Genomic DNA, 55131 nt, shown 5'->3' with positions numbered 1-55131 from the left:
CGCGAGGCCGGCGAGGGGGCCGTCAAGCTGGCTGTAACCGGAATAGAGCCACGGGAAACCGGTGAGGAACCAGCCGCGAAAGGCTTCCTGGGCCACCCACAGCGCAGCAAAGGCCAGGGCATCGGCCAGCGGCGCTTCATTGCGACGCAGCCAGCGCGCCCAGAGCCAGGCGGGTAAGGCAAAGAACCAGGCAATTGCTGCGGTAAACGCCAGCATCAGCAGCCCGGCCAACAGCACCGAAGCGCCGCCGAAGTGATGAATGCTGTAGTAGATCCAGCTGGTGCCCGCGCCGAACAGGCCAAAACCGAAGCACCAGCCTCGGCCCATGGCCTGACGCGGCGTCAGTGTGCGCAGTCCTGCATAGAAGAACCCCACCGCCAGCAGCGCCAGCAGCCAGATATCGTACGGCGCCAGCGCCAGTGTGGTGATAGCACCGGCCACCACGGCCAGCAAATTACCGGGCCAGCCGGGGCGGGTTAGGCGCTGCATGTCATTCCTTAGCGGGCAATAGGTGTCAGGCGAATCAGATGAATCCTACGGCTGTCGGCATTCAGGATGCGAAAGCGATAGGCGCCGATTTCAGTGGTCTCGTTGCGCTTGGGCAGGTGCCCGAACGCACTCATCACCAGGCCACCGACGGTGTCGAATTCATCGTCGGAGAATTCGCTGTCGAAGAACTCGTTGAAGTTCTCGATGGGCGTCAGGGCCTTGACCAGGAAATCACCGCTGGGCAGAGGCTTGATGTAGCTGTCTTCTTCGACGTCGTGCTCGTCTTCGATGTCGCCGACGATCTGTTCCAGCACGTCTTCAATGGTCACAAGACCTGCGACGCCGCCGTATTCGTCAATGACGATGGCCATGTGATTGTGGTTGGCGCGAAACTCGCGCAACAGCACATTCAGGCGCTTGGATTCGGGAACGAAGGTGGCAGGACGCAGCAGGTCCTTGATGTTGAAGCTGTCGCCGTTCTCCTTGAGGATCAGCGGCAGCAGGTCCTTGGCCAGTAGGACGCCCATGACGTCATCGTGGCTTTCGCCGATCACCGGGTAGCGCGAGTGCGCCGAATCGATGACGGCCGGGAGGAATTCCCGGGGTGTCTGGGTCGCCTTGATGCTGATCATCTGCGAGCGCGGGACCATGATGTCCCGTACTTGCAGGTCAGCGACCTGGATGGCACCTTCGACGATGGCCAGCGCTTCGCTGTCCAGCAACTTGTTCTGATGGGCCTCGCGCAGCAGCTCCAGCAGCTCCTGGCGGTTTTTCGGCTCGTGGGCAAAGGCCTGGGTGAGTTTCCCCAGCCATGACTTTTGCCCGTTGCTCGATCGGTCTTCGCTCATAGCGATTACTCTAAATCCTTTGTTGTTTCAGTTAAGTGTTGTTTCAGTTTTCGTCGTCTGCATACGGATCACGATGACCCAGTTCAGCAAGCAACGTTCGTTCCAGAGCTTCCATTTCCTCGGCCTCCTCATCATCTATATGGTCGTAACCCAAGAGATGCAAGCAGCCGTGGATGACTAGATGGGCCCAGTGTGCCTCAAGTTCCTTGCCTTGTTCCGCCGCTTCACGCTCTACCACTTCGACGCAGATCACCATATCCCCCAGCAGCGGGATATCCAGGAACTCGTCCGGCACATCTGCGGGAAACGACAGCACGTTGGTCGCGTAGTCTTTTTGGCGCCAGGTGTGATTCAGTTCACGGCCTTCGGGCTCATCCACCAGGCGAATGGTTAGTTCCGAGTCGGCGGTGCGCTGGCGCAGGGCCAGTGTGCACCATTGACGAAACAGTTCTTCGCTGGGGGCGGCCGCTTCGGTAGCCAGTTGGAGATCAAGCTCAAGCATCGCGGCGAGTGTCCTTGGACAATGCGTCATCGCGGTGTTCGAAGCGCTCATAGGCTTCGACAATGCGCTGGACCAGTGGGTGGCGCACCACGTCTTTGGGCATGAAGTGGGTGAAGCTGATGCCTGGTACGTCCTTGAGCACTTCGATCACCTGGCTCAGGCCCGACTTGGTGCCCTTGGGCAGGTCAACCTGGGTGATGTCACCGGTGATCACCGCCGTGGAGCCGAAGCCAATACGGGTTAGGAACATTTTCATCTGCTCGACGGTGGTGTTCTGGCTTTCGTCGAGAATGATGAAGCTGTTGGTCAAGGTGCGCCCGCGCATGTAGGCCAGCGGAGCGATCTCGATCACTTGGCGCTCGATCAGCTTGGCCACGTATTCGAAGCCGAGCATTTCGTAGAGGGCGTCGTAGAGCGGGCGCAGGTACGGGTCGATTTTCTGTGCCAGGTCGCCGGGCAGAAAACCCAGTTTCTCGCCGGCTTCCACTGCCGGGCGCACCAGCAGGATGCGTCGCACTTGTTCGCGCTCCAGGGCGTCTACCGCGCAGGCCACAGCCAGATAGGTCTTGCCGGTGCCGGCGGGGCCTACGCCAAAGTTGATGTCGTTACCGAGGATCTCTTTGACGTAGCGCTGCTGATTCAAGCCGCGAGGGCGAATCATGCCTTTTTTGGTGCGCAGCGCCACGCTGGCTTCGGCCACCGGGTTACTGGCCAGGTCTTGCACGGCCGACTCCTGCAGGTACAGGTGCACCGTTTCCGGCGACAGCTCGCTACCTTTGGTTTCCCGGTAGAGGCGACGGATCAGGTTTTCTGCAGACGTGGTGTGTTGGGGTTCACCAATGAGCTCGAACTGATTGCCGCGGTTGCGGATCTCGATGCTCATGCGCTGTTCGATCAGGCGCAGGTGTTCGTCGAACTGTCCGCACAGATTGGCGAAACGGCGAGCCTCAAAGGGCTCAAGGAGAAAACGATGTGGTTCTATGGGTGCGTTCAAGGTCGTTTTTAGCCGCCCTGGGGCAATTAAGATGAAATCAAGGATAACGCCAGCAGGCGGTGTGCGAAAGCACTTATATAGCCTGGCCTCGCTCTCAAGAACAAAGGAGATCCACTGTAGGAGCTGGCTTGCCTGCGATGGGGCCGGCACATCCAATCGCGATGTTGCCTGCTACATCGCTATCGCAGGCAAGCCAGCTCCCACATTTGATCTTCATTGCGTTGAAAATTATTGCACCAGCGAGCCGCGTAGCGAGTGCGGCTGCGCCGCATCGATGTGCACATCGGCAAATTGCCCGATCAGCGTCGGGTTATCGCAGCGGAAGTTGACGATCCGATTGTTCTCGGTCCGGCCTTGCAGTTCGCCCGGGTCTTTCTTCGAGTAGTCCGTGACCAGAATGCGCTGGGTCGAACCCACCATCTGTCGGCTGATTTCGAAACCTTGCTGGTTAAGCCGATGCTGCAGGGCGTTCAAGCGTTCCTTTTTCAGCGCTTCCGGTGTTTCATCTGCCAGGTCGGCAGCCGGTGTGCCCGGGCGCTGGCTGTAGACGAAGGAGTAGGAGAAGTCGAAACCGACGTCTTCAATCAGCTTCATGGTCTGCTGGAAATCTTTCTCGGTCTCGCCGGGGAAGCCGACGATAAAGTCCGAACTGATGCAGATGCCTGGCACCGCCGCGCGCAACTTGCGCAGTTTGGATTTGTATTCCAGGGCGGTGTGGTTGCGCTTCATCGCCGAAAGGATGCGGTCCGAGCCCGATTGCACCGGCAAGTGCAGGTGCTTGACCAGTTCCGGCACTTCGGCGTGGGCCTGGATCAGGCTGTCGGAGAATTCCAGCGGGTGTGAGGTGGTGTAGCGAATACGCTCGATGCCGTCGACGGCGGCTACCACGCGGATCAACTCCGCCAGGTCTGCCATGCGCCCGTCGTGGGTCTGGCCGCGATAGCCGTTGACGTTCTGCCCCAGCAGGGTGACTTCGCGTACGCCGTTTTCGGCCAGGTGGATGATCTCTGCCAGCACGTCGTCGAACGGACGACTGACTTCTTCGCCGCGGGTATACGGCACCACACAGAAGGTGCAGTACTTGCTGCAGCCTTCCATCACCGACACGTAGGCGCTCGGGCCATCGATGCGCGGCTCGGGCAGGTGGTCGAATTTTTCGATTTCCGGGAACGAGACGTCAACCTGAGGCAGCTTGGTGAGGCGGGCGGCGTTGATCATTTCCGGCAGGCGGTGCAGGGTCTGCGGACCGAAGACCACGTCGACATAGGGCGCGCGGTCGCGGATCGCTGCGCCTTCCTGGCTGGCCACGCAACCGCCGACGGCGATCACCATGTCCGGGTTGGCCAGTTTCAATTCGCGCCAGCGGCCCAGTTGCGAGTAGACCCGGTCTTGGGCCCGTTCGCGGATCGAGCAGGTATTGAGCAGGATCACGTCGGCATCTTCAGCGCGGGCGGTGACTTCCAGGGCCTGATGTTCACCCAGTAGATCGACCATGCGCGAGCTGTCGTACTCGTTCATCTGGCAACCGTGGGTTTCGATGTAAAGCTTCTTGGCCATGGGGATCGTCAACTGGTGGTAAAGAACCGCGCATTATAGGGGGCATGCCGATAGGTTCCTAGCACTGTGCATCGGGTGCCATGCTATAGTTCGCGCCCTCTTTTATATCCCCGATGTGTTACCCGCCCACCATGACCAAACGTGAAGCTCCAATCTACAAGGTGATTTTCCTTAACCAGGGCCAGGTGTTCGAAATGTACGCCAAGCAGATCTATCAAAGTGATCTGTGGGGCTTCCTGGAAGTGGAAGAGTTCGTCTTTGGCGAGCGCACACAGCTGGTCGTCGACCCGGGCGAGGAAAAACTCAAGGCCCAGTTCGAAGGCGTGGTGCGCAGTTTTGTGCCGATGCATTCGATTGTGCGCATCGACGAAGTCGAGCGCCTGGGCACGCCGAAAATCAGCGAGGCCCGGGGCATGAGCAATGTCATGCCGTTTCCGATGCCGATGCCTGAAAAATAGGGTTCAGAACCTTTGTGGCAAGCGGGCTTGTGTCAAGCCCGCTTGGGCTCAAGGCAGTGGCGAGAACGGCGAGCGCCCATCTGCACTCTGCAATTCCTGCAGATAGTTACGGAAAATCTGCCCCAGTACCTGCGTCGCCACTTCAAGTTCACCACGCTGCATGTGTTCGGCCACTTCGTCGGCCGTGTCCAGCGCATCCTCAGCACCGTTGACCGCCGCCATTTTCAGCACGATATACGCCTGAACGTTATTGGCCGGCACGCCTTCGCCATGGAAAAACATGGTGCCCAACTGGAATTGCGCCTGGGCATGGCCCTGCAACGAGGCTTTCTCGAAGTAGCTCAAGGCTTTGTTGAGGTCGCGGGAGGGATTTTTGCTGTCGTAGAAGAACTCGCCCAACTCGTATTGCGCCTGCGCATCCCCACTCTCGGCCAATTGCTGGCACGCGCTCATGGCTTCGGCCTGGCTTTCTGGCTGGGTATTGAGGGTGCAACGACCTATCGCTGGGATTAACAACGAGTTGCCGCCTGCTTGTGCGTGCGCGAGCAGGGGCTGAAGGAGCAACAGGCAGCCCAGAACCAGGGTGCGGCCGGTGCGTTTCATGGGAATCGACTTACCTCTGACAGGGCGCGTGGACCCGCTGGGGATCCAATAAGCGCGCATTATGAAATAAGCAGGCCTCTGCTTACAAAGTCTTTACTCGTTTTTCTGCTACGTGGGCAAGTTATCTGCCGGTTTGCAGGTTATTTCTCGAAAAAAGAAGGAAAATTCTACAGGCAAGGTAACAAATCTGACGCCGCCATGGGCGACGTCAGGTGTTTACCCGCTTATTTCAGGGCAGCGAAGGCGCGCTCGGCGGCATCGAGAGTCAGTTTTAGCTCGGCGTCGCCGTGGGCGATGGAGGTGAAACCGGCTTCGAAGGCGCTGGGTGCCAGGTACACACCACCTTCCAGCATCAGGTGGAAGAAGCGCTTGAACAGGTCAGCATCGCTGCCCATCACGTCGTCGAAGGTGACGATGTCGTCGGCCTCGCTGAAGTACAGGCCGAACATGCCGCCTACTTGGGTGGTGACGAACGGAATGCCGGCGGCATCGGCGCGCTGCTGCAGGCCGTCCAGCAGCCGGGTTGTGTAGTCGGTCAACTCGGCGTGGAAGCCTGGGCGGCTGATCAGGCGCAGAGTGGTCAGGCCGGCGGCCATGGCCAGCGGGTTACCCGACAGGGTGCCTGCCTGGTAGACCGGGCCCAGCGGTGCGATGTGCTGCATGATTTCCCGCTTGCCGCCAAAGCAGCCCACCGGCATGCCGCCACCGATGATCTTGCCGAAGGTGCTCAGGTCCGGCTTCACGCCGTAGTGGGCCTGGGCGCCGCCGAGGGCGACGCGAAAGCCGGTCATCACTTCGTCGAAAATCAGCACTACGCCGTGTTTGTCGCACTGGGTACGCAGGCCTTCAAGGAAGCCAGGCGCTGGCGGTACGCAATTCATGTTGCCTGCTACTGGCTCGACGATGATGCACGCCACGTCCTGGCCCACGTCATTGAGCATCTGCTCAACGGCGGTGATGTCGTTGAACGGCAGGGTCAATGTGTGTTTGGCAAACGCTGCCGGCACCCCGGCGGAACTCGGTACGCCCTGGGTCAGCGCGCCGGAGCCGGCCTTGACCAGCAGGCTGTCGGAGTGACCGTGGTAGCAGCCTTCGAACTTGATGATGCTGTCGCGGCCGGTAAAACCACGGGCCAGGCGAATGGCGCTCATGGTGGCTTCGGTGCCGGAGCTGACCATCCGCACCATCTCCATCGACGGGACGATCGAGCAGACCAGATCAGCCATCTCGGTTTCCATGGCGGTCGGTGCGCCATAGGACAAGCCGTGTTCCAACTGTTTACGCACCGCGTCCAGCACGTCCGGATGGCTGTGGCCGAGGATCATCGGGCCCCAGGAACCCACGTAGTCGACATAACGCTTGTCATCTTCGTCGGTGACGTAGGCGCCTTCGGCGTGCTTGAAGAACAGCGGCGTGCCGCCAACGCTTTTGAAGGCACGCACGGGCGAGTTCACGCCACCGGGGATGTGTTTTTGGGCATTGGCAAACAGGGTTTCGGAACGGGACATGATTGGGCTCTCTGAAATCGATTATTTAGACGTGAGCAGTTCGTTGAAGGCGCGGGCGCGGCGCGTCACTTCCTGGGTGCTGTCGGCGCCAAACAGACCGTGGACAACCGCCAGCAGGTCGGCACCGTGGGCCACCAGCGGCTCGGCGTTCTCCAGGGTGATACCGCCAATCACGCAGATTGGCAGGTGCAACCGGGAGCGGGCCTGAGCCAGCAGTTCAACGGTGGCGGCGGAGGCGCCGGGTTTGGTATTGGAATTGAAGAAACGGCCGAAGGCGACGTAGCTGGCGCCTTCCTTGGCAGCCTGCTCGGCCAGTTCGATCTGGCTGTGGCAGGTCGAGCCGATGATTGCCTTGGAACCTAGCAGCGCACGGGCCGGTGTCAGCGGGCCGTCGGTCTGGCCCAAATGCACGCCGACACCCAGGCGCGCAGCCAGCTCGGCGTCATCGTTGATGATCAACTGCGTCTTGTAACGTGAGCACAGGTCACGCAGTTTTTCTGCTTCACGCAGGCGGCGCGCGTCGTCGTTGCTTTTGTCGCGGTACTGCAGCAGGGTCACGCCACCGTCCAACGCCGCTTCGACGTAGGCCAGTAACTTGCCGGCCAGCAGTTGGCTGTCGGTAATGGCGTAAAGGCCACGTAGTTTCATCGGGCAGGCCTCTTGGTGTTACGAGCAGAAATCCAGCGGCAGACGACGAGGCACAAATTGCCCCTGGCCGAGTTGTTCGGCGTCACGTAGGGTGCGCCATGTGTAATTGAGCGCTGATTTCACGGCGCTGACCAGCCCTTCGCCCTGGGCCAGGCGCCCGGCAAGGGCGCTGGCCAGGGTGCAGCCGGAACCGTGATAGCTGCCGGGTAAACGCTGGCAGGTAAAGGTGCGGTGGCTGCCGTCGCGGCTGTACAGGCGATTGTGTACTTCATGCTCGTCGCCATGGCCGCCGGTGATTAGCAGGTACTTGATAAACGGCAGCAGTTTCTCGGCGCATTCGTCGGCGCTGCCTTCGGGCAATTCAGCGAGGATGCGTGCTTCTGGCAGGTTGGGCGTGGCGATCAGCGACAGTGGCAAAAGCCGTTCGCGCATGGCGTAGCCGACTTCGTCCTTGCCCAGGCTGCCGCCGCCGCCCGCCCGCAGGACTGGGTCGCAGACCACTGGCAGGTGCGGATGCTCCTTGAGCAGTTCGACCACGGTGTCGACCATTGCGGTGGAGCCGAGCATGCCCAGCTTGACCGCCGCGACTTCGCAGTCGCTGAGCACTGCGTTGGCCTGGGCCAGCACCCATTCGCGGTCCAGCACACGGAAATCGCTGACATTGACCGTGTTTTGCACGGTCAGCGCGGTGACGGCCGGGGCCGCATGACAACCCTGGGCAAGCAGGGCTTCGATATCTGCCTGCAAGCCGGCGCCACCACTGGGATCATGGCCGGAGAGACAGAGGACAACAGGGCGAGAACTGTAGATATTCATGGTGCGCGAGCTTACCACCAAACGCTTTTTGCGTGGCTGTCGGGCGATGGCTGAATTTTAGGCTTGGAAGTGCCGCTAAGCGGCTGTTAGTTATCACCCGATATTTAGAGGGAATCCCCTGAAAGTACCGGTTTAGAGCCTTTAAAAATCTTATTTCAATGGTGTCTTTTGGCCTTTACCGGCTATGCTAGAGTGGATCCAAACAATAACTGTATCGCCGGTATACGTCTTCTCAAAAGGAATGGGGGGCTTTTGACATACCGGACAGGTCACGCTGGGGCTCTATGCGCTATTTGCTGATGTTACTGTTGAGCTGGCTGCCGATGCTGGCCAGCGCAGTCGAGTTCAATGAGCTCACCCGAAGCCTTCCTCTGGGCCAAGTCATGCAAGTGCTTGAAGACCCCAATGGCACCGTCGCCATTGCGGATGTCAGCTCGCAGGCTATGGCCAGTCGATTCAAACCCCATGACAAAACCACCCTAAATGCCGGCTACTCGCGCTCGGTGTTCTGGCTCAAGGTCAACCTGCATTATTTGCCCAAGGATCCGGACGCACAGCGCACCTGGCTGCTGGAGCTGGCCTATCCGCCCCTTGATCATCTTGAACTGTACGTGCCCGACGGCGCTGGCGGCTATCGATTGGCGGGGCGTACCGGCGATGCCATGCCCTTCAGCGGTCGCGAAATTCGCCAGAACAACTACTTGTTCAACGTCCACTTCGCCCCCGGCGAGCAGAAAAACCTCTACCTGCGCCTGCAAAGCGAAGGCTCGATCCAGGCTCCGCTGACCCTCTGGTCAAGCACCGCGTACCTGGAAGAACAGCCGCTGCGTCTCTATGTATTGGGCCTGATCTACGGCGTGCTCCTGGGGATGCTGGTCTACAACCTGTTCATCTATCTGAGCGTGCGCGACACCAGCTACCTCTACTACATCTTCTATATTGCCTCGTTCGGCATGTACCAGCTCTCGGTGAATGGTGCGGCAGTGGAGTATTTCTGGCCGAACAATCCGTGGTGGGCGAATGCCGCGACGCCATTCATGATCGGTGCGTCTGCGCTGTTTGGCAGCCTGTTTGCTCGCAGTTTCCTGCACACCGCCGTCTACAGCCGCTGGCTTAACCGCCTGTTGCTGGCGATGGTGGCCAGTGGCGCGGTGGTGATGTTGCTGTCGCTGATGACCAGTTACGCCCTAGCCCTGCGCCTGGCCACCGGGCTGGCGTTGATTTTTACCGTGACTATCTTTATCGCCGGGATCAAGGCCTGGTGCTGCGGCCAGCGGGTGGCACGCTACTTCATCATCGCCTGGTCGGCGTTCCTGATCGGCGGGGTGGTCAACACAATGATGGTGCTGGGCTACCTGCCCAATGTGTTCCTGACCATGTACGCCAGTCAGATCGGTTCGGCGATTGAAGTTGCCCTGCTGTCCCTGGCCCTGGCCGACCGCATCAACTCGATGCGTGAGCAGCAGTCACAGACTCTCTTCGATGCTAGCCAGAAGCTGGAGGTGCTCAACCAGCAACTGGCCCACAGCAATCGGTTGAAAGACGAATTCCTCGCCACGCTGACCCACGAGCTGCGCACACCCATGAACGGGGTGATCGGTTCCCTGGAATTGATGCAAACCGTGCCCTTGGAAGATGAGCTGGCGCAGTACCAGCAAACCGCGGCCGGCTCTGCCCGAGACATGATGCGCATGGTCAACGGCATCCTCACCCTCACCGAATTGCAAGCTGGCCGCCTCAGTGCCCAGCGCCAGGTGTTCAGCCTGCGAGGGTTGATCGATACCTTGCGCCAGCAATTCCTGGCCAGCGCCCAGAGCAAGGGCCTGGAGTTTTCCATCGACGTGGCGAACGAACTGCCCGATCGCCTGGACGGTGACGCCGACAAGCTGACGCAATGCCTGGAATGCCTGTTGGACAATGCCTTCAAGTTCACCGGCGAAGGTGCAGTGCGCATGCGGGTGGTTGGGCTGCTCAATGCTGAGGGCAAACTGCGCCTGACCTTTATCGTCACCGACACCGGCATCGGCTTCGCTTATCTGGACGAGGCCACCCTGTATCAGCGCTTCTTCCAGCTCGACGGCTCGATGACCCGTGAATATGGTGGCCTGGGCATCGGCCTGGCGATCTGCCGGCAACTGATCGAACTGCTTGGCGGGCGCCTGACCCATCATTCCGAGCCCCGGCGCGGCAGCCGTTTCCAACTGGAGCTGGAGGTCATTGCGGTGCCGCCCGAACCATCCTCGCCGAACCGTGTGCCCGATCGACATCGGGAGCCTCAGGACTGCGCGGTGTTGCTGGTGGACGACAACAGCGTGGCGCAGTTGGTGATGCGCGGCATGTTGCTCAAGCTGGGTTACCGGGTGAAGGTGGTCGACAGTGGGCCTGCGGCATTGGCAATGTTGCAAGGCGAGACCTTCGACGCGGTACTGCTGGATGTGCCGGTGGATGGTTTCTCTCTGTGCTGTCAGGTTCGTGCGTTGCCCGGATGCAGCGAGCTGCCGGTGATTGCCTTGAGCGCGTCGCTGCAAAGCCTGGCGCGAGAGCATTGCCATGGCGTTGGCATCACCGAGCAGTTGGTCAAGCCGGTGCGCTTTGAGGCGTTGCAGGCGGTGTTGCAGCGTTACTTGTTGTGTCCGTTAGAGGGTGAAAGCGCCGGCAATTAGGCGCTTATGCCACTTTTTTAAGCGCCAAGACGATGCTTAACTGAAATTCCGGCCTTAATCGATATGCACCCTTGTAGGAGCGAGCTTGCTCGCGAAGAACCTCAACGATAACGCGCGCATCCTGGATAAACGCGTTGCTCTCAGGTTTTTCGCGAGCAAGCTAGCTCCTACAAACAGCAACAATCGACGCGGCCTTTTTCCAGGAGCCCCGTCATGAACCTGCACCAGTTCGCTGAAACCCACGACGTCACCAACCAGCCACCGTCCCTGGACGGTACCAACCTGTATCGTATCGACTTGCCCCTGCAAGACTGGTCGCAGCGCTTCGGCGCGGGCTGGGCCCAGGAACGGATCGATACTTACGGCGCGCTGGCGGGTGGGCCGCTGATGGAGGCCGGGTTTCTGGCCAACCAGAACAAGCCTGTCTTTAGCAGTCATGACCGCTATGGCAATCGTATTGACCTGGTGGAATTTCATCCGGCCTACCATGAGCTAATGCGCACGGCTGTGGAACATGGCCTGCCGTCGCTGCCCTGGGCCCATCCGCAGGCCGGTGCCCATGTCGCCCGCGCCGCCATGACTTACCTGCACAGCCAGGCCGAAGCCGGCACCGGCTGCCCGCTGACCATGACCTTCGCCTGCGTCCCGGCCCTGCGCTTGCAGCCGGACTTGGCTGACGCGTGGCTGCCGAAAATCCTCAACACTCAATACGACCCCCGTAATGTCGGCATCGCCCACAAGGCTGGAGCCACGATCGGCATGGCCATGACCGAAAAACAAGGTGGCACCGACGTGCGCGCCAACACCACCCGCGCTTACCCGGTGGGTGCCGGTGGCCCGGGCCAGGCCTATGAGCTGGTGGGTCACAAGTGGTTTTGTTCGGCGCCGATGTGCGACGCCTTTTTGACCCTGGCCCAGACCGACAAGGGGTTGACCTGTTTCCTGCTGCCGCGCCACCGCCCGGATGACACGCGCAACCAGTTCTATATCCAGCGCCTGAAAAACAAACTCGGCAACTGCTCCAATGCCTCCAGCGAAGTGGAGTTTCGCGGGGCGCTGGCGTGGATGATCGGCGAGGAAGGGCGCGGCGTGCCGACCATTATCGAGATGGTCTCCATGACTCGCTTTGATTGCATGGTCGGCTCCAGCGCGTTGATGCGCCAGGCGCTGACCCAGGCCAGCCATCATTGTGCCCATCGGCGGGTGGGTGGCCGCGTCCTTAGTGAGCAACCGCTGATGCAAAACGTGCTGGCCGACCTGGCCCTGGAAAGCGAAGCGGCGCTGGCCCTGAGCATGCGCATGGGCAGGGCCCTGGATCATCTCGATGATGAGCAGGAAGCCAAATTCGCCCGGCTGGTGACGGCGGTGGGCAAGTATTGGATCTGCAAGCGTGCGCCGGCAATGATCAACGAAGCCGCCGAATGCATGGGCGGTGCCGGGTATGTCGAGGACAGCATCCTGCCCCGACTGTACCGTGAGGCGCCGGTCAATTCGACGTGGGAAGGTTCTGGCAATGTGCAGTGCCTGGACGTGCTGCGAGCCCTGTCGAAAGAACCAGGTGTGCTGGAGGCGTTGTTTGTCGAGTTGGAGGATGGCCATGGCGACAAGCGCTTGGCCCGACATATTGAGCAACTCAAGTCAGCGTTTATGGATACCCAGGATATTCAGTACCGTGCTCGGCAACTGACCGAGGATATCGCCGTGGCGTTGCAGGCCAAGTTGCTGCTGGAGGCGGGCAATACCAGTGTTAGTGACGGGTTTATTGCCAGTCGATTGGGGGAATCGTCGGGGCGGGTGTATGGCACCTTGCCACGCGGCGTGGATGTGGAAGGTATTGTCGCGCGATCTACGCCACAAGGTTGACTGCACTCCAATCCAAGGTTCCCGTCTGACAGCGATGCAGGCAAGATGAAGGTCTGCAAGTCAGAACACAGGATGCTTACCGTGACCGAAGCTTTTGTTGTCGTTCAAACCGCCGAAGAGGCCGTGGATCGGCTGGCGGCTCTTCATGAGCGTGCTACCGGTACGCTCAATCAAGCCCTCAAGCAGTACCTCAAAGACCGCGTCGAACCCGACGCCGAACAACGCGCGATGTTTCGTTATCCGGAACTGCGCCTGACTTACCACTGCCACGGCGAAGTCCCACAAACTACCCGGGCCTACGCCAAGGTCCAGTTGCCGGGTACCTACAGCGTTACCGTCACCCATCCGGCGGCGTTCCGTAAGTATCTGCTGGAGCAACTGGTGCCGCTGATGCATGACTTCACCGTGACGGTGGAAGTCGGTGTCAGCCAGCAAAACATTCCGTATCCGTATGTGGTGGAGCAGGGCGACGAACTGGCCGGTTCCGGCGTAACCGCCGCCACCCTGGCGCGGGTATTTCCCAGCACTGACCTGTCGGCGGCCACCGATGGCATCGCTGATGGCCTTTACGACTGGGAAAATACCGATCCGTTGCCCCTGGCACTGTTCGACGCGGCCCGTGTCGACTTCTCCCTGCGTCGCCTGGTGCATTACACCGGGAGCGACTGGCGGCATGTGCAGCCGTGGATTCTGCTGACCAACTATCACCGTTATGTTGACCAGTTTATCGTCCATGGTCTGGAGAAGCTGCGCAGCGATCCACGGTTTATCCGCATGGTACTGCCGGGTAACGTGATCATCGAAAAAAGCATGGACCATGGCGAAGCGTCGGCCATTGCCGCTGGCGTGGTCTGGCACCGTTACCAGATGCCGGCCTACCACTTGATGGCCAGCGACGGCCACGGCGTGACCCTGGTCAACATCGGTGTCGGCCCGTCCAACGCCAAGAACATCACCGATCACTTGGCGGTGTTGCGCCCTCATTGTTGGCTGATGATCGGCCACTGCGGCGGCTTGCGCCAATCCCAGACCATCGGCGACTACGTGCTGGCGCATGCTTATATGCGTCGCGACGGGATTCTCGATCGGGTAGTGCCGCCGAATATTCCGATCCCGGCCCTGGCCGAAGTGCAGATGGCCTTGCAGCAAGCAGCGGCCAACGTGACCGGCGAGAAGGGCGAAGAACTGAAAAAACGCCTGCGCACCGGCACCGTGCTGACCTACGACGACCGTAACTGGGAGTTGCGCTGGGCTCAGGAACGGCCGCTGATCAACCTGTCCCGCGCCGTAGCGGTGGACATGGAGAGCGGCACTATCGCGGCGCAAGGCTATCGTCTGCGGGTGCCTTACGGCACCTTGCTGTGTGTCTCGGACAAACCGTTGCACAGTGAGATCAAGTTGCCGGGTTCGGCCAACGCGTTCTATGAGCGAGCGGTCAGCCAGCACTTGAAAATCGGCATCGAGGCGGTGGATCTGTTGCGCACCGAACTCAACTCGTTGCACTCGCGCAAATTGCGCAGCTTCGACGAGCCGCCGTTCCGCTAAACGGTTGGGATGGTTATTTAACGGTCAGGCCACTAGCATTGTCGGTCCTGACCGTTAGATGTTCCCTTGCCATGTCCCGTCCTGCCCGTCCCATTTCCCGCCGCCCTGGCGTGAAAAGCCCGCAAACCTCGTCAGCCCCGCGCCGTGTTGCCAAGGCGCCACCGGCTGAGCCGAAGTTGATCCTGTTCAATAAACCGTTCGATGTGCTGACGCAGTTCAGCGACGCAGAAGGGCGGGCGACCCTCAAGGACTTCATCGACATCCCCGGCATCTACCCCGCGGGGCGTCTGGACCGTGACAGTGAAGGCCTGTTGTTACTCACCAATGACGGCCAGTTGCAGGCGCGAATTGCTGATCCCAGGCACAAACTGGCGAAAACCTATTGGGTGCAGGTGGAGGGCGAGCCGACAGAGGCACAACTGCAACGTCTGCGCGACGGCGTTGAGCTGAACGATGGCATGACCTTGCCCGCTGAGGTCCGGCAACTGGATGAGCCGCAACTGTGGCCACGCAACCCGCCCGTGCGCTTTCGCAAGAGCGTGCCGACTCATTGGCTGGAGCTGGTGATTCGTGAGGGGCGTAACCGTCAGGTGCGGCGCATGACGGCTGCGGTCGGTTTGCCGACCTTGCGCCTGGTACGGGTGCGTATTGGGGACTGGTCTATCGAAGGCCTTGATCAAGGCCAATGGAAAGAAGTGCCCGCGCGCTTATAAAACGCCGGACTCGATCAGGCCGATCACCACGCTTTTGATGATGAACGCGGCAACACCCAGGCCCAGCACGAAGAAGAGGATGAAAGAACCAAAGCGCCCGGCCTTGGATTTCTTCGCCAGGTCCCAGACGATAAAGCCCATGAAAATGATCAGGATCGTGACCAGGCCGGTCATCATCCATTCTTCAAACAGCACAGGATCGATGGAGTCCATCGAACATCTCCAGCAGGGGCAGGGCGGCGAGTATACGCCAGGGCAACACGCTCAATGTTGACCTGCGTCGGTCTGCCGCAGGCTAAGACGCGGTCAATGTGGGAGCTGGCCTTAGGTGCGCAGGTGGGTCAGCGGCAACTCGGTGCTGTTCAATACCTGATTCAACACAAAGCTCGACCGCACGCTGGTGACGCCTTCAATTCGGGTCAAATGCCCCAGCAGCAGTTTCTGATAATGATCCATATCCGGCACCACCACCTTCAACTGATAGTCGGCATCCATCCCGGTCACCAGGCTGCATTCCAGTACTTGGGGCAAGGTGCGGATGGCCGCTTCGAAGTTCTCGAAACGTTCGGGTGTGTGTCGGTCCATGCCGATCAGTACGTAGGCCGTCAGGCTCAGCCCGAGCATCTTGCGGTCCAGCAAGGCGACCTGGCGGGCAATGTAGCCGTCGTCTTCCAGCTGCTTGACCCGCCGTGAGCAGGGCGAAGGCGACAGTCCGATACGCTCGGCCAACTCCTGGTTGGAGATCCTCGCGTCGCGCTGCAATTCCGCCAAAATACTCAGGTCGTATCGGTCAAGTTTGCTCATGGGGCTGGCCTTTGTCATAACTATTGCGGTTAATTATCTATCCAGGGTTAAAAATTGCGCAAGCGATGTTTATTGACGCAATCTTCGCAATCATCTGTCGGAGTCTCAGGCCTATGATTACCAACAGAATCACTGCCCGGACATAGAGTCCACTGCAGCCCGCCGAATCAGGCCAGCTGCGGCCGCCAACCCCACAGGGTTGTCCCGGCCCCCGGGCTGCACACTGTCCACAAGACGGCGTGAGATGAGCCAACGTCAAAAGCGTTGAGCCAGGACGAAGTTCTCAAGGGGCGACCGACGGGTCGCCCCTTTTTATGTGTGCTGGCGAAAATTGTTCTCGTGACTGATAACCTGTTGCAGAACCGGGCGGGGCTTTTTCAGTCTCATCTACAGGCCCTAATCCGCAGTGAGGAATAGCATGAAGCGCGTCTGGCGTTTGGCAGGTGTTGGTTTGCTGTTGGTCACCGTTGGCGCGCAGGTCATGGCCGACGAGCGAGATAATTCACCGCGCCAGGGGCAAGGCCCGCAGGGCGGTGGCGGGGGGCAACATGAGCGAGGCCAGGAAGGCGGGCGGCCGGGCAACAATCAGCCACGTCCTGAGAACAACACACCTCGCCCGGAAAATAATCAGCCGCGCCCCCAGAACCAGCATTTTGACCGTGGAGGTCAGAATGGTCAGGGGCAAGGCCGTCCTCAAGGCAATGAGCAGCCTCGGCCAGCACCTCAGCCGGGCAACAACTTCCCGATCCAGGGACGTCCTGACTCGGTGCGCCAAACCCAGCAACCCCGGCCCGGCAGCGACCGTGACATTCCCCGGCGCAACGACGGTAACCAGCATTGGGAAGCTGGCGGCCCCGGCTCACGGCCTGGCTACAACGGCCACTCCAATGACAACCGCTGGCCGGGCCGTCCCGATGGGCATGGCAACGGTTGGGGCCCTGGGCCGCAACATCGTCCCGGCTACATGGTGGATCGGTTCCCCGACCGCAACTACCGCGTGCCCTATCGTGGCCAGGATTACTTTTTCTCCGGTGGTTACTGGTACCGTCCGCAAGGCCCGCGCTACATAATAGTGACGCCGCCGTACGGGATACGGGTGCATTACCTGCCGGACTATGCGCGGGAAGTGTGGGTTGGCAGTGCGCTGTTTTTCCTTGCCGCCGGTGCCTATTACACCTACGAGACCAGCAGCCAGCAGTACGTAGTGGTGCAACCGCCAGTGGCGAGCCTGCCACCGCAGCCGGCGCCACAGGGCAACGGTTATGATGTGGTTGCGTATCCCGGCAACGGCCAAACGCCGGAACAGGTGCAGCAGGATGGCTACGATTGTTATCGCTGGGCCGTGCAACAGAGCGGCTTCGACCCTCGTACCGTCACCTATGCTCCGGCGCCTGCGGTGGTGCAAACCTATCGCCAGGCCCAGGGCAACTGCCTGAGCAGTCGCGGCTATCAGGTGACCTACTAGGCCTTGGCATCCGTCACCACTTCCTGTGGATCGGCGTGCACCAGTACTTCGGCCCGTGGGTAGGCTTGATGGATGGCATCGGCGGCCTGGTCGCTGATGCCGTGGGCCACTGTCAGAGTCAACTCTCCCGGCAATTCCAGATGCAGCTGCACAAACCAGTGGCTGCCGGAAATCCGCGTGCGCAAGTCATGGGCACCGAGTACGCCTGGCACGCTGCAGGCCAGCTCCAGCATGTGCTGGCTGACGTTCGCAGGCAGTTCCTCATCCATCAGCACCGCGAAGCTTTCCCGGGCGATCTGGATCGCACTCCACAAAATATAGGCGGCGATGCCCAGGCCAAACCAGGCGTCCACTTGATGAAAGCCAAACCCAGCCAGTACCAGCGCCACGAGGATGCTGCCGTTGAGCAGCAAGTCGGAGCGGTAATGCAGCGAATCGGCGCGCACCGCATTCGAACCGGTATCGCGAATCACCCGGTGTTGCAGAATCAGCAACGCTACCGTCAGCGCCAGGGAAAGAAGAATCACCGCAATGCTTAGCCATGGCGCGCCCACCGGCTCCGGATGCTGCAAGCGTGCGAAGGCCTGAAAGGCGATCAGCACCGCACTGCCCGCAATAAACAGCGCCTGGGCCATGCCGGAAAGAGATTCGGCCTTGCCATGGCCATAACGGTGATCGTCATCGGCTGGGCGCAAGGCGTAATGCACCGCCAGCAAGTTGAGCAGCGAGGTCACGCCATCGAGCAGCGAGTCCGTCAGCCCGGCGAGCATGCTCACCGAACCGCTCAGCCACCAGGCGATGGCTTTGGTGATAATCAGCACACAGGCCACACCGACTGAGGCGCGGGTAGCCAGGCGCAACAGCCGGGCGTGTTCGGGACTGCTGGTCATAAGTTGATCAAATCCTTCAGGCGGCGGGTTGCAGGCCAAGCATGGCCAGTTGTTCAACGCTGCCCTTGAACTGGATCAGGCGCGGGTCGGTCAGTGGCAGGTGGCGGCCCAGTTCAGTCTGGATGATGGTTTGCAGCTTGGCGTTATCAACTTTGCCGTCGGCGCCAATGGCTTCCTGAAGTTTTTCAGGCGCTACTTGGGCGGTCTTGCCTGGCTCCAGGTAGATGGCGCCGGTGGCGAAGTCGATACCGAAGGCGATCAGGCCGGGGATCACGTAGAACAGCAGGCCGACTGCATCGAGCACGGCAATCGCCGGGTCGATCTTGCCGTCGATCTGGCCACGGCGGTCGGGGTAGAAAATCGAACCGCAGGCCGTCAACTGGCTCAGCAGGGTGGCGGCCAGAACACCGCCGATGACACGGGAAGCAATACGCATGGAACTCTCCTGAATAAGCGCTGGACGTAACGATAACGCGTGCCGCCTGAATGTGCGCGGCGCTCTCGCGTTTTTCGCGAGCAAGAACTGGTCGTCCCCCTCGCTCCAAGTGAAGGGGCAGCGTCGATGAGACCGCCACCGACACCCGGCCGTTCGCCGTTATACTCGCCGCTCTGCTTTGGAGCCAGTATGAATTCGTTGCCAATCGATGATGTTTTACCCGCCCTGCGTGAAGCCTTGGCGACGCGTCATGAAGCCGTGCTCGAAGCACCACCCGGCGCCGGTAAAACCACGCGGGTGCCGTTGGCGCTGTTAAATGAGACCTGGCTGGCCGGGCAAACCATTCTGATGCTTGAACCGCGGCGCCTGGCGGCGCGTGCGGCAGCCGAACGGCTGGCCAGCGAGTTGGGTGAAAAAGTCGGTGAAACTGTCGGCTACCGCATCCGCCTGGACAGTAAAGTCGGCCCCAACACCCGCATCGAAGTGGTCACCGAAGGCATCCTCACCCGCCGCTTGCAGGACGACCCGGCGCTGGAAGGCGTAGGCCTGCTGATCTTCGATGAATTCCACGAACGCAGTCTCGACGCTGACCTGGCGCTGGCCTTGAGCCTCAATGGCCGCGACTTGTTTCGCGACGAGCAGCCGCTGAAAATTTTGCTGATGTCCGCCACCCTGGAAGGCGAACGCCTGGCTGCTCTGCTGGACGACGCCCCGATCCTGCGCAGCGAAGGACGCATGTACCCGGTGCAAATGCGCTGGGGTCGCCCCTTCCAGCCCGGTGAATTTATCGAGCCGCGGCTGGTGCAGGCCATCCTCGAAGCCCTGAATGACGAAACCGGCAGTGTGCTGGTGTTCCTGCCGGGGCAGGCGGAGATTCGGCGGGTCAATCAACAGTTGGCCGACGCCTTGGGTGATCGCGGCGACGTGTTGCTATGCCCGCTGCATGGCGAACTGGACCTGGCGGCGCAGCGGTCGGCCATCGACCCGGCGCCACCTGGCAAGCGCAAGGTGGTACTGGCCACCAACATCGCCGAGACCAGCCTGACCATCAATGGTGTGCGGGTAGTAATTGACGCGGGGCTGGCGCGGGTGCCTCGCTTCGATCCGGGCAGCGGCATGACGCGCCTGGACACCCAGCGTATTTCCCGTGCCAGCGCCACCCAGCGCGCCGGTCGGGCAGGGCGGTTGGAACCAGGCGTGTGTTATCGGCTGTGGTCCCAGGATCAGCACGAAGCGTTGGCGGCGTATGCCAGTGCAGAAATCCTTCAGGCGGACTTGTCTGGATTGGCCCTGCAATTGGCGCGCTGGGGCGTGATGCCCGCGCAGTTGGTCTGGCTCGACGTACCACCGACTGCCGCTTATGCACAGGCCCAGGATTTGCTTGAACGTCTCGGGGCATTGAGTGAAAACACGTTGACGGCCCATGGCCAGAAAATGGCCGGGTTGCCGGCTCATCCACGCATCGCTCATCTGCTGTTGCGCGGTCAGGATCTGGGGCTGGCAAACATGGCCTGTGATGTGGCGGCGCTGTTGGGCGAGCGCGATATCTTGCGCGGTGCCGGGGCGGATTTGCACAGTCGCCTGGCGTTGTTGTCTGGCGAAGAACGGGCCCGTGGCACTCAAGGCGGCGTGCAGCGTGCCAAGCAGTTGGCGCGGCAATATCGCGGTTACTTGCGCGGCAAGGCCGAACAAGCGGTCGCCGACCCCGAGCATCCGCGCTGGCTCGGCGCCTTGCTGGCCCTGGCTTACCCGGATCGCGTCGCTCAACAACGTCGCGCCGGCGGTGCCGAATACCGCCTGGCCAATGGCCGCGCCGCGCTGTTTGCCGAAGCCGACAGCCTGATGAAACAGCCGTGGCTGGTGATTGCCGATCTGGGCAGTCGCCAGGGCCAGCGTGAAGAGCGGATTTACCTGGCGGCGGACTTCGATCCGGCGTTGTTCGATTCGGTATTGGCCGAACAGGTGCGCTGCGTCGATCAATTGGATTGGGATGAGCGCGAAGGTGTGCTGCGCGCCGAACGCCAGCGCAAGGTTGGCGAACTGGTGCTCAGCCGTGAGCCGCTGACCGGTCTGGACGAAGCCGCTCGCAGCCAAGCGCTGGTCAACCTGGTGCGGCGCAAGGGCCTGGAGCTACTGCCCTGGACCCCGGAGCTGCGCCAGTGGCAGGCGCGGGTGATGCTGCTGCGCCACCTGGACGACGGTAAGGTCAGTGAGTGGCCCGATGTCAGCGACAGCGCCTTGCTTGCCAGCCTGGAGCATTGGTTGATGCCATACCTGGGCAAGGTCTCGCGCCTGAGCCATTTTGCCAATCTGGATGTATCCAGCTTCCTCCACAATCTTCTGCCCTGGCCGTTGCCGCAACGCCTGGACGAACTGGCGCCCCATCATCTGAAAGTGCCATCGGGCTCATCAGTGCGTTTGGACTACAGCGAGCAACCACCGATCCTGGCAGTGCGGTTGCAGGAGTTGTTCGGGTTGGCCGACACCCCGCGTATTGCGGGCGGGCGGCAAGTGGTTAAGTTGCACCTGTTGTCGCCAGCGCGAAGGCCGGTGCAGGTGACTCAGGACCTGGCGAACTTCTGGCGTAGTACTTATGCCGAGGTGAAGAAGGATTTGAAAGGGCGGTATCCCAAGCATTATTGGCCGGATGACCCGCTGGTGGCGCAGGCGACGGCGCGGATCAAACCGAGAAAGTAATGTTACTGCGCCGCCGGCAACAGAAATCGCCCGATCACCGGCAGATGATTGGAGATGCGTAACGTATCGTCCTGCCGCACATGGGCATTTACCCGTTTAATTCGCGAGCTGTAGAACAGATAGTCGAGCGTGCGATCCGGCCCATCCACGCTTGGGTCATTGGGAACGTGGGTCAGCCACTTGGCGCGATCAATGCCACTGGATTCGCTGTTGCTGGGGATCATTGGGTACTTTTCCCACAACAGATGCAGCTCACTGTCCGGTGAGTATTGCCCACGTTTACCCGCATCCAGACGCAGGAATTGCCCCAGGGGCAGTAAATTGAAGTCGCCGCCAATCAACCACGACGTGCCGCGGCTTTCGAGTTTATCCAGCAGTTTGACCGTTACCTGCACTTGATCCTGCACGACGCGGTGCCCAGGGGCGGTGCTGTCCAGCCGAGTATTGAGCACTGCCAACTGGCCACCGTCGTTCAACGGCAGATAGCTCAACAACAGTGCCGGCTTGGGCTGGAATTGACGGCTGATCAGGTTGGCTGATGCCACGGGTAATTGCAGGCGTTCGGCGTGTTCGATCTGGTAGCGACTGAGGGTCACCAGTTTGCGGCCAACGCTGCCGAAAATATGCAGGTCCGGGACAAAGTCGGCCTTCCAGTCGAAGGCCTGGACGCTGCAGGGATAGAGGTCGACGAGGCGTTCCTGGAGCAGGGTCAACTGGTCTTGATAGTGAGAGGGCTTGGCGCCTTCGTCCAGCTCCTGCAACAGCAGGATGTCCGGTTGTTCGTCACGGATCACCCGTGCCACTTCGTCGAGGCTGAACGCCATGTCTTCGACGGTGGGGCGGTCGTCCGGGCCGCTGCCGTCTGGAGTGTCATACCAGAATACATAGCGCTTGCCGGCCAGGTATTGCACGTTCCAGGTCATTACCTTGATTGCCTGGCCCGGTAGCAGCGTCGGCGCGCGGGGTGCGACGCAGCGAACGGGCAATGTTTCCTTGTCGCCGGGGCGCCAGGTTAGGCTGTAAATCAAGGCTGTCAGCAGGCCCGCCAGGATCAGCAGGCCCAGCAGGGTGATACGCAGTAAACGGGTCATCGGCTCGGCTTATGGCGTTCCAGGACAGGCACGGAGCATAACCGAGAGCTGCACGAGAGCCCAAGGGCTCATGTCATTGCGCGTCGGCGTCGCCACCGATCAACATAAACAAGCGAAACAGCACCACGCTGGTAAACAACTGCAGGAAGCTGTGGGCGCTGTCGATCAGCACCGCCAGCATCGGGTTTTGCGGGTCTGGGTAGACCGCCACGCTGGCGCCCTTGAGCAGCCACAGCGGGGTCATCACACACAGCAGGCAGACCAGAATGAGCAGGAAATGCCCACGGGTCAGGCGAAAGCTTTCCTTCATCGCCGCCAGCGCCGGCATCCCGCGCAGCACCAGCAAATATTCGGCGAAGGCCAGGGTGACCATCAGCCACAACCCCGGCAGGAAGTACATGGACAGGCCCAGCAGAATCAGCAGCGTACTCAAGGCCGTCAACAGCGCAAAGCGCGGCCATAGGGACAGGGCCATGGCCAGCACGTCCAGGGTTCGCGGCGATTCGCCACGGCTGCGGGCGTCGAGGAACAAAATCAGTGCCGCCGTGTACAGCGGGTACACCAGCAACCCGACCACCACGCTGTAGCCGGGGAATGCGTCAGGCCCCAGCGAGTGATCGAGCACCTGTTGCAGCAGGGCCTCCAGAATCACCAGCGGTAGGCACAACTGAACGATGGCGCCCAGGTTACGCTGGAAAAAAAAGAAAGAGTCACGCAGCACGTTTAACGGATTCATCAGGGTCATCACAGGCCGAAAAAGCAGGGGGACACTTTAACCGATCACCGGCAAACGTAAACCTTGAGTAAAGACCATTGAAACCTTCCCAGGCCGCTCCATTACTAGGTAGTGCCATGCCCCATCGGGTAGGGCGAAGATTTCTACCGGCAATCTAACGAGGACGTCATGAACAGCGAAGAGCAAACCCTGATTGATGGACTGTTTTCACGGTTGCAGCAAGCCGAAACGGACTCAGCCCCCCGCGACGCCCAGGCAGAAGCGCGGATCAAGGAGCACATCACTCGCCAACCCGCCGCCGGGTATTTCATGACCCAGGCGATTCTGGTGCAAGAGGCTGCCATCAAGAGCCTCCACGCGCAGAACAAGCAGCAGGCGCAACAGGTCCAGCAATTGCAGGAGGAACTGCAACGGGCCAAGGCCCAGACGGCGCCGACGGCACAGAGCAGCGGCGGCTTCCTGTCGAGCATCTTCGGTGGCGGTTCCCGTGACCCGCAACCGGCACAGAGTGCTCCGGCATCTTCGGGCGGCGGCTGGCGTGAACCGACGCGCCCGGGATTTAATAGCCAACCGGCGCCACAACAGAACTTCGCCACCGCGCAGCAGAACTATCAACAGCCCCAGCAAGCGGCGCCCATGGGCGGTGGCTTTCTCGGCGGCGCACTGAAAACCGCCGCCGGCGTGGCCGGTGGTGTGATGCTGGCCCAAGGCATCAGCAGCCTGTTCAGCCATAACCAGCAACCGCAGGTGGTGGAAGAAATTGTTCGTGAAGAGCCCGCGCCCGCGAGCGACAGCGGCAATGATGAACAGCGCTTCGCTGGCAACGACAGCGATGGCAACGATTCGGATGGTTTCGCCGACAGCGGTTATTCCGACGATTCCTCCTCCTTTGGCGACGACGATTCTTTCGTCTGACGCACACTAATGCGGGGCGCTTCGTCGCCTCGGACTGATTTTTCTCGGAAACTGCCTGCTGACTGGCATACTGACCGCCTTTCCGGGCCTTTGAGTCTGGGGTCCATGTTGGTGTCATGAGGATTTTCGGTGAAAAAAATTGCAGTGTTCGCCGATGTGCAAAACCTCTATTACACCGTGCGCCAAGCGTACGGCTGTCACTTCAACTACGCCGCCCTGTGGGCTGACATCAGCCAGCGCGGCCAGATCGTCGAGGCGTACGCCTATGCCATCGACCGTGGCGACAGCAAGCAGCAGCAATTTCAGCAGATCCTGCGCAACCTCGGTTTCACCGTGAAGCTCAAGCCCTACATCCAACGCAGCGATGGCTCGGCCAAAGGCGATTGGGATGTGGGCATCACCATCGATATTATGGACGCCGCCGCCCATGTCGACGAAGTGGTGCTGGCCTCCGGCGATGGCGATTTCGATATGCTGCTGGACCGCATCATCAACAAGCACGGCGTCGAAGCCGTGGCCTACGGCGTGCCGGGGCTGACGGCCAACTCATTGATACGCGCCGCCAGCCGCTACGTGCCGATTGAAGGCGCGTTGTTGCTCAAATAGCTGAAACTGATTTTTTGACGGAGTTGGAACAGGTTTGGAACGTATAGCGGTCATCGACTTTGAAACCACCGGCATTACCCCAAGCAGCTACTGCCGGGCCACGGAAATTGCCGTGGTCATCCTGGAGCGGGGCCAGATCGTGGACCGCTACCAGAGCCTGATGAACGCCGGCGTGCGCGTGCCAGGCTTTATCGAGCAACTGACCGGCATCAGCAACGCCATGCTACGCACTGCGCCATCGGCCGAGCAGGTGATGAACGAGGTCAATGAGTTCGTCGGTATCACGCCGTTGCTGGCTCACAACGCCTCGTTCGACAAACGATTCTGGGACTACGAACTGGGCTTGATCAAACGCACTCGCCTGCAAAACTTCGCCTGCTCCCTGCTGTTGGCCCGCCGCCTGATGCCAGCGGCGCCGAACCATAAGCTCGGCACCTTGACCTCCTTCGCCCAATTGCCCCACACCGGCAAGGCTCACCGGGCCATGGCCGATGCGGAAATGGCGGCGAACCTCACCACTTACCTGGCCGAGGAACTGCGCGGCAAGCACGGGTTGCGGGAGCTGTCCCATGATCTGCTGTGCAGCCTGCAGAAAGTACCAGCGGCGAAGATGGGTGAGCATTTGAAGAAGCATCGCGGGTTTTAAACACTGCGGTGAGGTTACTGGCCACCTTCGAGGGCAGGAGTTGGTCGCAGTTGTCGAGCCTTGGCGAAGCTACGTAGGCCGCACTGGCGATCTTTACTGCTCAGCCCCCATTCTTCCCATTTCCTTCCAACTGCCCCAACGGTACCCGCCGCTCTATCGCGCTGGACAGGATGATCGACGTCTTGCTGAAGCCGAATTGGGCGATGCGGTTGATCAGGTTTTCCAGCTCTGGCATCGAGCCCACCGCCGCTTGCATGATCACGCACGGGTCGCCGGTGACGCGGTGGCATTCGGTCAGTTCGGGGATTTTGCCCAGGGCGTCGTAGACCTTTTGGCTGCCGTGGTTGGTCAAGCGCAGTTCGATCACACATTGGATCGGCAGGCCCACCTTGGACAGGTCGACCTTGGCCTGGTAGCCGGTGATCACGCCACTGGCTTCCAGCTTGGCCACGCGCTCGGCGACGGCGGGGGCGGAGAGGTTTACGGTGCGGGCCAGTTGCGCGTAGGTGGCGCGGCCATCCTCCAGCAGGGCGCTGAGGAGCATGCGGTCGTATCTGTCCATGATAAGGCTCTGGTAAGGCGTGGCTTTCGAAAGCATGGTTTATAGCGCTGATAACCATGCTTTGAAAAGTGTATGGGCGCTTTAAACAGGTTTTGTAACTTATGTTTAATGCCCGGCTTTTTTAGAATAAACCTCCCTTGCCCTGCCTTAGAGCTGCCCCATGCCTGGCCCACGTCGCTTTCCCTTACCGTTGATTGCCGCTTTTTTTGCGTTGTATGTGATCTGGGGTTCTACCTACCTGGTGATTCGTATCGGTGTTGAGTACTGGCCGCCGCTGTTGCTGGCCGGGATTCGTTTCGTCACGGCGGGCGCCTTGATGTATGGCTTTTTGCGCTGGCGTGGGGTGCCAGCACCGACCTGGGTACAGTGGAAGGCTGCCGGCAAGATCGGCATCTTGCTGCTGACCTTCGGCAACGGCGCGGTCAGTGTCGCCGAGCACTCGGGCGTGACCTCCGGGGTCGCGGCGCTGGCGGTGGCGACGGTGCCTTTGTTTACTCTGCTCTGCGGTTATTTCTGGGGCGCGCGTAATACCCGTCTGGAGTGGGCCGGGGTGGCGCTGGGGATTATTGGCATCGCCATGCTCAACATGGGCTCGAACCTGCAATCGAGTCCGAGCGGCGCCGCCTTGTTGATTTTCGCTGCGGCCGCTTGGGCTTTCGGTTCGGTGTGGAGCAAGCACTTGCCGCTGCCCCAGGGCGGCATGGCCAGCGCGGCCGAAATGCTGATCGCCGGGGTGGTGCTGTTGATCGGTAGCGCGCTCAAGGGCGAACACCTGGAAGCGATACCGCCGGTGGAAGGTTGGCTGGCCCTGGCTTACTTGACCGTGTTCGGCTCGATCATCGCCTTCAACGCCTATATGTACCTGTTGAAAAACGTGCGTCCGGCTGCCGCCACCAGCTATGCCTACGTCAACCCTGCGGTAGCGGTGTTGCTGGGGATTGTGTTTGTCGGCGAGACCATCGGTATGGAAGAGGCTTTGGCAATGTTAGTGATCATCAGCGCCGTGCTGCTGATCAGCCTGCCACAGTGGCGTAGGCCCAAACTGGATTTAGGGTAAACTGCGGCGCATTGCGACCTTGCTCTGACTTTTTCCTACGGTACTTCCATGACTTTCGCCACCCTTGGCCTGATCGAACCCTTGCTGCGCGCCCTTGAGACGCTTGGCTACCAGACCCCGACGCCGGTGCAGGCGCAAGCCATTCCGGCGGTGCTGGCCGGACGCGACCTGATGGCCGCAGCCCAGACCGGCACCGGTAAGACTGCCGGTTTCGCGGTACCGCTGTTGCAGTTGCTGGCGATGGAAGGACCAAAAGTCAGCGCCAACTCGGTGCGCGCTCTGATCCTGGTGCCAACCCGCGAGCTGGCCGAGCAGGTTCATGCAAGCGTTGCACAGTACGCAGAAAACCTGCCGCTGAGCACTTACGCGGTGTACGGCGGCGTCAGCATCAACCCGCAAATGATGAAGCTGCGCAAAGGTGTCGACGTGCTGGTGGCCACGCCGGGCCGCTTGCTGGACTTGTTCCGCCAGAAAGCGCTGAAGTTCAGCCAGTTGCAAACCCTGGTGCTGGATGAAGCCGACCGCATGCTCGACCTGGGCTTCTCCGAAGAACTGTCGAACATCTACCGCGTGCTGCCGAAAAAGCGCCAGACCCTGCTGTTTTCCGCGACCTTCTCCGATGATATCCGCCTGCTGGCTGGGCAGATGCTCAACGACCCGCTGAGCATCGAAGTCAGCCCGCGCAACGTCGCCGCCAACACTGTCAAGCAATGGGTGGTGCCGGTGGACAAGAAGCGCAAGGCTGAGTTGTTCGTGCATTTGATGCGCAAGGGCAAGTGGAAGCAGGTGCTGGTGTTCGCCAAGACCCGCAAAGGCGTGGACGAGTTGGTGGAAAAACTCCAGGGCCTGGGCATCAACGCCGACGGTATCCATGGCGACAAGCCTCAGGCAACCCGCCAGCGTGCGCTGGACCGCTTCAAGGCCAGCGAAGTGCAGATCCTGGTGGCCACCGACGTGGCGGCCCGGGGCCTGGATATTGAAGACTTGCCGATGGTGGTCAACTTTGACCTGCCAATCGTTGCCGAGGATTACATCCACCGCATCGGCCGTACCGGTCGTGCGGGCAACACCGGTGAGGCGATTTCCCTGGTGTGTGCCGATGAAGTGAACATGCTGTCGGCCATCGAGATGTTGACTCGCCAGACCCTGACTCGCCACATGGAGCAAGACTTCGAGCCAGAGCACCGCGTGCCGGATACCGATGCCAGTGGCCAAGTGGTGAAGAAACCGAAAAAGCCGAAGAAACCCAATACGTCCGGTGGCAGCAAACGCAACCTGGGCAAGTGGGTGGAGAGTGGGGAAGTGTCGGTGGCGCCGCCTTCGCTCAAGCCGGTGCGCAAGGTGCCTGCGTTTAATACCGGGCCGCGTAAGAAGAAGTAAGGTCCTGTGACGAGGGGGCTTGCCCCCGTTGGGCTGCGCAGCAGCCCTAAAAAATGCTCCGGGATTTATCTGACACGCGGCGGTGAGCTTAATGGGGCTGCTTCGCAGCCCAACGGGGGCAAGTAATCAGCTAGCCTTCAACCACTCCAAAATACCCCGCCCAGCCGCCCGCCCACTGGCAAAACACCCCGTCAGCAGATAGCCGCCCGTCGGCGCTTCCCAGTCCAGCATTTCCCCTGCGCAAAATACTCCTGGCAGTTGCTTGAGCATCAGCCGTTCATCCAGCACTTCAAATGGCACACCGCCAGCGGTGCTGATGGCTTCGTCTATGGGCCGGGTTTTCACCAGTGTCAGGGGCAGCGCCTTGATGGCGAGCGCCAGCTGCGCTGGATCGGCAAACTGCTCGGCGGCTGCCAGCTCGCGTAATAGCGCGGCTTTCACCCCGTCCAGCCCGAGTTGGCTGTGCAAGTGCTTGCTCATCGACCGTGACCCACGAGGCTTGGCCAGTGCCGCCTGGACCTTGTCCAACGGCTTGCTCGGCAGCAGATCGATATGCACCGAGGCTGAGCCATCGTGATTGATCGCCTCACGAATTGGTGCCGACAGCGCGTAGATCAGGCTGCCTTCGATACCTGTGGCGGTGATCACGCATTCCCCAAGGCGAGGCTTGTCATCCGCCAGCCCGATGGCGACGTTTTTCAACGGCGAACCAGCGAATTTGCTGACCATCAACTCGCTCCAGGCGGACACCTCGAAACCGCAGTTGCTCGGTTGCAAGGGTGTGTAGGGGATGCCTTTATCTTCCAGCAGCTTGAGCCACGCACCGTCAGAGCCCAGCCGCGACCAGCTGCCGCCGCCCAGAGCCAGCAGCACCGCGTTACTGCGCAGGTTTTGGTCGCCCTCGGGGCTGTGGATAAGCAGGCTGCCGTCGGGATTCCAGCCCAGCCAGCGATGGCGGGTGTGGATAACTACCCCGTTGTCGCGCAAACGCTTGAGCCAGGCCCGCAGCAGCGGGGCGGCTTTCATGTCGGTAGGAAATACCCGGCCAGAACTGCCGACAAAGGTTTGAATGCCCAACCCATGAATCCATTCACACAAGGCCTCGGCACCGAACTGACGCAGCAATGGCGCCATATGCGGTGCCCGTTCGGCATAGCGGGACAAAAATGCCGGGTAGGCCTCGGAATGGGTGATGTTCATGCCGCCCACGCCCGCCAGCAGGAACTTGCGGCCCACCGACGGCATACCGTCATACAGATCGACCTTGACCCCGGCCTGGCTCAGCACTTCGGCAGCCATCAGCCCGGCAGGGCCGCCGCCGATGATGATGACGTGTGGAGACTGGGTTTGGGTCTGAGGCATGGGAGTGACTGCGGTTCGGCGAAGTAAGCCGAGCATTCTACCCGAGGACAGCAATACTGCCTGATCAAAAAACGTACAGTTTCCTGCAGGCTATGGGTTTTCTCGCTTACAGACGCTTTCACTCAGGTTATCCACAGGCAGTTCCACAGGCATTGTGGGTAACGAGCACATCTCAATGACAGCCTGATGACGTCCACACCCGCTGGGCACTGTGGTGCAAAATGCCGTGGCGGCGGGCCAGGGCAGGGCGATCCTTGCTGTAGCCACCGCCAATTACGCCGACCACCGGGATGTCGCGGCCAAGGCAATGGCGCATCACGCTTTCATCGCGGGCAGCTACGCCTTGGTCTGTCAGCTTGAGGTAACCGAGGGCGTCGTCCTTGTGCACATCGACGCCGGCGTCGTACAGAACAAGGTCGGGTTGGTAGAGGGGCAGCAGATAGTTGAGGGCATCGTCGACCACTTTGAGGTAGTCGCTATCGCCCATTCCCATGGGCAGCGGGATATCCCAATCGCTATGGGCCTTGCGCGCCGGGAAGTTTTTTTCACAGTGCAGGGACACGGTGATCGCGTCTGGAGTGTCGTGCAGGATACGGGCGGTGCCGTCGCCCTGGTGCACGTCGCAGTCGAAGATCAATACTCGGCTCACTCGGCCACTTTCCAGCAGGTAACGGCTGATCACCGCCAGGTCATTGAAGATGCAAAAGCCTGCCGGGTAATCGTAATGGGCGTGGTGAGTGCCACCCGCCAGATGACAGGCCAGCCCGTGTTCCAGGGCTTGTTCGGTGGCCAGCAGCGAGCCGCCCACCGCGCGCACGGTACGCCGGGCGAGGGCTTCGCTCCAGGGTAGGCCGAGGCGTCGTTGGTCTTCGCGGGACAACTCGCCGCTCATGTAACGTTCGATATACCCAGGTTCATGGGCCAGGGCGAGGATCTCGGGAGGGCACAGTTCGGGGCGCAGCAATTGGCTGTCCAGGGTCAGGCCGCTGTCCACCAAGTGATCGCGCAGCAGGCGGAATTTATCCATGGGAAAGCGGTGGTCCGCCGGGAACTCTGGGCTGTAGTCGTCGTGGTAGATCAGTGGCAAAGGCATGGCATTTTCTGACGGGAACCAGCGACGGATCTTACCAGCGCGTTACACTTACGCACATGGCAAGGGAGGGGAGCGATGGAGCCGATACTGGAGTTGGAAAGTGCACGTCTGGTGTTGCGCCAATGGAGCGACGCCGATTTGCCGGAGTTTGCGCGCATGTGCGCCGACCCGCAGGTGATGCGCTATTTTCCGGCTACCTTGAGCCGCCTGGAAAGCGCCGCGCTGATCGGGCGCATTCGTGGCCATTTTGCCGAGTATGGCTTTGGCCTGTGGGCGTTGCAGCGCAAGGACAGTGGCGAATTTATCGGCCTTACCGGGTTGTTGAATGTCGGCTTTGACGCCAACTTCACCCCAGCAGTGGAGATCGGCTGGCGCCTGGCCCGCGAACATTGGGGCCTGGGCTATGCCAGCGAAGCGGCCTGGACGGCGTTGCGCTGTGGTTTCGACCGGCTGAAGCTCGATGAGATTGTCGCTTTCACCACCCAGGCCAATTTGCCGTCACAGAAAGTCATGCAAGCCATCGGCATGCAGTACGATCGCTCGGCGGATTTTGAGCACCCCAAGGTCGCAGCCGATGATCTGCTGCGTCATCATGTGTTGTACCGCATCACCCGCGCCCAATGGTTGGATACGCTGCATGGATAAGCAGGCCGCCCGATGCTGAATGTTATCGACCGCCGCAGCCAAGACTGCGCGGAATTGCTCTGTGTGAGGAGAGTTTGAATGAGCCAAGTGTTGGAAGATCTGGTCGACTTGCTGACCCTGGAACAGATCGAGGAGAACCTCTTTCGCGGCCGCAGCCAGGACCTGGGCTTTCGCCAGCTGTTCGGCGGCCAAGTGCTGGGCCAATCGCTGTCGGCCGCCAGCCAGACTGTTGAAGAAGCGCGGCATGTGCATTCCCTGCACGGCTATTTCCTGCGTCCTGGAGATGCGTCGTTACCGGTGGTCTACCAGGTCGACCGGGTGCGTGATGGTGGCAGCTTCAGTACGCGCCGGGTGACGGCGATCCAGAAGGGCAACCCGATCTTCACTGCCAGCGCCTCGTTCCAGTACGACGAAGAAGGCTTCGAGCACCAGACGTCGATGCCCGTGGTGGTTGGCCCGGAAAATTTGCCCTCGGAGCTGGAGTTGACCCAGCAGCGCGCGCACCTGATCCCCGAACACATGCGCGAGAAGTTGCTGTGCCCCAAGCCCATCGAAGTGCGGCCGGTGACCGAGAAAGACCCCTATAACCCGCAGCCCTGCGACCCGATCAAGTACGTGTGGTTTCGCGCCGACGGCGCCCTGGCCGATTCGCCGGCGCTGCACAAATACCTGCTGGCCTATGCCTCGGACTTTGGCCTGCTGACCACTTCGTTGCTGCCCCACGGTAAAACGGTGTGGCAGAAAGACATGCAAGTCGCCAGTCTCGACCATGCGCTGTGGTTCCACGCCGACCTGCGTGCTGATGACTGGTTGCTTTACGCCATGGATAGCCCGTGGGCCGGCAATTCTCGAGGCTTCTCCCGTGGCAGCGTGTACAACCGTGCCGGCCAGTTGGTGGCGTCGGTGACACAGGAAGGTCTGATTCGTCATCGCAAGGATTGGGCATGAGCCTGGCTGAGGTTAAGCATTGGGTGTTCGACATGGACGGCACCCTTACGGTCGCGGTGCATGACTTTGCGGCGATCCGTGTGGCGTTGGGTATTCCTGCGACCGAAGACATCCTTACTCACCTGGCGGCGTTGCCGGCTGATATCGCGGCCGCCAAGCACGCCTGGTTGCTGGAGCACGAGCGGGAGTTGGCGCTCGGTTCGGTGGCGGCCGAGGGTGCAGTGGAGCTGGTACGGGAATTGGCTGAACGGGGTTGTCGTCTGGGCATCCTGACTCGCAATGCCCGTGAGTTGGCCCATGTGACGTTGCAAGCCATCGGCTTGGCGGACTGCTTTGCCGTGGAAGATGTGCTGGGCCGTGATGATGCACCGCCCAAGCCCGATCCAGGCGGCTTGTTGAAACTGGCCGAGGCCTGGGACGTATCTCCCGGCGAGATGGTGATGGTGGGCGATTACCGCTTCGACCTGGATTGCGGTCGTGCGGCAGGGACCAGGACCGTGCTGGTCAACCTGCCGGATAACCCGTGGCCAGAATTGGCGGATTGGCATGCCGAGGATTGTGGAGTTTTGCGCCGGATGATTAAGGCCTGACTGCTCCTACCTGAACAACACCGCCTGCCCCTCAGGCGACGTAAACATCCCATCCCCGTTATGCCCCACCCCAGGCACTTCAATCAGCGTGTGACCCAACTGTGGGTGGCGCTGCTTGAGGTAGTCGAAATAATTGTGCCCGCGAATCAGGCGGTACGCGCCCTGGGTCTCGGCGGCGCAGCTCTTGTCCAGCGCCGGGTGGTTGGGGTCGGTATCGTTCTGGCCCAACAGATAGGTGATGTTGCGTTTCACGTAAGTCTGTTCCAACTGCTTGGCACGTTGCCTTTTGGCGTAGGCCGGCAGGTTGTGCATGCCGTATTTCCAGTCATTGAAACCGGGGCAACTGGCCGGGTCGAACTTCACTGGGCGTTGCGCCGTGAAGTAGGCGTAGGACGCTGGGTTGGCGATCACATAACGCAGGCTGATTCCGGCGCTTTGCAGGGCCGGATGATCGTGACCGGTCAAGGCAAAACGCTGCACTACCTGGCCGCCGCCGGAATGCCCGGCCACTACGATTTCCTTCAGGGCCGGGAACAGCTTGCGGTTGCCCAAGTGCTGGATGATCTGGTCCAGCGCCCCGTAGGAGCTGATGTGGCAGGGGCCAACCGACGGCTCTCCGGCCATCCAGTCATTGCCGTGCCAGCGCAGGACCTGGTTGTCCAGTGGGTTGCGCTTGACGTCGGACTCATTGAGAAACTGCGGTGCAATCACCAGGGTGTTGGCGCTTTGTCCTGCATGCTCGGCGGCCTTTTCAGCGCTTTGCAGGTACGTCTGGGCGTTGCGCAGCCGACCATGGACGATGATCAGTGCACGAGTCACCTGTGGCAGCGGCTGGCGCCAGTCCTGGCTAAGGCCAAGACTGAGGTCGCCAGCATCCAGGTGAAACCGATCGGGGCTGATCACCTTGAACCCATGTTCGGCGGCCCAGGTGGAGGTGCATGTCATCAACAAACCCAGCAGCAACCCCAATCGTTTATTCATTTAAAGACTCTTGGCCGTGAAGGTGTCGCATTGAGTGATCTGGCCCTGGGCAAAGCCGGTCTTGAACCAGCGGACCCGTTGTGCCGAAGTACCGTGGGTGAAGGAGTCAGGGACTACACGGCCCTGGCCCTGTTGTTGCAAACGGTCATCGCCGATGGCATTGGCCGCGTTCAGCGCTTCTTCGATGTCGCCGGGTTCCAGCCAGTTCAGGCGTTTCTGCGCCCGGTTGGCCCATACTCCGGCAAAGCAGTCGGCTTGCAGCTCCTGGCGCACCAGCAGGCCGCCGTCGCCTTCCATCTGCCGGCCTTGTTGCCGCGCGGCCTGGATCTTCGACGAGATGCCCAGCAAGGTCTGCACATGGTGTCCGACTTCGTGAGCGATCACGTAGGCTTGGGCGAAGTCGCCGGCAGCCTTGAAGCGCTGGGACATTTCCCGGAAGAAGTCCAGGTCCAGGTAGACCTGCTGGTCGGCCGGGCAATAGAACGGACCGCTGGCAGACGTGGCGCCACCGCAGGCGGAGTTCACCCGGCCACGGAACAGGATCAATTTGGGATTCTTGTAGGCCAGGCCGTTTTCCTGGAACACCTGGGCCCAGGTGTCTTCGGTATCGCCCAATACGGCGCGGACGAAGTCGGCCTGTTCGTCATTGGCCGGCGGCGCCTGGCGCGTTTGCGGGCTGACTGAGGGCGCTTGCTCGGTGAGCTGGCCGCTGAGTTGGCCGAGGATCTGCATCGGGTCCTGGCCGGTCAGCCAGCCGATGCCGACGATCAGCACAATGGCCGTGAGGCTCAAGCCCTTGCCGCCACCAAAGCGCATGCCCCCACCGCCGCCGCCATCGCGGGCATCCACCACGTTGTCGCTGCGTCGGCCTTTTTTCCATAGCATGTGGCAATCCTCTTGATGAGCGTGCAGATCAGTGTTGTTGGTGAGTCAGGTTGGCGCCAGTCCGGCTGTCTGACGCTATCAAAGCCCAAGGTTACTGGCGGCAATAGCCTTCGCCGGTATTGACCACCAGGCAGTCCTTTTTATCGGCCAGCCATTTCATGCCAGTGGCTGCACCGTCGCCGGCACGCAGGATCTGTGGGCCGTCCGGGCGAGTAAAGGTGATGCCATCATCGGCCGCCTCGCCCTTGAAGGTCCCGGAGGCATCGGCGTCTAGCCCGTATTGCATGGTCAGCACGTAATGCCCGCGCCCGATGCTATCGTCCTTGGTGATGGCCAGGTTCAGGCCTTCTACGCCAACCCATTTGCCAACCCATTTATCGGTGGGCAACGTTTCCGGCACCAGCGTGGCTTGCACAGACGCCGGAGGGGCTTTATTGGCGACTTTTGTGTCCGGGGCTTCTTTATCGCAGGCGCTGAGCAAGACAAGTGTCGAGAGGATGAAGAGTGTTTTTTTCATTTTAGGGGGCCTTGGTTAAAAAGCGCGCAATGGTGGGTTGGCGTGGAGCGTTGGACTTGATTCCGGCAATTTAGTGCGCTGTTCGAACAGTGTTTGGTTATGCTCTTAGAACAGACGCACGCCAGGCTCTAGATTACCGGGTTGAGTGCCGCGGTGTGCGGCGGTCATCTCAGCCTGTCATTCAAGGGAACTCAATGACCCTCAGTACTCCACTTTCCGGCGTCAACCATCCCCTCAAAGGCATTTTGCTGATTGTGGTGGCGACTTTTCTGTTCTCCAGCCACGACGCCCTGTCCAAATACCTGGCCGATTTTTATCCGATTGTGATGGTGGTGTGGGCCCGCTACATGGTGCATACCTTGCTGATGGCCGGGATCTTCCTGCCACAATCGGGCTTGCGGGTACTGCGCAGCAAAAGGCCGTGGCTGCAGGTGGCGCGCGCGTTGTGCTTATTGGGCACCAGTTTGTTTTTCACCTCGGCCCTGCATTTCATTCCCTTGGCCGAGGCAACGGCGGTCAACTTCCTGGCACCGATCCTGGTGACTGCCTTGTCGGTGCCCCTGCTGGGTGAGCACGTGACTCGCGGCCAGTGGCTGGCGGTGATTTGCGGTTTTGTCGGGGTGCTGATCATCGTTCACCCGGGCGGTGATCTGTTCACCCCTGCGGTGTTGCTGCCGCTGTGTTCCGCGCTGTTTTTCTGCTTCTACCAACTGCTCACCCGCATCCTCAGCCAGTACGACAGCCCGACCACCAGCAACTTCTTTGCCGGTCTGTGCAACACCCTGGTGATGAGCGCATTGGTGCCGTTCTTCTGGCAGATCCCGACCTGGTGGCACGGTGTATTGATGCTGGCGCTGGGGACCTGCGGGATGACTGCGCACCTGATGCTGACCAAGGCCTTTCGCGTGGCGGCACCGGCCTTGCTGGCGCCGTTCGGCTATTGCCAGATCGTCTTTGCAGGATTGTTGGGCTGGCTGGTATTCGAACATACCCCGACCTTGACCACGGTGGTCGGCATCGGGGTGATTTGCTTGAGTGGCCTGGCCGCTGCCTGGCAGCAGCGGCGCAGGTAGGTCGAATCAGGCGTCGACGACAGGGATCTTGCGTGGCGCCATGAAGTACAACAAGATCAGCGCGATGAAGTACATCGCAGGAATCATGGTGAACAGCACCGTGTAGTTGTTGTTGGTGACCGTCAGGATATGCCCGACGATCTGTGTCATGAACATTCCGCCGATGGCCGCGCACATGCCGCCAAAGCCGAAGACCGTGCTCATCATGTGCTTGGGCGTGTAGTCCATCACCAGGCTCCAGATGTTGGCGGTCCAGGCCTGGTGGGCGCCGATGGCCAGGGAGATGGCAAATACCGCGACCCACAACTGGCTGGAACCGGCGGCCATGATTACCCCGATGATGCAGCAGGCGAACAGCAGCATCGACAGCAACCGCGCCTTGATCGGCTGCATCCCGCGACCGATCAGGAACGAAGACAGAATCCCGCCCCCGACACTGCCGAAGTCCGCCGTCAGGTAAATGATGATCAGCGGGATGCCCATCTGGGTAACATTGATCCCCAGGTTGTATTGCTGGTTGAGAAATGGCGGCAACCAGTACAGGTAGAACCAGAACACCGGCGCGGTCATCGAGTAGGCCAGGGCGAAGGCCCAGGTACCGCGCATGCGCAGGATACGGCTGAAGGGCACGCGGGGTTGGTCTGGTTCGACCTCTTGTTGCACGTAGTCCAGTTCTGATTGTTTGACCGTCGGATGATCTTCCGGGTTGTAGTACTTCAGGCCCCAGAACACCAGCCAGATCCCGCCCAGCGCCGCCATGCCCAGGAACGCCGCCTGCCAGCCCCACACGTGGAGAATCAACGGCAGCATCATCGGCGTCAGCATGGCGCCGACGTTGGTGCCGGCGTTGAAGATCCCGGTCGCCACCGCTCGCTCACCGGCAGGGAACCACAGCCGGGTGGTCTTGACGCAGGCCGGGTAGTTGGCGGCTTCCGTCAGCCCGAGGATAAAGCGACAGACCATAAAGCCCACCGCCGAGGTGGCCAGGCCGTGGGCACCCGTGGCGATGCTCCACAGCAGCACGGCGCAGAAGAACACGCGCTTGACGCCGACCCGGTCGATCAAGCGACCTTGCAATACAAAGCCGATGGCGTAGCCGACCTGGAACCAGAAGTTGATGTTGGCGTAGTCCATCGCCGTCCAATTCATTTCCTTGGCCAGGATCGGTTGCATCACGCCCAGTGCGGCGCGGTCGATGTAGTTGAGGGTGGTGGCGAAAAACACCAGGGCCAGCATGCCCCAGCGGGTCTTGCCGACGGCCATTGCGCCGCGAATCTTGTCGCCGATGCCGCCTTGGGACGTGCTTTGGCTCTGGTGCGCGGCCTGAGCGGAATTTTGTGAAGGCATGAGGAGGTACCCGTTTTTTGAAATTCTTATGGTGTGTTCTGGGTCTTGATCATTTGAGGCCGCTCAATGGAAACGGCCCTTATGCCCAATCGATGGTGCGTAGTGGCTGGAAAATCGTCAATTCGCCAAACCGTCATTTTGTTCGATAATCGCCCATAAAACTAACTGGTTCGTACATTTTAATTGCTAGGCCGATTTACCGAGCCAATAATTCGGCCCAAACAAGATCAGCCTTCACTGCCGGGAGTCGCCCCATGCAACGTTCCATCGCTACCGTTTCTTTGAGCGGAACCCTGCCGGAAAAACTCGAAGCCATTGCTGCTGCCGGGTTTGATGGTGTGGAAGTCTTCGAAAATGATCTGCTGTATTACGACGGCAGCCCTCGGGAAGTGCGGCAGATGTGCGCTGACCTAGGGATCGCCATCACCCTTTTCCAGCCGTTCCGCGACTTTGAAGGCTGCCGCCGCGAACGCTTGGCGCGCAACCTGGAGCGGGCCGAGCGCAAGTTCGATTTGATGCAGGAACTGGGCACTGATCTGGTGCTGGTGTGCAGTAATGCGTCGTTGGATTGCGTTGGTGATGAGAGCATTCTGCTGGATGACTTGAGCCTGCTGGCCGAACACGCCGGCCGTCGCGGTTTGCGCATTGGTTATGAAGCGCTGGCCTGGGGTCGCCACGTCAATACCTGGCAGCAGGTGTGGAACCTGGTGCGCCAGGTCGATCACCCAAGCCTCGGTGTTTTGCTCGACAGCTTCCACACCCTGTCCCTCAAGGGTGATCCCCGCGCCATCGCCGAGATTCCCGGCGACAAGATATTCTTCGTGCAAATGGCCGACGCACCGATCCTGGCCATGGACGTGCTGGAGTGGAGTCGACATTTTCGCTGCTTCCCCGGCCAAGGCGAATTCGATTTGGCGGGCTTTCTCGCGCCGATCATCAAGAGTGGTTACACCGGCCCGTTGTCCCTGGAGATCTTCAACGACGGCTTTCGCGCCGCGCCGACCCGGGCCAACGCCGCCGATGGCCTGCGCTCGCTGCTGTACCTGGAAGAGAAGACTCGCCAACGCCTGGAGCAGGAGGCAGCACCTGCGACAAACCTTGAAATCTTGTTCGAAACGCCGGCCGCCAGCGAGTACGACGGCATCGAGTTTCTGGAGTTCGCCGTGGATGAAAGCCTGGGCGCCAAGCTCACGCAATGGCTGGAACGCCTGGGTTTCGTCAAGGCTGGCCAGCACCGCTCAAAAAGTGTCAGCCTGCTGCGCCAAGGCAATATCAACCTGATCCTCAATTGCGAACCCTATTCTTTCGCCCACAATTTTTTTGAAGCCCATGGCCCTTCGTTGTGCGCCACGGCGATCCGCGTCAAGGACAGCGCCAAGGCCCTGGAGCGGGCGGTGGCCTACAAGGGCCAACCCTATCGCGGGTTGGTCGGCCCCAACGAACTGGAACTGGCGGCGGTGCGTGCACCCGATGGCAGCCTGATTTACCTGGTGGATCAGAACGAAGGCGGGATATACAGTACTGATTTCAACCTGCAAGCCTCGACCGCTTCCAGCGGCGGCCTGCTGCGCATCGACCATATGGCCATGGCCTTGCCGGCCGACAGCCTCGACAGTTGGGTGCTGTTCTACAAGAGCCTGCTGGATTTTGAGGCCGATGACGAAGTGGTGCTGCCCGACCCGTATGGCCTGGTGAAAAGCCGGGCACTGCGCAGCCGTTGCAGCTCGATTCGCCTGCCACTGAATATTTCCGAGAACCGCAACACCGCTATTTCCCACGCGCTATCAAGCTATCGCGGTTCCGGCGTGCATCACATTGCCTTTGATTGCGCGGATATTTTCGCCGAAGTCAGCCGGGCCAAGGACGCCGGTGTGCCGCTGTTGGACATCCCGCTCAACTATTACGATGACCTGGCGGCGCGCTTTGACTTCGATGCTGAGTTCCTCAGTGAGTTGGCGTACTACAACGTTCTGTACGACCGTGACGCCCAGGGCGGTGAGTTGTTTCACGTTTACACGGAGCCGTTCGAAGGGCGGTTTTTCTTCGAAATCATCCAGCGCAAGAACGGCTACGCCGGTTACGGTGCAGCCAACGTGGCGGTGCGTCTGGCGGCGATGGCCAAGTCCCGTAGCGGCGCCGTGCGCCAGGCCAAGTTGTAGGGTGTTGGCGCTTCCTTCGGGGTGGGCGGCGGCCCATAATCACGGCCTGCATAAATGGCCGTGAGCGCACCATGACCTCGACTTCCGAACGCTCTACCTCCGAGCTATCCACCTCCGAGCTCTGCGCCGCCTCACCCACGGCGCGCAAGAGTCGCAAGAACAACCCGGAAAAGACCCGCGAAAACATTCTTCAAGAAGCCATTGTCGAGTTCGTCCAGCAGGGGTTGTCCGGCGCCCGCGTGGACGCCATTGCCGAGCGCATCCATACCTCCAAGCGCATGATCTATTACTACTTCGGCAGCAAGGAGCAGTTGTACGTCGAAGTGCTGGAGAAACTCTACGGCGATATCCGCAACACCGAAGCTCGGATGAACCTCACCGAACTGGAGCCGCGTGAAGCGATCCGGCGCCTGGTGGAATTCACCTTTGATCACCATGACCAGAACGTGGATTTCGTGCGGATTGTCAGTATCGAGAACATTCACAACGCCGAATATGTGAAGCAATCCGAATCGATCAAGGCGATGAACAGCAACATCCTTGAAGCCCTCGGTGCGACGTTGCGCAGGGGCGCGGAACTGGGGGTGTTTCGCGAAGGGTTGGAGCCGTTGGATGTGCACCTGCTGATCAATTCATTCAGTTTTTACCGGGTGTCCAATCGGCATACGTTTAGCGAGATCTTTCAGATCGAGTTGTCAGATGAAGTGGTCAAGCAGCGGCATCGGGCGATGATCTGCGAGTCGGTGTTGCGCTATTTGCAGGCTTGAATCTTTCCCACGTGGTGCGTGGGAAAGATCAGTGATCAGGTGTTCATGTTCTGGAAGTGCTCAAGCATCCGCCCCGCATCCGCCACTTTGCCACTGAACAATTCAAACGCCTTCACCGCCTGAAACACCGCCATATTCCCGCCATCCAGCGTGCGGCAGCCCAAGGCTCGAGCGTTGCGCAGCAGTTCGGTTTCCAGCGGGAAATAGACAATTTCCGCCACCCATAACTCCCGATGCAACAACGCCAGCGGCACCGGCATCCCCGGCAGTTTGGCCATGCCCATGGGCGTGGTGTTCACCAGGCCGTCGGCTTCGGCCATGGCACCAGGCAGGTCGCTACCGGCCTGGGCTCGGGACGCGCCAAAATGCTGGTTGAGGTTGTCGGCCAGGCTTTGCGCGCGGTTGTTATCCACATCAAAAATGCTCAGTTGCTCCACGCCTTCACCCAGCAGCGCGTGGGCCACCGCTGCGCCTGCGCCACCCGCGCCCATCTGCACCACGCGCTTGCGCGCAGCACCGCTCAAGCCCCGGCGAAAACCTTCGGCAAATCCCAGGCAGTCGGTGTTGTGGCCGATGCGCTTGCCGTCGCGCAGCACGACAGTGTTCACCGCGCCAATCCCCCGCGCTTCGGCGGACAACTCATCCAGCAACGGCAGGATCACCTGCTTGCACGGATAGGTGATGTTCAAACCGGTGAAGTTCATCTGCTCGGCGGCCTTCAGCAGGTCGGGCAGGGCGTTGCTGTCCAGTTGCAACTGATCCAAATCGATCAAGCGATACAGGTAACGCAGGCCCTGTGCATCGCCTTCATGTTCATGCAGGGCTGGCGTGCGGGAAGCCTGGATGCCGAAGCCGATCAAGCCGGCCAGAATTCGGTGTTGAGACATGTGACTCATCCCTTCAACGTCTGGCTGAAATGTTCAAGGGCCAGGTGATAACCATGGCTGCCGAAACCGGCGAGCACCGCCTTGGCAATCGGCGACACGAAGGAGTGATGCCGAAACGGCTCGCGGGCATGCACGTTGGACAAATGCACTTCGATCACCGGTACTTCACTGGCCACCAGCGCATCGCGGATCGCCACTGAGGTGTGGGTCCAGGCCGCCGGGTTGATCACAATCCCTGCGCAACGGGCGCGGGCGCTGTGAATCCAGTCCAGTAATTCGCCTTCATGGTTGGTCTGGCGAAATTCGATGGTGAGCCCCAGTTTTTCCGCACTGCGACCGCACAGGGCAGCAACGTCGGCCAGGGTTTCGTGGCCGTAGGTGGCCGGTTCGCGGGTGCCTAGCAGGTTCAGGTTGGGGCCGTTGAGCACCAGCACGATAGGGGGCATATGGGAGTCTCCACTGTTGTTTTTATCTGTGGAAACAAAATGTACTGAATGGTTAATTTGGTCAATTGTCGAAGACGCGAAGCGCAGTTAACCGTTCGATTATCGAACGTTGGATGAAAAAGGCCTCGCATGGATTCAGCTCAAGTATTACGCAGGGTTGCTGAGGGAGCAGGATTCGCGGGTATTGGCAGGGTTTTTCCAGGCGGGGAATGAGTGGTTACAACCCCATGTTCGAAGAGGTGCCCATCGTTACTAGTCTGTGAGACTTTTGTGGCGAGGGTGCCGGCCCCTCGCCACAGGCGGGTTTACCGCCGGGTCAACAACACACCCGATTCCATATGGTGCGTCCACGGGAACTGGTCAAACAATGCACAGCGGGTAATGCGGTGCGTGCCGTGCAATTGCGCGATGTTTGCCGCCAGCGTTTCGGGGTTGCACGAGATATACAGGATGTTCTCGAAGCGCCGGGTCAGTTCGCAGGTGTCCGGGTCCATGCCGGCGCGCGGCGGGTCGACGAATACGCTGCCGAATTCGTAGCTCTTGAGGTCGATGCCGTGCAGACGGCGAAACGGGCGCACTTCGTTCAACGCTTCGGTCAGTTCTTCGGCGGACAAACGCACCAGGGTGACGTTACTCACTGCGTTCTCGTCGAGGTTGCTCAGCGCGGCATTGACAGAGGCCTTGCTGATCTCGGTGGCCAGTACTTTGCGCACGCGGGTTGCCAGCGGCAGGGTGAAGTTGCCGTTGCCGCAGTACAACTCCAGCAGGTCATCGCTGCGATCGCCCAGGGCTTCATACGCCCAGTTGAGCATCTTCTGGTTCACTGTGCCGTTGGGCTGGGTGAAGGCGCCTTCCGGTTGACGGTAGCTGAAGGTGCGACCGCCGACGTCCATTTTTTCCACTACATAATCACGACCGATCACATCGCGCTTGCCCTTGGAGCGGCCGATGATGCTGACATTCAGTTCAGCGGCCAGCTTGTTGGCAGCGGTGTGCCAATGCTCGTCCAGAGGGCGGTGATAGCACAGGGTGATCATCGCATCGCCCGCCAGGGTGGTGAGGAACTCCACTTGGAACAGCTTGTGACTCAAGGCGGCGCTGGCTTGCCAGGCGGCCTTGAGTTGCGGCATCAACTGGTTGATGCGCAGGCTGGCGATGGGGAATTGTTCGATAAGGATTGGCGTGCGCTTGTCGTCCTGGGAGAACATCGCGTAGTGGCGCTCACCTTCTTCGCGCCACAGGCGGAATTCGGCGCGCAGACGGAAGTTTTGCAATGGCGAGTCGAAAACCTGCGGCTCTGGCGCATCAAAAGGCGCGAGCAGGTCACGCAGGCGCGCGACCTTTTCGTCCAGTTGCAGGGAGTAGCTTGCGGCGTCAAAAGTCATGCGGGGAACCAGCCTAGCTTGATCACGAACAGAATCGACAGAATCACCAGCGCCGGGTTCAGCTCACGGTAGCGGCCCGAAAGCAGCTTGATGACGGTCCAGGCGATGAAACCGAAAGCGATGCCGTTGGCGATGGAATAAGTGAAAGGCATCGCCAGGGCAGTGATCACCACGGGTGCGGCGACGGTGATGTCGTCCCAGTCGATTTCCGCCAGGCCTGAGGTCATCAGTACCGCGACGAACAGCAATGCTGGCGCGGTGGCGAAGGCCGGTACGCTGGCCGCCAGTGGCGAGAAGAACAGTGCCAGCAGGAACAGAATCGCGACCACAACAGCGGTCAAACCGGTCCGGCCACCGGCGCTGACGCCCGCTGCCGATTCGATATAACTGGTGGTGGTCGAGGTGCCCAGTAGGGAGCCGGCCATGGCCGCGGTGCTGTCAGCGATCAACGCGCGGCCCATTTTTGGCATGTGGCCGTCCTTGCCCATGAGCCCTGCGCGCTTGGCGACGCCGATCAGGGTGCCGGAGTTGTCGAACAGGTCGACGAACAGGAAGGCAAAGATCACGCTTATCAGGGCGACATCCAGGGCACCGGCGATGTCCAGTTGCAGGAAGGTCGGAGCCAGGGACGGTGGCATCGAAGTTACGCCGCCGAACGGGGTGACGCCCAGCAGGATAGAGGCGACGGTCACCACCAGAATGCCGATCAGTACGGCGCCGCGCACTTTCAGGGCTTCCAGCGCGACGATCAGCGCGAAACCGAGGGCGGCGAGAATCGGTGCCGGTTTTGACAGATCACCCAGGCCCACCATGGTTGCCTGGTTGCTCACGACGATTTCGGCGTTGTGCAGGGCAATCAGCGCTAGGAACAGGCCGATGCCAGCGGCAATCGCCGAACGCAGGGGCAGAGGGATGGCGTTGATGATCCATTCGCGGATGCGGAAGATCGACAGCAGGAAAAACAGCACCGCCGAAATGAACACCGCCCCCAGCGCCACTTGCCAGGTGTGGCCCTGGTGGATGACCACGGTGTAGGTAAAGAAGGCGTTCAGGCCCATGCCCGGTGCCAAGGCAATCGGGTAGTTGGCGATCAGGCCCATTACGGTCGAACCGATGGCCGCCGCCAGGCAGGTGGCGACAAACACCGCGCCCTTGTCCATGCCGGTCTCGCCGAGAATGCTCGGGTTGACGAACAGAATGTAGGCCATGGCCAGAAAGGTCGTGATGCCCGCGAGAATCTCGGTGCGCACGTTGGTGTTGTGTGCCTTGAGTTGAAACAGCTTTTCCAGCATGCCTGCTCCCTGTGGCGCATTCGGCGCCGTAATTTGTTGACCTCAAAGTCAAAGCACAAACTGCGCCAGGCGCCGCGTGTTTTCTACAGAGGATCGGAAAAAGCGGCGCATCATACCAGCCGCGGAGGCTCAGCGGCGCTCGGGTATGGTTTTGCTTGTTATAGGCCTGAGGCATACTGCGCCGACGTTTAGTAGAGAGTCATCGACAGCATGAAAAAAACCAACGCCTGGAGTCTAGCTCTGTTCGCTTGTATCAGCTTGTGGCTGGGTTCGGCACCGGCATGGGGCGCGCCTGCACCGGCCTTGAGCGAGGTACGGGTATTCAAGGTCGAGTCGGAAAATTGCACGGAAGTCATCCCCGAACAGGCTGACAGCACGCGACAGTGTGTTCATCGCGGGCCTACCAAGGTGTATGTGATGGAAGTGGGGATTGGCAACAACGCCGTGGCGTCTTTCGATGGCGCACGGCTTTCGGGCCAAAGCACGGCAGTGTGCCAGGTCGGTTCCATCAGCCAGGCCTGCAGCGGGGCGGGTGTGCTGATGGGTTATGTGTATGTGTTTGTTCTGGACGTCCGGGCCCAGGGCTCGTTCCAGTACAGCAACACGTCGATTAACGTGCCGCGCAATACCTTGAGGACCGTGCTCTCTATTCGCTGATCCACCCATCACTTCCCTTGAACGCTCATAACCCCCCGAAGTCGTACCGCTAAGACGGCGACTTCCCAGAACGCCGCGAATGCACACCAACCGTGAGGTGTTTATGAGCGCGACCCCTATCTTTGCTGCGGCCAAGCCGTTCGTCAGTCATCCGATACACCTGACTCTCAACCACCAAGTCCGGCAATTGGACGTCTTGCCCTGGACCACCCTGCTGGATCTTTTGCGCGAGCAACTGGACCTGACCGGCAGCAAAAAGGGTTGCGACCACGGCCAGTGCGGCGCCTGCACCGTGTTGCTCAACGGCAAGCGGGTCAACGCCTGCCTGACGCTGGCGGTGATGTGCGACGGTGCCGAGTTGACCACCATTGAAGGCCTGGCCGACGGCGAAGAGCTGCACCCGATGCAACGGGCCTTCATCAAGCACGATGCCTTCCAGTGTGGCTACTGCACGCCCGGCCAGATCTGTTCGGCAGTGGGCCTGGCCCGGGAAGGGCGGGCTCACGACACCGCGCAGATCCAGGAGTCGATGAGTGGCAACCTGTGCCGCTGCGGCGCCTACAACAATATCCGTGACGCCATCGAAGAGGCCTTGCCGGCCTGTCGCCAGCAGGGAGGTGAGCAATGAACCCCTTCCACTACAGCAAGCCGGCCGACGTGCAGGCCGCCGTAGCTCTGAGCAGCGCAACGTCGCGGTTCATTGCCGGTGGCACCAACCTGCTGGACTTGATGAAGGAGAACATCAGCCATCCCGAACACCTGATCGACATCACCGGCCTGCCATTGCGCCAGGTCGAAGAAACAGCCGAAGGCTCCGTGATGATCGGCGCCTTGGTGAGCAACGCCGACCTGGCCTGGCACCCCTTGATCGAACAGCGTTACCCGCTGCTGTCCCAAGCGATCCTCGCTGGCGCGTCACCGCAATTGCGCAACATGGCAAGCACCGGCGGCAACCTGCTGCAGCGCACCCGTTGCTACTACTTCTATGACGCCGCCGTGCCCTGCAACAAGCGCGAACCCGGCAGCGGCTGCCCGGCGCGGGGGGGCTTGAACCGCATTCACGCGATCCTCGGCGCCAGCGACCAGTGTGTGGCCACCCACCCTTCGGACATGTGCGTGGCCCTGGCCGCCCTTGAAGCCAGGGTGCATGTGCTAGGGCGCGGCGGGGCGCGAATCATCGAGTTCGCTGATTTTCACCGGTTGCCTGGCGATGCGCCTCAGCGCGACAACCAACTGGCCGACGACGAATTGATCACTGCCATTGAGTTACCCGCCGATAACCTGGCCGCCCACAGCCACTACCTGAAAATTCGCGACCGTGCTTCTTACGCCTTTGCCCTGGTGTCCGTGGCCGCCGCGCTGGAACTGGATGGCGAAGTGATCCGCGATGCGCGCCTGTCCCTGGGCGGTGTCGCCCACAAACCCTGGCGCGACCGGGCGGTGGAAGCCACGTTGATCGGCCAGTCGGTAAGCCGTGAAACCTTCAGCGCCGCCGCCGACGCCATGCTCCAGGACGCCGAGCCTTTGGAACACAACGGCTTCAAGATCAAACTGGCACGCCGCGCGATTATCCGCGCCTTGAGCGATGCCGCCGTCGCAGGAGCCCGCTCATGAGTGCTATCGGCAAACCGTTGGACCGGGTTGACGGTCTGCTCAAAGTCACCGGCCAGGCGCGTTATGCTGGTGAGTTCCCCGAAGATGGCTTGCTTCACGCCAGCGTAGTCTCCAGCACTGTGGCCAGGGGTCGGGTGCTGCGCATCGACGTCTCAAGGGCGTTGGCGCTGCCGGGAGTGGTGATGGTGCTCGATCACCTCAACCGCCCGAAGCTGGCCAGCTACGACGACAGCTACGCCGACGCCGATGCTGCCGACGGCTCGCCATTTCGCCCGCTGTACAACGACCGTGTGTTGTACAGCGGCCAACCGCTGGCCCTGGTAATCGCCGATAATCTGGAACTGGCGCGATATGCCAGCTCCCTCGTGACCATCGAGTATCAAACCGAAGCCGCCGAGACTGACCTGCTCGCCTTGCAAGAACAGGCACACCCATCCCCGCAAACACCGCCCAAGCCACGGGGTAACTTCCAGGCCGAATGGGCCGGTGCCGCCATCAGTCTGGACTTGCATTACAGCACCCCGATCGAACACCACAACCCGATGGAACCCCACGCCAGCACCGTGCTGTACCAGCCGGACGGCACGCTGCATATCCACGACAAGACCCAAGGCCCGCAGAACTGCCAGGCCTATGTGCAAAAAGTCTTCGGCCTGGACAAAAGCCAGGTGCGGATCTTTGCTGCGTTCGTCGGCGGTGCGTTCGGTTCCGGCTTGCGCCCGCAGTATCAACTGCCCCTGGCGGTAATGGCGGCGCTGGCCCTCAAGCGTTCGGTGCGGGTAACCCTGACCCGCCAACAGATGTTCACCTTCGGCTATCGCCCACGCACCTTGCAGCGCCTGCAAATGGGCGCAGCCGCCAATGGCCGGCTGCTCGCCCTCGGTCACACGGCCATCGGCCAGACCTCACGGTTCGAGGATTTCAGCGAGCACGTGGTGGAATGGAGCGGCATGCTCTATCACTGCGACAACGTGCAACTGACCTACAAGCTGGTGCCGCTGGACGTCTTCACCCCGCTGGACATGCGTGCTCCTGGCGCGGCTCTTGGTGTGATCGGTCTGGAATGCGCCATGGACGAAGTGGCCTGCGCCCTGGCCATCGACCCGGTGCAACTGCGCCTGATCAACTACGCCGAGCGCAACCAGAATGAAGACAAGCCCTGGTCCAGCAAAGCCTTGCGCGAGTGCTACCGCGAAGGCGCCGAGCGCTTCGGCTGGAGCCGGCGCAACCCCGAACCGCGCAGCATGCGTGATGGTCGCCAACTGATCGGCTGGGGCATGGCCGGCGGAGTCTGGGAGGCCCTGCAAATGAAAGCGAGCGCCAAGGCGCGGATCGATCATGACGGCAAGCTCACCGTCAGTAGCGCCACCACCGATATTGGCACCGGCACCTACACGGTCATGACGCAAATTGCCGCCCAGGCCAGCGGCGTTGCCATGGAGAATGTAAGTTTTATTCTTGGCGACTCGTCACTGCCGCCGGCGCCGTTGCAGGGCGGTTCGTTTACCGTGTCTTCGGTGGGCACTGCCGTGCAGCAAGCCTGCGAGGCGCTGAATGAAAAGCTGCTCAATATTGCCCGCAAGACCTATCCGGCGTTCAAGGATGCCGAGTCCGCCCGCTTTGAAAATGGTCAATTACATGCTGGCGAGCAACGTGTTTCCCTAGCGCAACTGGTGCGCGACAGTGGTGAGCAGGCGCTGGAAGTGCAAGTCGACAGCGAGCCGGATAAAAAGCGCGAGGGCTATGCCACGGCCACCCATTCGGCGGTTTTCGTCGAGGTGCGGGTGGACGAGGACCTGGGCACCATCAGGGTCAGCCGCGTGGTCAGCGCAATCGCTGCCGGGCGAGTGGTCAATCCGAAAATGGCCCGCAGCCAGATCCTCGGCGGTGTGGTCTGGGGCATCGGCATGGCCTTGCACGAAGAAACCCAGGTCGACCATCAACTGGGGCGCTACATGAACCACAGCTTGGCCGAGTACCTCATCCCGGTAAACGCTGATATCGGCGAGATTGACGTGCTGTTTGTTGAAGAGCATGACGAGATCGTCAACGCCCTGGGTTCCAAGGGCGTGGGTGAGATTGGCATTGTCGGCGTAGCGGCGGCGGTGGCCAATGCCATCTATCACGCCACCGGCAAGCGGGTGCGGGACTTCCCCATCACTCTCGACAAGGTGCTTTAAACCTTGGTGTCTTCTACCGGTGCCGGCGTGTGCATGCGGTCGCGGTTGGCCAGGGTCGGGAACAATTTGATCCAGACCCCTGTCACCACCAGCGTGCCGATCCCGCCCATGACCACGGCGGGCACGGTGCCCAGCCAGTGGGCGGTGACGCCGGACTCAAACTCACCCAACTGATTGGAGGCGCCGATAAACAGCCCGTTGACGGCGCTGACCCGGCCGCGCATTTCATCGGGGGTTTCCAGTTGTACGAAGGAGGCGCGGATCACCATGCTGATCATGTCCGCTGCGCCCAGTACCACCAGCACCGCCATGGAGAACCAGAACGAGGTGGACAGGCCGAAGGCAATGGTCGCCACGCCAAACACGCCGACGGCGGTAAACATGATACGACCGACGTGGCGGTCCACTGCAAACCGTGCCAGCCACAATGACATCAGCAGTGCTCCCACCGCTGGCGCAGAACGCAGTAGCCCAAGGCCCCAGGCTCCGGTCAGCAGGATGTCCTTGGCGAACACCGGCAGTAACGCGGTCGCGCCGCCCAGCAGCACGGCGAACAGGTCCAGGGATATTGCCCCGAGAATGTCCGGGCGACTGCGAATAAAGCGAATCCCGGCCAGCAACGAGTCCATGGTCGCCTTGGCTTTGTTGAGCGGCGTCTGCCGGGCCGGCAGGTTGAGGGTCAGCACGCAGGCAATCAGGTACAGCAACACCGTTGGGCCATACACCCAGGCGCTACCGAAGGCATACAGCAAGCCACCGAGGGCCGGGGCGACGATGGTGGCTGACTGCTGCGCCGACTGCGACGCCGCCACCGCACGGGGAAATAACGCGCTGGGCACGATGCTCGGTAGCAGCGCCTGGGTGGTGGGCATCTCAAAGGAGCGTGCCGCACCGAGCAGGAAGGCGAGGATAAAGATCATCTCGCGGGTGACACTGCCGTTCAGGCTGGCGATGGCCAGGGATAGGGCGATCAGCGCCTGCAGCGTCTGGCAGATGGCGGCGACCTTGCGCCGTTCATAGCGGTCGGCAACATGGCCGGTGTGCAGCATGAACAGCACGCGGGGGATGAACTCGACCAAGCCCACCAACCCCAGGTCCAGCACATTTCCGGTCAGTTGGTAGAGGTTCCAGCCGATGGCCACGGTGAGCATCTGGAAGCCGCTGGCGGTAAAGATCCGCGCCAGCCAGAACGCGATGAAAGGGCGGTGATGACGTAACAGCAATGCGGGCTCACTGGGCATCGGGAAGACAGGTCTGGGCTCGGGTGACAGACGAGATTAGCATCAACCTGTAACAAATGGTTGCGGGGATGGGGATATCCTTAGCAAGACATCTATTTCAGTGAGGCAACCTGTCACGCGGCAAAAGACCACACAGCCCAATGCCGAAAACGGGACTACTCTTTCATCGATGCTTGATCCAGATCAATGCCTTTTCAGGCGTTTATCTGGCGGCCTTCAGGCCAGAATCCCTACGTGGTCAGTTATAAAAAGAACGAATTGCAATTTGCCACACTCCATATCCGTGGGTGCAGGCCCCAGCCAGCAGCCGGTATTACCTGACAGAGGAAGACTTATGTTTGGTTTGGAGGCGCTAGACCTCGCCCGAATCCAATTCGCGTTCACCATCTCGTTCCACATCCTGTTCCCGGCCATCACCATCGGCCTGGCCAGTTACCTCGCGGTGCTGGAAGGCTTATGGCTCAAGACCCACAACGACACCTACCGTGACCTCTACCATTTCTGGTCGAAGATCTTTGCCGTCAACTTCGGCATGGGCGTGGTCTCGGGTTTGGTCATGGCCTATCAGTTCGGTACCAACTGGAGCCGATTCTCGGACTTCGCTGGTGCAGTCACCGGGCCGCTGCTGACCTATGAGGTGCTCACCGCCTTCTTCCTCGAAGCCGGTTTCCTTGGGGTAATGCTGTTTGGCTGGAACAAGGTGGGGCGCAAACTGCACTTCTTCGCCACGGTGATGGTGGCGGTCGGCACGCTGATCTCGACGTTCTGGATTCTTGCCTCCAACAGCTGGATGCAGACGCCCCAGGGCTTTGAAATCATTGATGGCCGGGTGATCCCTACGGACTGGTTTGCGGTGATCTTCAACCCGTCATTCCCTTACCGCCTGATGCACATGGCTACCGCTGCCTTTGTTGCCACGGCGTTCTTTGTCGGTTCTTCGGCGGCCTGGCATCTGCTGCGGGGCAAAGACAGTCCGGCGATCCGCACCATGCTCTCGATGGCCATGTGGATGGCGCTGATCGTGGCACCGATCCAGGCGGTTATCGGTGACTTCCACGGCCTCAACACCTTGAAGCACCAGCCAGCGAAAATCGCTGCCATCGAAGGTCACTGGGAAAATATCGGTGACGAACCGACGCCGCTGATCCTGTTTGGCTGGCCCGACATGAAGGCCGAAAAAACCAAATACGCGGTAGAAATTCCTTACCTGGGCAGCCTTATCCTGACCCACTCCCTGGACAAGCAGGTGCCGGCCCTCAAGGACTTTCCGCCTGAGGACCGTCCCAACTCGACCATCGTGTTCTGGTCGTTCCGGGTCATGGTCGGGCTGGGTTTGCTGATGATTTTCACCGGTCTGTTCAGCCTTTGGCTGCGCAGGGGCGGCAAGATTTATACCTCCAGGCCGTTCCTGTACTTGGCGCTGTGGATGGGGCCGTCCGGCCTGATCGCGATTCTGGCTGGCTGGTTCACCACGGAAATTGGTCGCCAGCCGTGGGTGGTCTACGGGCTGATGCGCACGGCGGATGCTTCTTCCGGGCATAGCTTCGTGCAGATGAGCATCACCCTGGCGCTGTTTGTGGTGGTGTATTTCGCCCTGTTCGGTGCCGGTCTTGGCTACATGATGCGCCTGGTGCGCAAAGGCCCGGTCACCGACGACAGTACCGAGCCGGCCCACGGTGGGCCCGGGCAGCAACGCACACCGGCCCGGCCGTTATCGGCGGCCGATGACAGCTCCGACGCCGATCATGGCGACAGCCTGGCCGATAGTCAGAAGAAGGGGAATTGAGTCATGGGTATTGATCTTCCGCTGATCTGGGCCGTGATCATCATATTCGGCATCATGATGTACGTGGTCATGGACGGGTTTGACTTGGGCATCGGCATTCTCTTCCCCTTTATCAAGGGCAAGACTGACCGCGACGTGATGATGAACACCGTCGCCCCGGTTTGGGACGGCAACGAAACCTGGCTGGTGCTGGGGGGCGCGGCGCTGTTCGGCGCGTTTCCGCTGGCTTACTCGGTGGTGCTCTCGGCGCTGTACCTACCGTTGATCCTGATGCTGATCGGCTTGATCTTCCGCGGTGTGGCCTTTGAGTTCCGCTTCAAGGCCAAGGATGACAAGCGCCACCTGTGGGACAAGGCCTTTATCGGCGGTTCGCTGACGGCGACCTTCTTCCAGGGCGTGGCCTTGGGGGCGTTTATCGATGGCTTTCCCGTGGTCGATCGTCAGTTCGCCGGAGGTTCGCTGGACTGGTTCACGCCGTTTACGATGTTCTGTGGCGTGGCACTGATCATTGCTTATGCGCTGCTGGGCTGCACTTGGCTGATCATGAAGACCGAAGGCAAGTTGCAGGAACAGATGCATAACCTGGCGCGGCCCCTGGCATTCGTGGTGTTGGCGGTGATTGGTATTGTCAGCATCTGGACGCCGCTGGCACACCCGGACATTGCTTCGCGCTGGTTCACCCTGCCGAACCTGTTCTGGTTCCTGCCGGTACCAATACTGGTGCTGGTGACCATGTACGGCCTGGTGCGTGCCGTAGCTCGCAACGCCCACTACACGCCGTTCCTGCTGACCCTAGTACTGATCTTCCTTGGCTACAGCGGCCTGGGCATCAGCCTGTGGCCGAACATTGTGCCACCGTCGATCTCGATCTGGGACGCCGCCGCGCCGCCGCAAAGCCAGGGCTTCATGCTGGTGGGCACGCTGTTTATCATCCCGTTCATTCTGGGCTACACCTTCTGGAGCTATTACGTGTTCCGCGGCAAGGTCACCCACGAAGACGGTTATCACTAGGAGGATCGATCAATGTCCGGCAAACCTTCGTTGCACGACATCGAACAGGCTGAGAAAAAGCCGCTCTGGCAACGCCTGGGCTGGCTGGCGATGATTTGGACCGGCAGCGTCCTGGCCCTGTTTGTAGTGGCCAGCCTGATGCGCATGTTCATGAACGCTGCGGGCTTGACCACTCACTGACATCCCATCCCGTTGCCTTGCGGCACGGTTTATGACCCTCCTCACGGAGGGTTTTTTTTAATTATTTTCGTGCTTTCAGAATCACGAACTTCGGCGTGACGGCGACTTGCTCGACACCCCGAAACAACCGCGCCAACTTACTGTGATAACCCAAATGGCGGTTGCCGACGATATAGAGGGCACCGCCCACCACCAGCGCCTCTCGAGCCTGCTGGAACATACGCCAGGCGAGGAAGTCCCCCACCACCTGCTGCTGGTGGAACGGCGGATTGCACAGCACCACGTCCAGAGATTGCGGTTCCTGATCGGCCAGGCCATCGCCAGGACGAATCACCACATCCCGCTCGCCCAGCGCAGCCCGCCAATTCTCGGCCGCCGATTGCACGGCCATGTACGACTCGTCCACCAAGGTGTACTGCGCCAGTGGGTTTTGCAGGGCGCTCGCAATCGCCAGTACGCCATTGCCGCAGCCCAGATCTGCGACCCGGGCGTTGCCCAGATTCTGTGGCAGGTGCGGTAAAAATGCCCGGGTGCCGATGTCCAGGCCTTCGCGGCAAAACACGTTGGCATGGTTGAGCAGTTCGATGGACGGTGTTTCCAGGCGATAGCGAGTGGGATAAGGCGAAACGGCCTGTGGCCGGTCGGCCAGGGTGGCGATCAGCAAGCGGGCTTTTTTCACTGCCAGGGACGCATGCATCGGCCCGATGTAGCGTTCCAGTAACTCTCCAGCCGCCCGAGGCAGGTGCTTGACCATTGCCCCGGCAATCACCTCGGCGCCGGGCGCCAGCTGGCCCTGCAGGCGGATCAATTGCTCTTCGAGCAGCGCCAGGGTTTTCGGCACGCGGATCAGCACTCGGTCAAAGGGGCCGATCAGCGCCTGGCTGGCTGGCACGCTCGACACCGCATCGAATGGCTTGCCATTGCGCACCAGGTTTTTCTCCAGTGCCAGGGCACCGAGGAACGAATCGCCGCTGGACGTCACTTGTACATGCCCTTCAAGGCTGGCCGCCAGAGCGCCAAAGCTGTCATTGAGCACCAGAACGCGGGTCGCGTGTGTCGGTTGTTGTTCGGCCAGGTGGCTGAGCAAATAATCGTCGGCGGCATCGAAGGCTTGCAGCGGTTCGTTTTGCTGCTCTGGCTGGCGGATCAGGTCGAGTTGGGCGAAGGGGCTGTCGAGCAGGGGCATGGCGGGGAGACTCTGGGTAATCGACGGGTGTTCCCTAGTTTGGCTGTGGGGCCTGACGTGAGGAACCTTCTGAGTGGACTTCGACGCACGGTGTTGGAGGCTGCTTCATCACTCAGAACTGGCCGTAAATGTTACTTTTTTTTCCTGGGGATTACATTCGGTGTTTTGCGTCACGCTGCAGGCGTTCAGCGCGTCTTGGGCGTTCGGGTTAAAACAGACCGGTTTTCACTGCCGTCATCACGGCAGCCATCTTGTTACTGACCCCCAGTTTTTTCATCGAACTGCTGATATGAAAACCGACGGTACGTTTGGATAGGCACAAAATAGTAGCGATATCCGCTGCGGTCTTGCCCAGCGCTGACCATTGCAGGACTTCGGTTTCCCGTGATGTCAGCTTTGTGGGTGGA

At 60.6% G+C, this 55131-nt stretch carries 54 protein-coding genes (2 of these 54 only partly in view); 25 read left to right on the top strand and 29 right to left on the bottom strand.

Annotated elements, in window-relative coordinates:
• The 5 genes from lnt to miaB all read right to left on the bottom strand — a co-directional run.
• Positions 1–489: the 5' end (the start) of an apolipoprotein N-acyltransferase gene (lnt, locus tag AAEZ06_RS02365; protein WP_149414740.1), read on the bottom strand. Its footprint begins 1035 nt before the window's first position; the window shows 489 of its 1524 coding nt (coding positions 1–489); the start codon lies at positions 487–489; its stop codon lies beyond the left edge, outside the window.
• An 8-nt stretch (positions 490–497) separates the two neighbouring features.
• The gene (locus tag AAEZ06_RS02360) at positions 498–1337 is read right to left on the bottom strand and encodes a CorC family transporter (RefSeq protein ID WP_005791724.1); all 840 of its coding nucleotides are present in this window, start codon (positions 1335–1337) and stop codon (positions 498–500) included.
• A 43-nt stretch (positions 1338–1380) separates the two neighbouring features.
• Positions 1381–1839 carry an rRNA maturation RNase YbeY gene (gene ybeY, locus AAEZ06_RS02355; RefSeq protein WP_149414739.1) on the bottom strand — a complete coding sequence of 153 codons (459 nt, stop codon included), beginning with the start codon at positions 1837–1839 and terminating at the stop codon, positions 1381–1383.
• On the bottom strand, positions 1832–2833 hold the full coding sequence (locus AAEZ06_RS02350; RefSeq protein WP_149414738.1) for a PhoH family protein: 1002 nt from the start codon (positions 2831–2833) through the stop codon (positions 1832–1834). The genes ybeY and AAEZ06_RS02350 overlap by 8 nt, the downstream gene beginning before the upstream one ends.
• Positions 2834–3061: 228 nt before the next feature.
• Positions 3062–4390, bottom strand: coding sequence for a tRNA (N6-isopentenyl adenosine(37)-C2)-methylthiotransferase MiaB (miaB, locus tag AAEZ06_RS02345; protein ID WP_149414737.1), 1329 nt, complete (start codon positions 4388–4390; stop codon positions 3062–3064).
• 131 nt (positions 4391–4521) lie between these two features.
• Here miaB and AAEZ06_RS02340 point away from each other — a divergent pair, with 131 nt between their 5' ends.
• A complete protein-coding gene (locus AAEZ06_RS02340) occupies positions 4522–4848 on the top strand; it encodes a DUF1820 family protein (RefSeq protein WP_003215457.1) in 327 nt (108 codons plus the stop codon).
• A gap of 48 nt (positions 4849–4896) precedes the next feature.
• Here the strand turns inward: AAEZ06_RS02340 and AAEZ06_RS02335 are convergent, their stop codons facing one another.
• The 4 genes from AAEZ06_RS02335 to AAEZ06_RS02320 form a co-directional block, all read right to left on the bottom strand.
• Entirely contained in the window at positions 4897–5451 is a 555-nt protein-coding gene (locus AAEZ06_RS02335; RefSeq protein ID WP_149414736.1) for a tetratricopeptide repeat protein, read from the bottom strand.
• A 224-nt stretch (positions 5452–5675) separates the two neighbouring features.
• The gene (gene hemL, locus AAEZ06_RS02330) at positions 5676–6959 is read right to left on the bottom strand and encodes a glutamate-1-semialdehyde 2,1-aminomutase (RefSeq protein ID WP_149414735.1); all 1284 of its coding nucleotides are present in this window, start codon (positions 6957–6959) and stop codon (positions 5676–5678) included.
• Between the two features lie 21 nt (positions 6960–6980).
• Positions 6981–7607, bottom strand: a complete 627-nt coding sequence (gene thiE / locus AAEZ06_RS02325) for a thiamine phosphate synthase (RefSeq protein WP_350612688.1) — start codon at positions 7605–7607, stop codon at positions 6981–6983.
• 18 nt (positions 7608–7625) lie between these two features.
• On the bottom strand, positions 7626–8423 hold the full coding sequence (locus tag AAEZ06_RS02320) for a hydroxymethylpyrimidine/phosphomethylpyrimidine kinase (RefSeq protein ID WP_149414733.1): 798 nt from the start codon (positions 8421–8423) through the stop codon (positions 7626–7628).
• A 284-nt stretch (positions 8424–8707) separates the two neighbouring features.
• Between AAEZ06_RS02320 and AAEZ06_RS02315 the strand changes: the two genes are divergently transcribed.
• The 4 genes from AAEZ06_RS02315 to AAEZ06_RS02300 all read left to right on the top strand — a co-directional run bounded on the left by AAEZ06_RS02315 (position 8708) and on the right by AAEZ06_RS02300 (position 15207).
• The gene (locus tag AAEZ06_RS02315) at positions 8708–11086 is read left to right on the top strand and encodes a hybrid sensor histidine kinase/response regulator (protein ID WP_350612685.1); all 2379 of its coding nucleotides are present in this window, start codon (positions 8708–8710) and stop codon (positions 11084–11086) included.
• A 213-nt stretch (positions 11087–11299) separates the two neighbouring features.
• Complete coding sequence (locus AAEZ06_RS02310) at positions 11300–12949, top strand: acyl-CoA dehydrogenase family protein (protein ID WP_149414731.1); 1650 nt, start codon at positions 11300–11302, stop codon at positions 12947–12949.
• 45 nt (positions 12950–12994) lie between these two features.
• Positions 12995–14494, top strand: coding sequence for an AMP nucleosidase (amn, locus tag AAEZ06_RS02305; RefSeq protein WP_178114543.1), 1500 nt, complete (start codon positions 12995–12997; stop codon positions 14492–14494).
• Positions 14495–14565: 71 nt separating this feature from the next.
• On the top strand, positions 14566–15207 hold the full coding sequence (locus tag AAEZ06_RS02300) for a pseudouridine synthase (RefSeq protein ID WP_149414729.1): 642 nt from the start codon (positions 14566–14568) through the stop codon (positions 15205–15207).
• Here the strand turns inward: AAEZ06_RS02300 and AAEZ06_RS02295 are convergent.
• Positions 15202–15411: a DUF2788 domain-containing protein gene (locus AAEZ06_RS02295; protein WP_133100109.1), complete on the bottom strand. Its 210-nt coding sequence runs from the start codon at positions 15409–15411 to the stop codon at positions 15202–15204. The genes AAEZ06_RS02300 and AAEZ06_RS02295 overlap by 6 nt on opposite strands.
• Positions 15412–15531: 120 nt before the next feature.
• The gene (locus AAEZ06_RS02290) at positions 15532–16011 is read right to left on the bottom strand and encodes an Lrp/AsnC family transcriptional regulator (RefSeq protein WP_003194418.1); all 480 of its coding nucleotides are present in this window, start codon (positions 16009–16011) and stop codon (positions 15532–15534) included.
• 418 nt (positions 16012–16429) lie between these two features.
• Between AAEZ06_RS02290 and AAEZ06_RS02285 the strand changes: the two genes are divergently transcribed.
• Complete coding sequence (locus AAEZ06_RS02285) at positions 16430–17476, top strand: DUF6515 family protein (RefSeq protein ID WP_149414728.1); 1047 nt, start codon at positions 16430–16432, stop codon at positions 17474–17476.
• On the opposite strand, the gene AAEZ06_RS02280 is transcribed toward AAEZ06_RS02285, so the two are convergent.
• Complete coding sequence (locus AAEZ06_RS02280; protein WP_350612681.1) at positions 17473–18366, bottom strand: cation diffusion facilitator family transporter; 894 nt, start codon at positions 18364–18366, stop codon at positions 17473–17475. The genes AAEZ06_RS02285 and AAEZ06_RS02280 overlap by 4 nt on opposite strands.
• 16 nt (positions 18367–18382) lie before the next feature.
• Positions 18383–18802, bottom strand: a complete 420-nt coding sequence (pmcY, locus tag AAEZ06_RS02275; protein WP_133100039.1) for a periplasmic Zn2+ metallochaperone PmcY — start codon at positions 18800–18802, stop codon at positions 18383–18385.
• A gap of 189 nt (positions 18803–18991) precedes the next feature.
• Here pmcY and hrpB point away from each other — a divergent pair, with 189 nt between their 5' ends.
• The gene (gene hrpB, locus AAEZ06_RS02270; RefSeq protein WP_350612679.1) at positions 18992–21499 is read left to right on the top strand and encodes an ATP-dependent helicase HrpB; all 2508 of its coding nucleotides are present in this window, start codon (positions 18992–18994) and stop codon (positions 21497–21499) included.
• 2 nt (positions 21500–21501) lie between these two features.
• Here hrpB and AAEZ06_RS02265 read toward each other — a convergent pair whose 3' ends face one another.
• Together AAEZ06_RS02265 and AAEZ06_RS02260 are read right to left on the bottom strand one after the other, a co-directional pair.
• On the bottom strand, positions 21502–22590 hold the full coding sequence (locus AAEZ06_RS02265; RefSeq protein ID WP_149410746.1) for an endonuclease/exonuclease/phosphatase family protein: 1089 nt from the start codon (positions 22588–22590) through the stop codon (positions 21502–21504).
• A gap of 73 nt (positions 22591–22663) precedes the next feature.
• Positions 22664–23326, bottom strand: coding sequence for a YciC family protein (locus AAEZ06_RS02260; protein WP_149410747.1), 663 nt, complete (start codon positions 23324–23326; stop codon positions 22664–22666).
• 168 nt (positions 23327–23494) lie between these two features.
• Between AAEZ06_RS02260 and AAEZ06_RS02255 the strand changes: the two genes are divergently transcribed.
• The 3 genes from AAEZ06_RS02255 to AAEZ06_RS02245 all read left to right on the top strand — a co-directional run bounded on the left by AAEZ06_RS02255 (position 23495) and on the right by AAEZ06_RS02245 (position 25493).
• Positions 23495–24241, top strand: a complete 747-nt coding sequence (locus AAEZ06_RS02255; protein WP_149410748.1) for a DUF2076 domain-containing protein — start codon at positions 23495–23497, stop codon at positions 24239–24241.
• Positions 24242–24370: 129 nt separating this feature from the next.
• Positions 24371–24847 (top strand): NYN domain-containing protein, encoded by a 477-nt coding sequence (locus AAEZ06_RS02250; protein WP_017476223.1) that lies wholly within the window; start codon positions 24371–24373, stop codon positions 24845–24847.
• Between the two features lie 34 nt (positions 24848–24881).
• Positions 24882–25493, top strand: coding sequence for a 3'-5' exonuclease (locus AAEZ06_RS02245; RefSeq protein WP_149410749.1), 612 nt, complete (start codon positions 24882–24884; stop codon positions 25491–25493).
• A 100-nt stretch (positions 25494–25593) separates the two neighbouring features.
• Here the strand turns inward: AAEZ06_RS02245 and AAEZ06_RS02240 are convergent, their stop codons facing one another.
• The gene (locus tag AAEZ06_RS02240) at positions 25594–26055 is read right to left on the bottom strand and encodes an Lrp/AsnC family transcriptional regulator (RefSeq protein ID WP_133100033.1); all 462 of its coding nucleotides are present in this window, start codon (positions 26053–26055) and stop codon (positions 25594–25596) included.
• A gap of 160 nt (positions 26056–26215) precedes the next feature.
• On the opposite strand from AAEZ06_RS02240, the gene yedA reads away from it, so the two are divergent.
• Together yedA and rhlE1 are read left to right on the top strand one after the other, a co-directional pair.
• Positions 26216–27112, top strand: coding sequence for a drug/metabolite exporter YedA (gene yedA / locus AAEZ06_RS02235; RefSeq protein ID WP_149410750.1), 897 nt, complete (start codon positions 26216–26218; stop codon positions 27110–27112).
• 48 nt (positions 27113–27160) lie between these two features.
• Entirely contained in the window at positions 27161–28492 is a 1332-nt protein-coding gene (gene rhlE1, locus AAEZ06_RS02230) for an RNA helicase RhlE1 (RefSeq protein ID WP_350612674.1), read from the top strand.
• Positions 28493–28618: 126 nt separating this feature from the next.
• Here rhlE1 and AAEZ06_RS02225 read toward each other — a convergent pair whose 3' ends face one another.
• Together AAEZ06_RS02225 and AAEZ06_RS02220 are read right to left on the bottom strand one after the other, a co-directional pair.
• Entirely contained in the window at positions 28619–29854 is a 1236-nt protein-coding gene (locus AAEZ06_RS02225; RefSeq protein WP_350612672.1) for a TIGR03862 family flavoprotein, read from the bottom strand.
• Between the two features lie 172 nt (positions 29855–30026).
• Positions 30027–30947 carry a histone deacetylase family protein gene (locus AAEZ06_RS02220; protein ID WP_149410753.1) on the bottom strand — a complete coding sequence of 307 codons (921 nt, stop codon included), beginning with the start codon at positions 30945–30947 and terminating at the stop codon, positions 30027–30029.
• A gap of 75 nt (positions 30948–31022) precedes the next feature.
• Between AAEZ06_RS02220 and AAEZ06_RS02215 the strand changes: the two genes are divergently transcribed.
• The 3 genes from AAEZ06_RS02215 to AAEZ06_RS02205 all read left to right on the top strand — a co-directional run bounded on the left by AAEZ06_RS02215 (position 31023) and on the right by AAEZ06_RS02205 (position 33130).
• On the top strand, positions 31023–31592 hold the full coding sequence (locus tag AAEZ06_RS02215; protein WP_350612670.1) for a GNAT family N-acetyltransferase: 570 nt from the start codon (positions 31023–31025) through the stop codon (positions 31590–31592).
• A 78-nt stretch (positions 31593–31670) separates the two neighbouring features.
• Positions 31671–32540 carry an acyl-CoA thioesterase II gene (tesB, locus tag AAEZ06_RS02210; RefSeq protein ID WP_133100027.1) on the top strand — a complete coding sequence of 290 codons (870 nt, stop codon included), beginning with the start codon at positions 31671–31673 and terminating at the stop codon, positions 32538–32540.
• Positions 32537–33130, top strand: coding sequence for an HAD family hydrolase (locus AAEZ06_RS02205; RefSeq protein ID WP_149410755.1), 594 nt, complete (start codon positions 32537–32539; stop codon positions 33128–33130). The genes tesB and AAEZ06_RS02205 overlap by 4 nt, the downstream gene beginning before the upstream one ends.
• A gap of 6 nt (positions 33131–33136) precedes the next feature.
• Here AAEZ06_RS02205 and AAEZ06_RS02200 read toward each other — a convergent pair whose 3' ends face one another.
• The 3 genes from AAEZ06_RS02200 to AAEZ06_RS02190 form a co-directional block, all read right to left on the bottom strand.
• Positions 33137–34111, bottom strand: a complete 975-nt coding sequence (locus AAEZ06_RS02200) for an alpha/beta hydrolase (protein WP_350612668.1) — start codon at positions 34109–34111, stop codon at positions 33137–33139.
• Positions 34112–34996 carry a KPN_02809 family neutral zinc metallopeptidase gene (ypfJ, locus tag AAEZ06_RS02195; protein ID WP_149410757.1) on the bottom strand — a complete coding sequence of 295 codons (885 nt, stop codon included), beginning with the start codon at positions 34994–34996 and terminating at the stop codon, positions 34112–34114.
• A gap of 91 nt (positions 34997–35087) precedes the next feature.
• The gene (locus AAEZ06_RS02190) at positions 35088–35513 is read right to left on the bottom strand and encodes a hypothetical protein (RefSeq protein WP_350612665.1); all 426 of its coding nucleotides are present in this window, start codon (positions 35511–35513) and stop codon (positions 35088–35090) included.
• 194 nt (positions 35514–35707) lie between these two features.
• Between AAEZ06_RS02190 and AAEZ06_RS02185 the strand changes: the two genes are divergently transcribed.
• On the top strand, positions 35708–36586 hold the full coding sequence (locus tag AAEZ06_RS02185) for a DMT family transporter (protein WP_149410759.1): 879 nt from the start codon (positions 35708–35710) through the stop codon (positions 36584–36586).
• A gap of 6 nt (positions 36587–36592) precedes the next feature.
• Here the strand turns inward: AAEZ06_RS02185 and AAEZ06_RS02180 are convergent, their stop codons facing one another.
• A complete protein-coding gene (locus tag AAEZ06_RS02180) occupies positions 36593–37933 on the bottom strand; it encodes an MFS transporter (protein ID WP_149410760.1) in 1341 nt (446 codons plus the stop codon).
• 254 nt (positions 37934–38187) lie between these two features.
• Here AAEZ06_RS02180 and quiC point away from each other — a divergent pair, with 254 nt between their 5' ends.
• A complete protein-coding gene (gene quiC / locus AAEZ06_RS02175) occupies positions 38188–40092 on the top strand; it encodes a 3-dehydroshikimate dehydratase QuiC (protein ID WP_149410761.1) in 1905 nt (634 codons plus the stop codon).
• Positions 40093–40163: 71 nt separating this feature from the next.
• On the top strand, positions 40164–40859 hold the full coding sequence (locus AAEZ06_RS02170; RefSeq protein WP_149410762.1) for a TetR/AcrR family transcriptional regulator: 696 nt from the start codon (positions 40164–40166) through the stop codon (positions 40857–40859).
• 35 nt (positions 40860–40894) lie between these two features.
• Here the strand turns inward: AAEZ06_RS02170 and AAEZ06_RS02165 are convergent, their stop codons facing one another.
• The 4 genes from AAEZ06_RS02165 to AAEZ06_RS02150 form a co-directional block, all read right to left on the bottom strand.
• The gene (locus AAEZ06_RS02165) at positions 40895–41746 is read right to left on the bottom strand and encodes a shikimate dehydrogenase (protein ID WP_350612662.1); all 852 of its coding nucleotides are present in this window, start codon (positions 41744–41746) and stop codon (positions 40895–40897) included.
• Positions 41747–41751: 5 nt separating this feature from the next.
• Positions 41752–42192, bottom strand: coding sequence for a type II 3-dehydroquinate dehydratase (gene aroQ, locus AAEZ06_RS02160; RefSeq protein ID WP_149410764.1), 441 nt, complete (start codon positions 42190–42192; stop codon positions 41752–41754).
• Between the two features lie 305 nt (positions 42193–42497).
• Positions 42498–43577, bottom strand: coding sequence for a tRNA (uridine(54)-C5)-methyltransferase TrmA (gene trmA / locus AAEZ06_RS02155; RefSeq protein WP_350612660.1), 1080 nt, complete (start codon positions 43575–43577; stop codon positions 42498–42500).
• On the bottom strand, positions 43574–44869 hold the full coding sequence (locus AAEZ06_RS02150) for an NCS2 family permease (protein ID WP_149410766.1): 1296 nt from the start codon (positions 44867–44869) through the stop codon (positions 43574–43576). Before AAEZ06_RS02150 ends, trmA begins: the two co-directional genes overlap by 4 nt.
• 210 nt (positions 44870–45079) lie before the next feature.
• Between AAEZ06_RS02150 and AAEZ06_RS02145 the strand changes: the two genes are divergently transcribed.
• The 4 genes from AAEZ06_RS02145 (at position 45080) to AAEZ06_RS02130 (ending at position 49320) form a co-directional block, all read left to right on the top strand.
• Entirely contained in the window at positions 45080–45526 is a 447-nt protein-coding gene (locus AAEZ06_RS02145) for a DUF4879 domain-containing protein (RefSeq protein ID WP_149410767.1), read from the top strand.
• A gap of 103 nt (positions 45527–45629) precedes the next feature.
• Positions 45630–46154: a (2Fe-2S)-binding protein gene (locus AAEZ06_RS02140; RefSeq protein WP_350612657.1), complete on the top strand. Its 525-nt coding sequence runs from the start codon at positions 45630–45632 to the stop codon at positions 46152–46154.
• Positions 46151–47140, top strand: coding sequence for an FAD binding domain-containing protein (locus AAEZ06_RS02135; RefSeq protein ID WP_149410769.1), 990 nt, complete (start codon positions 46151–46153; stop codon positions 47138–47140). Before AAEZ06_RS02140 ends, AAEZ06_RS02135 begins: the two co-directional genes overlap by 4 nt.
• A complete protein-coding gene (locus AAEZ06_RS02130; RefSeq protein ID WP_149410770.1) occupies positions 47137–49320 on the top strand; it encodes a xanthine dehydrogenase family protein molybdopterin-binding subunit in 2184 nt (727 codons plus the stop codon). Before AAEZ06_RS02135 ends, AAEZ06_RS02130 begins: the two co-directional genes overlap by 4 nt.
• Here the strand turns inward: AAEZ06_RS02130 and AAEZ06_RS02125 are convergent.
• Positions 49317–50561, bottom strand: a complete 1245-nt coding sequence (locus AAEZ06_RS02125) for an MFS transporter (RefSeq protein ID WP_149410771.1) — start codon at positions 50559–50561, stop codon at positions 49317–49319. The two genes, AAEZ06_RS02130 and AAEZ06_RS02125, sit on opposite strands and share 4 nt — an antisense overlap.
• Positions 50562–50895: 334 nt before the next feature.
• Here AAEZ06_RS02125 and AAEZ06_RS02120 point away from each other — a divergent pair, with 334 nt between their 5' ends.
• The 3 genes from AAEZ06_RS02120 to AAEZ06_RS02110 are packed head-to-tail and all read left to right on the top strand — an operon-like array spanning position 50896 to position 53538.
• Positions 50896–52347 carry a cytochrome ubiquinol oxidase subunit I gene (locus AAEZ06_RS02120; protein WP_149410772.1) on the top strand — a complete coding sequence of 484 codons (1452 nt, stop codon included), beginning with the start codon at positions 50896–50898 and terminating at the stop codon, positions 52345–52347.
• A gap of 3 nt (positions 52348–52350) precedes the next feature.
• Positions 52351–53358 carry a cytochrome d ubiquinol oxidase subunit II gene (cydB, locus tag AAEZ06_RS02115; RefSeq protein ID WP_149410773.1) on the top strand — a complete coding sequence of 336 codons (1008 nt, stop codon included), beginning with the start codon at positions 52351–52353 and terminating at the stop codon, positions 53356–53358.
• Between the two features lie 12 nt (positions 53359–53370).
• A complete protein-coding gene (locus AAEZ06_RS02110; RefSeq protein WP_003215809.1) occupies positions 53371–53538 on the top strand; it encodes a DUF2474 domain-containing protein in 168 nt (55 codons plus the stop codon).
• 61 nt (positions 53539–53599) lie between these two features.
• Here the strand turns inward: AAEZ06_RS02110 and AAEZ06_RS02105 are convergent, their stop codons facing one another.
• Together AAEZ06_RS02105 and AAEZ06_RS02100 are read right to left on the bottom strand one after the other, a co-directional pair.
• The gene (locus AAEZ06_RS02105) at positions 53600–54724 is read right to left on the bottom strand and encodes a methyltransferase (RefSeq protein ID WP_350612653.1); all 1125 of its coding nucleotides are present in this window, start codon (positions 54722–54724) and stop codon (positions 53600–53602) included.
• Between the two features lie 208 nt (positions 54725–54932).
• Positions 54933–55131: the end of a helix-turn-helix transcriptional regulator gene (locus tag AAEZ06_RS02100; RefSeq protein WP_149410775.1), read on the bottom strand. The gene runs 512 nt beyond the window's last position; the window shows 199 of its 711 coding nt (coding positions 513–711); the start codon falls outside the window, past its right edge; it ends in the stop codon at positions 54933–54935.

This window comes from Pseudomonas sp. HY7a-MNA-CIBAN-0227 (assembly GCF_040310325.1).
Lineage (GTDB): Bacteria > Pseudomonadota > Gammaproteobacteria > Pseudomonadales > Pseudomonadaceae > Aquipseudomonas.
Note: the sequence above shows the minus strand (reverse complement) of the source record. Positions and strands in the feature narration are given on the sequence as shown.

Excerpts from the sequence above, each read along its gene's own strand:
- AAEZ06_RS02120 (WP_149410772.1), top strand. The coding sequence starts at position 50,896 with ATGTTTGGTTTGGAGGCGCTAGACCTCGCCCGAATCCAATTCGCGTTC.
- AAEZ06_RS02185 (WP_149410759.1), top strand. The coding sequence starts at position 35,708 with ATGACCCTCAGTACTCCACTTTCCGGCGTCAACCATCCCCTCAAAGGC.
- AAEZ06_RS02145 (WP_149410767.1), top strand. The coding sequence starts at position 45,080 with ATGAAAAAAACCAACGCCTGGAGTCTAGCTCTGTTCGCTTGTATCAGC.
- tesB (WP_133100027.1), top strand. The coding sequence starts at position 31,671 with ATGAGCCAAGTGTTGGAAGATCTGGTCGACTTGCTGACCCTGGAACAG.
- AAEZ06_RS02290 (WP_003194418.1), bottom strand. The coding sequence starts at position 16,011 with ATGAGCAAACTTGACCGATACGACCTGAGTATTTTGGCGGAATTGCAG.
- AAEZ06_RS02140 (WP_350612657.1), top strand. The coding sequence starts at position 45,630 with ATGAGCGCGACCCCTATCTTTGCTGCGGCCAAGCCGTTCGTCAGTCAT.
- AAEZ06_RS02170 (WP_149410762.1), top strand. The coding sequence starts at position 40,164 with ATGACCTCGACTTCCGAACGCTCTACCTCCGAGCTATCCACCTCCGAG.
- thiE (WP_350612688.1), bottom strand. The coding sequence starts at position 7,607 with ATGAAACTACGTGGCCTTTACGCCATTACCGACAGCCAACTGCTGGCC.
- AAEZ06_RS02105 (WP_350612653.1), bottom strand. The coding sequence starts at position 54,724 with ATGCCCCTGCTCGACAGCCCCTTCGCCCAACTCGACCTGATCCGCCAG.
- AAEZ06_RS02200 (WP_350612668.1), bottom strand. The coding sequence starts at position 34,111 with ATGAATAAACGATTGGGGTTGCTGCTGGGTTTGTTGATGACATGCACC.
- AAEZ06_RS02135 (WP_149410769.1), top strand. The coding sequence starts at position 46,151 with ATGAACCCCTTCCACTACAGCAAGCCGGCCGACGTGCAGGCCGCCGTA.
- AAEZ06_RS02130 (WP_149410770.1), top strand. The coding sequence starts at position 47,137 with ATGAGTGCTATCGGCAAACCGTTGGACCGGGTTGACGGTCTGCTCAAA.
- AAEZ06_RS02335 (WP_149414736.1), bottom strand. The coding sequence starts at position 5,451 with ATGAAACGCACCGGCCGCACCCTGGTTCTGGGCTGCCTGTTGCTCCTT.
- AAEZ06_RS02340 (WP_003215457.1), top strand. The coding sequence starts at position 4,522 with ATGACCAAACGTGAAGCTCCAATCTACAAGGTGATTTTCCTTAACCAG.
- AAEZ06_RS02315 (WP_350612685.1), top strand. The coding sequence starts at position 8,708 with ATGCGCTATTTGCTGATGTTACTGTTGAGCTGGCTGCCGATGCTGGCC.
- aroQ (WP_149410764.1), bottom strand. The coding sequence starts at position 42,192 with ATGCCCCCTATCGTGCTGGTGCTCAACGGCCCCAACCTGAACCTGCTA.
- rhlE1 (WP_350612674.1), top strand. The coding sequence starts at position 27,161 with ATGACTTTCGCCACCCTTGGCCTGATCGAACCCTTGCTGCGCGCCCTT.
- AAEZ06_RS02215 (WP_350612670.1), top strand. The coding sequence starts at position 31,023 with ATGGAGCCGATACTGGAGTTGGAAAGTGCACGTCTGGTGTTGCGCCAA.
- quiC (WP_149410761.1), top strand. The coding sequence starts at position 38,188 with ATGCAACGTTCCATCGCTACCGTTTCTTTGAGCGGAACCCTGCCGGAA.
- AAEZ06_RS02320 (WP_149414733.1), bottom strand. The coding sequence starts at position 8,423 with ATGAATATCTACAGTTCTCGCCCTGTTGTCCTCTGTCTCTCCGGCCAT.
- AAEZ06_RS02180 (WP_149410760.1), bottom strand. The coding sequence starts at position 37,933 with ATGCCTTCACAAAATTCCGCTCAGGCCGCGCACCAGAGCCAAAGCACG.
- pmcY (WP_133100039.1), bottom strand. The coding sequence starts at position 18,802 with ATGCGTATTGCTTCCCGTGTCATCGGCGGTGTTCTGGCCGCCACCCTG.
- AAEZ06_RS02220 (WP_149410753.1), bottom strand. The coding sequence starts at position 30,947 with ATGCCTTTGCCACTGATCTACCACGACGACTACAGCCCAGAGTTCCCG.
- AAEZ06_RS02360 (WP_005791724.1), bottom strand. The coding sequence starts at position 1,337 with ATGAGCGAAGACCGATCGAGCAACGGGCAAAAGTCATGGCTGGGGAAA.
- hrpB (WP_350612679.1), top strand. The coding sequence starts at position 18,992 with ATGAATTCGTTGCCAATCGATGATGTTTTACCCGCCCTGCGTGAAGCC.
- AAEZ06_RS02225 (WP_350612672.1), bottom strand. The coding sequence starts at position 29,854 with ATGCCTCAGACCCAAACCCAGTCTCCACACGTCATCATCATCGGCGGC.
- cydB (WP_149410773.1), top strand. The coding sequence starts at position 52,351 with ATGGGTATTGATCTTCCGCTGATCTGGGCCGTGATCATCATATTCGGC.
- AAEZ06_RS02125 (WP_149410771.1), bottom strand. The coding sequence starts at position 50,561 with ATGCCCAGTGAGCCCGCATTGCTGTTACGTCATCACCGCCCTTTCATC.
- AAEZ06_RS02205 (WP_149410755.1), top strand. The coding sequence starts at position 32,537 with ATGAGCCTGGCTGAGGTTAAGCATTGGGTGTTCGACATGGACGGCACC.
- AAEZ06_RS02150 (WP_149410766.1), bottom strand. The coding sequence starts at position 44,869 with ATGCTGGAAAAGCTGTTTCAACTCAAGGCACACAACACCAACGTGCGC.
- AAEZ06_RS02285 (WP_149414728.1), top strand. The coding sequence starts at position 16,430 with ATGAAGCGCGTCTGGCGTTTGGCAGGTGTTGGTTTGCTGTTGGTCACC.
- AAEZ06_RS02255 (WP_149410748.1), top strand. The coding sequence starts at position 23,495 with ATGAACAGCGAAGAGCAAACCCTGATTGATGGACTGTTTTCACGGTTG.
- AAEZ06_RS02260 (WP_149410747.1), bottom strand. The coding sequence starts at position 23,326 with ATGAATCCGTTAAACGTGCTGCGTGACTCTTTCTTTTTTTTCCAGCGT.
- trmA (WP_350612660.1), bottom strand. The coding sequence starts at position 43,577 with ATGACTTTTGACGCCGCAAGCTACTCCCTGCAACTGGACGAAAAGGTC.
- AAEZ06_RS02265 (WP_149410746.1), bottom strand. The coding sequence starts at position 22,590 with ATGACCCGTTTACTGCGTATCACCCTGCTGGGCCTGCTGATCCTGGCG.
- AAEZ06_RS02110 (WP_003215809.1), top strand. The coding sequence starts at position 53,371 with ATGTCCGGCAAACCTTCGTTGCACGACATCGAACAGGCTGAGAAAAAG.
- ybeY (WP_149414739.1), bottom strand. The coding sequence starts at position 1,839 with ATGCTTGAGCTTGATCTCCAACTGGCTACCGAAGCGGCCGCCCCCAGC.
- AAEZ06_RS02240 (WP_133100033.1), bottom strand. The coding sequence starts at position 26,055 with ATGGACAGATACGACCGCATGCTCCTCAGCGCCCTGCTGGAGGATGGC.
- ypfJ (WP_149410757.1), bottom strand. The coding sequence starts at position 34,996 with ATGCTATGGAAAAAAGGCCGACGCAGCGACAACGTGGTGGATGCCCGC.
- hemL (WP_149414735.1), bottom strand. The coding sequence starts at position 6,959 with ATGTCCCGTTCCGAAACCCTGTTTGCCAATGCCCAAAAACACATCCCC.
- miaB (WP_149414737.1), bottom strand. The coding sequence starts at position 4,390 with ATGGCCAAGAAGCTTTACATCGAAACCCACGGTTGCCAGATGAACGAG.
- amn (WP_178114543.1), top strand. The coding sequence starts at position 12,995 with ATGAAGGTCTGCAAGTCAGAACACAGGATGCTTACCGTGACCGAAGCT.
- AAEZ06_RS02190 (WP_350612665.1), bottom strand. The coding sequence starts at position 35,513 with ATGAAAAAAACACTCTTCATCCTCTCGACACTTGTCTTGCTCAGCGCC.
- AAEZ06_RS02280 (WP_350612681.1), bottom strand. The coding sequence starts at position 18,366 with ATGACCAGCAGTCCCGAACACGCCCGGCTGTTGCGCCTGGCTACCCGC.
- yedA (WP_149410750.1), top strand. The coding sequence starts at position 26,216 with ATGCCTGGCCCACGTCGCTTTCCCTTACCGTTGATTGCCGCTTTTTTT.
- AAEZ06_RS02165 (WP_350612662.1), bottom strand. The coding sequence starts at position 41,746 with ATGTCTCAACACCGAATTCTGGCCGGCTTGATCGGCTTCGGCATCCAG.
- AAEZ06_RS02310 (WP_149414731.1), top strand. The coding sequence starts at position 11,300 with ATGAACCTGCACCAGTTCGCTGAAACCCACGACGTCACCAACCAGCCA.
- AAEZ06_RS02300 (WP_149414729.1), top strand. The coding sequence starts at position 14,566 with ATGTCCCGTCCTGCCCGTCCCATTTCCCGCCGCCCTGGCGTGAAAAGC.